The following is a 57,457-nucleotide window of genomic DNA, read 5'->3' on the forward strand; positions in this document are numbered from 1 at the left end:
ACTCAATCTGTTCAGGTATAGATTTACGATCGTCCAACTTTTTGGGGTCAGTCCATTTTAGGTGGACACCATCGCCCTTATGTCGGGGATCGAGAAGGTGACTTTGCCGGACGCTTACCAGGAGACAGTCATGAAAAAGCTTTATGTGTGCCTAACGCTCTGCGGCGCGTTTATGCTGCAGGGATGCTTTGACAGCTCAAAAAATACTACCAAAGACAATACCGACGGCAGCAAATCTTCTGTGCAAATGCAAGAGGGCAAGGCTGACGAGAGCAAGTAACAGCTCCTGGTGAGGAGAAGTGTTCAATGAAATCTTACCCACTGGATGACAACGATCCGGAGCACCGCCGTCGTCAAATTGCGCAAGCCTTGGGCTTGACTGCCGACAAGGCGAGCTATAGGTCACCTCAATCGAGGAAGATGGGAGCGCACTATTGGCCCGATTGATTAGGAGACGCACCTAGGCTTACCCCGCAGGTTTCACACCTTTGCCTTCTAAGCCGGCAAAAAATCGTTTGTGCCCTTAAAAATCAATGCGCGTTTGGGCTTGGTGTCTCTCTCCGCGAACTTATCAACTCCAAGGTTGCTGATAATGTTCTAGGATGTCGTCGCCTTCCTCAGGCTTCGTCCGCTTTTGCACTTGAATGTCAGTGAACTTGGCGTCACTCCCCAAGGTGCTTCCAGTGTTTTACTTTCAAGGTGTTGGTGGATGGATTAATCTCGACGGTCATTTGTGTCCACCCGCTATCGATACAACTTTACCGCACAGGCTGCTGATTTTTTATTTTTCAGGTGCCGTTGATTCCCCGAACATGATCGACATTACACCAAGCGGCCCATGACGACTTTTAACCGACCATCCAGGTCTAGGTGATACCGCTGCAGATCTCGCGCCAGGAACAGCTCGCCTTTGAAGTATGCGGCTGCTTCCTTGTGTACTTCTTCGATTGACGGACTTCGCTCGGGATCGCACTGGTAGCGCGCACTGAAGTGAGTAAGAACCAGATTGGGAATGCCTGATGACTCGGCAAAACGCGCCACGGCGGCGGCGCTGCTGTGCCCGTAATTCTCGCGATTGTGATCGATTAAAGCCTGAGTGAAAGTAGCCTCATGTACCAGCACATTCGCACCCGCAGCCACCTCTGCCAACAGTTCAGGGGTATCGTTATCGCCGCAGATAATAATGCGCTGAGCGGGACGCGCAGGGCGCAAATATTGCTCCGCACGAAATGTTCCTCCCGCGTGTTCAACCTCACGTCCATGCAACAACTCGCCCCAGAGCGGGCCACGAGGAAGTCCTTCGGCTTCCAGACGTTGAATATCCAGTCGCGGATGAGGATCTGATTCGGCAAACACATAGCCATGGCAGGGAACCCGATGAGAGAGGGCCACGGTGTTGACCTGAACCTTCCCATTTTGCCAGCCAGTGAAGGTTTCGCTCGCGTGCAGGTGCAATTCGAAGGGCAGCCAGGACTTGCTGACGGTCAGGCTGAGGCGCACCCAGGGATGGAGCGCAACCGGCATCACTATATCGAGTGGTTCCAAACGTCCCGACATGCCGGCACTGGCCAGCAGGCCAGGTAAGCCAAAGCAATGATCGCCATGTACATGGGTTACGAAGCACCCGCGTAGCTCTCGTAGAGACAATGGGGTGCGCATCACTTGATGTTGAGTGGCCTCACCGCAATCCACCAGATACCAACCCCTGCCAGAGGATTCTATGAGAGCGGTGCCACTCACATTTCGAGTTCGGGTCGGAACGCCTGCTGAAGTACCCAGAAATATGAGATCCATGGCCGACTCTTCAATTGATTTGATAATCAGGCAGCGAGTGAATTGCCGGAAAAAATCATTGTTCCCACTCTCATTACTTCGACAGGCTGATTGGGCATTTGGCTCTGTAATACTTCACCGGTGGTTGCTGAAGCATTTACCCACGCCGTTTGTCCCTTGTCTTGCACTGGGATGCACTGGGTAACTCCAAAGAAGCCCCACTACTGCGCATTGGAAACCCCTATGAAACCGCATTCAACCAGCACTCAAAATTTGCCAGAAAATGATCCAAGCCGTCCGAATGATGATGGCTGCATTTTAGGCACTGCCGATCGCGACGAAGATGCTAATGCGACGACAGACCGGGATTGAAGTCGACTCCGCCGACAACGGCCTAACCCCAGAAGACGCGCGGGGCTTGCCCGGGTACCCGAATGATTCAAAAAATGATCAGTGCAATCAATACCGTCGACACGGCAATTGGACGATGAACCGGAAATCGGTACCGAAACACTGGCACAGGACAACGACAGTGCGGATTGAATAACGATGATCGCCTTCACATCACAATTTTTTGCGCTGTAGCGCCGGAAATGCACGTTGGTCGTGCCATAGGGACGAAGGATTTAGGTGTCGCTCCAATGGAAGTAACTACTCGTTTGTAAAAAAAAGGAGGATCAGCCATGACCAAACGACAAGAACCGCATCACGGCTTTTCCGATGACCCTCAAAAAGTCAAAGAGGCGGGGCGCAAAAGCGAGCCTAATGCCAATATCGCAACTGACAAGTCCGAGAAAGCCCGAATCGGCGGGCAACATAGCCATGGCGGAACGCGCGGAGAACGGTGAAAAACAGCTGACCTGCTGACATGCCTACGTCAGCAGGCCGGTTGCCTTCACGTGCCGCCCGTGCAATGCAATGAGACCCATCGTGTCAATCTCGTGGAGCCAATTGGACAGTGACATCGAAGAGCCCACGTCACCAAAAAATCTGCGATGTCTGGGAAATGAATATCTGCTACCGACAACCATTGTTATACCCACTCTCGATCAAATCATGATCCCTCCTTTATAACCGCTTGAATACATTGAAATCCTAGACGCAAGACGCTTTGATGAAACCGTCTTGTGCTGGGGAAGCGGAGGCAACTGGTCGCGATCCACTCTCTTCCTATTGCTCCACAACTATTCTTAATAGGCAGGATTCAATAAATCTTGATCCTAGGGGACGATTGTCATGATTTCGGTTTTTGAGATCCGACACATCATTGAATACGGCTTCCCGCCGCTGTCTTGCAGCTGCACTGTGAATCCCGATGGATCTCTGATGATTAAGGTATTCGAACCTTCTTCTGGTCGAGTTGAACTGTTGGTCACCGGCGTGTCGACAACTGATCTCACATCGAGTCGAGCCATTGCCAATCTGATTAGTGAGCTTCGTACGGAGATGGCCGTGACGAAGGCCTCGCGATTCCTCCATGAAAAAGGACAGCGTAGCGGCAGGAGCATTTGATGGGATCATGTCGCTCGGCAATTGAGGGTTCGCACAGAGTCAGAGCGCGTTCAGCAGACTCTCAAGTCGTTCATGTTCATCCACTCAATAGGTCGATCGAGTCGGTGCCGTGGCGCTGCCAGGCTTCAAGCGATTCGACTCTGCCATCTGGTGCCCGGCAATCCTCACAGTCCAAACTGTCGCAGTCAGCTTCCAGATACGAGTGTTTTGATTTGTATATATATCGTTGTTCCTGTGAGGGAAAGTGCTCATTCAATAAAGTTATATGATCTAGAGCGTCGACAAATAGATTATTTGCCTTCTCTCGTAGCTCTAAGTAAACCAGAAACATTTCACTATCAAAATCACTTCGATCGAGGAGGTCGAGGGCTGAGCGATTTATAGCGTTCGCTTTCTCGAACAGCTTTTTGTTTTGCTCCATTGCTACGCGGCGGCAAGCAATAATCTGTTCGGCTGAATATTTCGACATGATGGTTTCTGCCTTCAAGTCATCCCTATGATCTAGCGATCGCCCAAGTCTAAAATGGGGCGTCGATTGTCGGCTCACTAAAAATTCAGACCAGGCGATTTTCGAGTTATACCAATGAGGTTTTATTAAAAAAATCGATTGATTAGGCCCAAATCAAGCGGAAATCATATTCGACCACAGGCCAAGCAGAAAATGGCCGCCGACGTCGCTGTAACGTGCCAATAGAGCTCGACCTGTCGTTAGCCGACTACCGTCAGCGATTGGGGATTGCAAGCCCACGCATAGCGAGTAGTAGTGCGATGCGAGAAGGCGACGGGTCTTTATCGAGTTTCTGCAAGATCAAAGACGGCGCAGGAATGACCGAAGGATTGATTGCGTAGCATCGCTTGTGTCCACTTCATGAAGCATGCTCAGTGAATGCCAGGTACATTCCATTATCTCGTTTTGAGGCATCGCATTTTCCGCGTGGAGGACAAAGGCTTCAAAAACGTGGTGGTGTGTACGACCTGCTTCAAACTCAAACATGTATAGAAGCTGCTTTGCGCTCAGTCCCGTTTCCTCCTGCAGCTCGCGAGCAGCGGCATCAGCGATAGCCTCGCCAATTTCTACCTTCCCGCCAGGCAAGGCCCATTTTGACGCCGGCTTGCGAACGAGCAAGACCTGCTTATCTTTCTCGCAAATGACAGTGGCTCGGATCTTCATCGTGAGGTTGCCCAAATCAGTTTTTGTTAGACGCCCATTACTTCCTTATGAGCTAATGAGTGAGCTGCGTTGCAAAAATTCCCAGAAAACGACGGCCTGTTGGCCGGACAAAGCGACACCATACGTCCACCGCAATGAACGCGCGGTTGCACGCGTCATCTACTGAATAAAGGTGATGGAGCATGCGGTCATGTACAACGAAGCGAAAATGCTGGCCTACGCCAAATGGCATGAAATATTGACGGACACCGAAACCTTGATGAGTGGGGATCAGCGATATGATGAGTTGCTGAAGCTTGCTGACGAGTATCGATGCCGAGGGATTATTGATAGATCAGAGCGCAACACATTGATCGAAATTGCAACGGCGGCCTACGCGCGATCGGTAGCAGACCTGTCAACGTAGAGCATTGGGTTTGAGCGATGCTTCTGACCTTTTTGGCAGATTTCTACCATGAGAAGCCGGCCAAGCCTATTGGGCTTGACGCATCATATTGTCCGCCTTTATGACGTCTATTCGGCTACGGCTGGCGACAGAAGTATGCCTGCAGTCTAGCCGGGCGATTGCCAATCGGATAAACGAACTTCGTAGTGAGATGACTGCGCGCAAAGTCAGTTTCGAATCAAATGAGCGTAGAGTTCGTGAGTAGGAGTCAGTGGAGCAGGGACTAAATCTACGACGTCGCCTTTTGATGTCTAACTGACATCGATTAATAATGCGCCTTCATCTTTTATGGAGTCGATATAGTGCTTCCCGATAGAACGCAGCTATTAGAACAAGCACTTTTAGCTGTCATTGCATCGGCCACGAGAATGGGAGTTAGCTGTGACGCGTTGTGCGCAGAAGCCGTTGGCGGTCTGATGGCAGATCAGCACTGGAAATGGGCCGATCCACAGTATAGGCAGGGGCTGCTGACGAGATTGATAAGCTATAACTATGCTTTCGAATCCGGTGTCTCGGCCTCAAGTCAAATATGCTTCCACTCAGGGAATTCGGGCTTTATGAATTGGAATACCCGGTTGTAAAGACGTCGCTATCGCAACCATCAAGTCATCCAGTGACCAAGGCTTGTGCAGGTAGATAGCGCCGTCGGGAATCTCGTCAGACTCTATTAGGTAGCCAGATGTCAGAATTGATGTGATCGCAGGCCAACGGCAGTTCACCATCTCAATGAGTTCTATGCCTTTAATCTGGCCAGGGAGGCCATGATCTGCGATCACTAAGCGACATTGTTCCGGTGTTTGTAACAGATGGGTCAGTGCGTCATCCGCAGTCTCGAAGGAATCGCTGCTATGCCAACCTCCATGACAACCTCTTCCATCAAAAATCGCAGCGTCACGTCATCCTCAACGACTATGACGTAGCCCTCGATTGGGAGAAAACTTTCCCATTTCACGAGCACTTTTATTCCTTAGCCGCGATAGAGCATGGCGACGTTGTTTATTCCGTCCCTCAGTGTATGCGCATATCTGTATTTTGTGATTTTCAGTACATCAAGACCGATGCAGTTTGTGCGACAGTCGAGGTGGATATCGTCAGTCCTGAGACTGCTCATTTTCCTTTTCTTTCGAATTTTTCCTGAGTCCCCGCAGGTTCATCAGGGAGAGACAGACCTGCAAGATGATCAACGCATACGCCCCTGCGTACAGTCCCCAAATCACCCACAGCACGTTGCTCAAACTGAAGCACATAAACCCGGTCATTCGCCGTCCTGGTCGCTGCGATCCTATCAACCAGGCGGCGAGAATTGTCACAGCCATCGCTGGCCATTGAACCGAATCCAGATAAGCCAAACTCTTCTCCCGACACCTTTCTATGTGCTCAATCGCTATGTGCCGCGTTTATTCAATCCGGGTTCTGATGATTGGGGATGGCTTTCGATTTTCCCAGAATGTAGCAGGGATGTAGCTGGCCGTTAGGATGTGTTGTGACAACCACGGATATCAATGACCAACCCTCCTGAAGCTTCAGGTTTACCTCGTTGGTCGACAGCGCTTCCATGACTTGGGTTGTATCGGACACTTGCATTTCGTAATTCCCGATTTCTAGGGTTCAACCGTTAGGCGCCGAGCAACGATAGGGGTTCCTTTATTAATACCTCTCCGCTCTGGAGCGTTCGCCGTGGTGCCGGGTCTAACTTCATGATTTACGTCATTGCTTGAAGGAATGAACCGGTGAACAAAGCCATCAGCGCACAAGACCTGCAGATCGACCTTCAAGATGCGCACGAAGCTGCCCTATTCAAATGGCTGGTTGCCAGTTTTCTGATGGGTAAAAGAATTCAGGGTGCAATTGCGGCCAAGGCATACCAGGTTATCGTCGATCAGCATCAGCGAGATACACCGCAAAAGCTCGCGCATTGCACCCACCGTCAGTTGGTCGAGATGCTTGGTCAGGCTCATTACGTGCGTTACGACGAGACCACCGCGTCGCGATTGCTCGCATTGGCAAACAAGCTCAACAGTGAATACGGCGGCAAGGTATGCAACATCGTGCAAGCGAGCCCTGACCGTCAGGCATTCGAAAACCGCCTGTCCGAATTTGAAGGTATCGGGCCGAAGACCATCGAGATTTTCATGCGGGAAGTAGCCGCCGTGCTGTTCTGAGCACCCAGAAACTGCTCGCCTAAGAATTGGAGTCCTTATCCACCATTTCCATCTCAGCTACGTGCAGCAAGGGGAAACCATGGCAACGCACAAACTGACCATTAAAGACTTGCAGGTGAACGTTTCAATCTGCGGTCAAGGCTCGCCGCTGCTCCTGCTCAATGGCCTGGGTGGTTTGATCCGTAGCTTCGATCCCCTGCGCGATGAACTGTTGGACTACACGACCATTACGTTGGATGTGCCAGGAGTCGGCAAATCGCAAATGCCCCGCTGGCCAATGCGTCTGCCGAGCCATGCAAACCTGATCGCCGAGATGCTCAAGCAGTTGGGAATCGACAAGGTCGATGTGTTTGGCGTGAGTTGGGGCGGTGCATTGGCGCAAGAATTTGCCCTGCGTTACCCGAGCATGGTTCGCCGGCTCAACCTAGCAGCGACCTCTGCCGGCCCGGTAGTGCTAGTGAAGCCCGCCGACATCTTGGACTTTTTTGGCAGCAGCAAAGGCGCCAAATTGCGCAAGAAAGAAGGCTCGCGTAATTCGATACAGGCGCTGCTGCGCTTCGGTGTGGTGAAAGGCATGCTCACCGTTAATCCGCGAACCTATTACCACCAGCTTGCTGCATTAGTCGGCTGGACAAGCCTGCTCCGGCTGTTTCGTCTGCGCCAACGCACGCTGATCCTCGCCGGCGACCGCGACAGCCTGGTACAGATGTACAACGCGCATATCCTGCGCCGCACCATCCGCCGTGCCGAACTGCACATCCTAGAGGGCGAGGGGCATTTTTTCGTGGTGACCAGCGCTAGGCGAACAGCAGAATTGATTCGCGAATTCCTCTGCCAGCAGCACAGTGATGAAGAGCCCGCGCCGATGATCGCCAAAGGCATGTTCAAGCCACGCCTGCTGCAATCCGAGAGGAATTGATCGCTGTTGCCTGCTGGCAGGCCGTTGGAGATTGTCCTGCATGGGATGTGGGCGAGCGGAAGTGAATATTCAAAGTGTGAGCTAATGTTTACTTGTTCACCTCGCCGGCTGCAGCCTGATCAGCTCGTCCCTGAGCAGCTGGCGAGGTGATTTTTCCTATACGACTCACATTGTGGCATCGAGAGTTCAGCGTTATAAAGTCGTCAGCCACTGAGCTATACGCTATCTAACAGTCTGAATCTCGCTTGTATGGTTGCTTTCCGTGCATGGAATTTGGTGTCCTAGAAGTACCGGCAAAACGAGACGATTAGGAGAATAGGACTTGCTTTGCCTGACAATTTATGGCGGTGCACCCGTGCTTCTCATCGCATAAGCACGGGTTGGCAGTAGCTGCCGTGTTGAGCCATTTTTTATAGTCGATGGTTCGGGCCAGCAGGGCCAGGCTAAGGTTTAGATTTTTCTGATGGAGGTACTGACGCTGTCCATCGATCCTAATGCCAGAAGTTTGTGGCATACATCTCTCATGGCCTCGACCTTAGAAAAGAAGAGCGGATAACCTGTACAGAATTTCTGACCGCGTACAGGAATCATGGCCAATTATCCGATTTATCAATCAATCTTGACGCAACCCGTTGCGTCACCGCTTCGCTGCGCTATGGTGAGTTTTCCGATAACCAAGACTAAAGTCGTAGGAGGATGCGGAATGCGAATTCGTGGGGATGTGTTTTGGCAATGGGCTGATCCAGCAATTCACCATCGGACTCACGATGAGACATTAGACGATGGCACGTTCATTGACGTCCAGGTGAGGCTGTCGCCCTCGGGAAGCACCCAAATGTTCATCGGAGTGTATGCGGCGAGCGGCATGGCGTTGCATGAAGAGGCATTTGATTCCAGACCGGGTGAATCAATGACTCGTGCTTTAGCCTGGGGCGTGGGCTGTGCACGGCGAATCGCGATTAGTCTCAAGCAGACAGAAAGGCATGTAGCGTAGCTTTCATAACAGCAGCTTGGTAGGCATCTGTGATCTGATCAGGCGTCAAGTGACGACCCATCATCCATAAGCCAAGCTGCTTTCTTGTTCTCCCGAGATTCAGGACGGATAGTAAATTCTGTTGCAGCGCTCAGTCCGGCGCCTCATCAGTCCTGGCCGCATTTGACGTTCGACTTATTTCGAGCCTTTTGTCGGGCCAAGGGAGCTCATTTGGGCGAGCGCTAGGTGCCTTCGCCTATACCCTCGATAGATCGTGCGTAAAGGGCCGTTGCCTTCTCGAGGAGCCTTCCTCGTTCTTGTGGACTGATTAAACCCTGATCTTCAAATTCATCCGCGAGATGCAGCAGTGCCTCGTACTGCTCCTCTGCGTCCATCCTAATCTCAGGCTGGTTAAACAGTTTTTCCCATGTTGCCAGTGCTTGGGTTTTGCGAATGTCGTTCATCACGAAAGACCATAAGGTGTGTGCTTTGGTAGATCACCATGGAATCCGTGAAGTTCGAAGGCAAAGACGACCAGTAAAAGGGTGTTTGGAGAGTGTGTATGCATCGTTTTGGCAGCCTGATTGGACTGACGTAAGGGCGCATCGCCGATGGACTCTGCCGCAACGTCTGCGGTCAATATGGATATAAGGTATTTAATTCCTCAGCAGTCAGCCACGCGCGACAAACCTTCGTGCTCGCTCTGGAGACGATCATGAACACAACACATTTTTCCCCGTTACAACATGTTCGTCATCATCCCCCTCTAGCGAGCGAAAGCCCGCAGGACGCCGCTCGAGCGGAATGGCTCTACAACGCAGCGGAAGAGCTTCTGCGCGGCAACAGCGTGTCATTCCAACGTCGCATGCATCCTCAGCAAGGTGTGACTGCTGAAGAGTTCGCCCTCGCCGTGGATGAGTACGTGAACAACCGTCTTGCTGATAACGAGGTGCATACCCCGGCGCTGGGCTGGCTGATCATTACCACCGAGCGAGGACATGCCGACAAGACTGCAACAGCAGAACTACTGGGCAATTGTGATCACCCATTGGGCAAGCTTGGCGAGATTGCCGAGGCGCTGCTTGAACCCCTCGCGGATGACGCTCTGCTAGCCAAAGCTGAGGATGAGCTATGAGCCCATACCTTTGGGATCAGCCAGTTTAAGAACCAGGATTAAGTAGCGACTCAGAGAGGAATGACCATGATTGACGATTCGAAAGTCCGGGAAAGAGCATATGAGTTGTGGGAAAAAGATGGTCGTCGGGAAGGGGCTGAAGAGTTCTATTGGCAACTTGCGCAAGAACAGCTTGAGGCAGAAGCCACACGTCAAGCTATTGATGGTGAGTGGCCAGCAAAAGGCGAAGCCAGCCGCGTTGATCACTGATGACTACGGGGTTCTTCATTCCGCTTCCGATACGTTTTACCTCGTGCGATTACGCTGTTGGTGATGGTATCTATGACGCTCCAAAAGGGTAGGCAATTTGGCTGTTCCTGCTGACGCACAACGGGTCACCCGCCCATGAGCACGTAGGGCAAAAACGGGACGCTTCAGCACCGTTGAACGCGACCGCTTGATCGCATCGATTGCTTTAATAGAGCAAGCATTGCTCCTGTTCGAGGACGACGTCGCCGCTGCAACAGAATGATGAGCTCGCCGGCTTGAGGGCTCGGTTCAAAGCGTCCACTGAAGATGCTGAGGACGAGGGTGGAGACGAACGCTGTGCTCGATCTTATCGGTCGAATGCAGCGGTGGTTCTTGTGTGAGATTCGATAGGCGCCTTGTTCGGCTGTGAAGTAAAGCTATTACGGCTATCGCTCCTTCGGGCTTAAGCCCGGCTCGACCCCAAGTCTTTACATGCCTTTGGCGAGTCACTCACATTTGGCCCACCACGACGCATTGCAGCTGTCTCAGTTCTCAGGGGGCGTTACCAAGCCGTGCGCTATCCCAGGCTTGAGTGAACTCGTCTATTCGATTAGCAATCTGAGGCGTTTTCGATAGGACAAGGCAGCGCGTGTTGCCGACAAATTCTTCTATCAGGTACACAGCATCGCCGACATCAAGTTCGAGTTCCTGCAGCGCTTCGTCTGGAATTCGAATCGCACCGTCACAATCCCATTCTTCGATGACGATTTTCATTGGTGGTTTTTTCACGTGTGGTCTCCGTTGCTATGAGCCGGCAAGCCGTACGCGCCTGTAGATTCTCAGTGGCACGTTTACAGATCCGGATAATCATCAAGCTTAAGGCTAGGAGCGCCTCCGTCCTCCGGTTCGCGCTTAGGCGTATGCATCACTCCAGCCTCGGCGTCTGCACGCATCTGCTCGAGCTCTTTGTGAAATGCCGTGTCCTGAACCGTGGGTTTGCTGGTGTACGGTTTTCTGTCTGGTACAGGCTGGGCCGCATAGGTTGTTACCGCATCTGGGTCGTGCTGTAGTTTTTCTTGGACTTGCGACTCCAGCAGTGCACGGAGCGCGTCTTTGTCCGGACGGTTCAGCAATTTTTTACTCCTATTCGGAAGCCAGGCACTGACTATTCGATTGGTGCATTGACCAGTTGGTGAAGGTACCAAGCCTACTCGGCCGCAACATCTCATGCGATAGGGTTAGCCGAAGGTACGTCAAAGTCGTGCCCGGTCAGCTCCGAATGAAGCCGGTGATTTAACAGAACTTGAATGATTGCGCGCACCGACTCGTCGGATGGAACAATCTTGCCATTGTCGTCGAATATTATGTTCCACTGCCGCTCACGGTTGACTAGACGCAATTTTTCCATGAAGGCTACGTCGTTGTAGTACGCACGTTCCTGTACCACCGCCATCCTGCGCAAGTGCATGGTATTGCTGCCTACATGGTCAACCAAGACGGCCATGTCAGAGAAGATGGCCTGAAAGCCTGCGTCAGCCCGTAGCTCGGTGAACGAAGTGACGTAGGTTTTTTTGTACTCCAGGATCGATTCGAAGTTGCCTTTGTTGGTGACAAAAATGTCGGTATTGAGAGCGAAGAAATCAAACCGTTTGGGAATGATGAACGCTTCATCACCTGCCAGGTCGAGCTGGTTGCGGTTGAGCACAAGGTTAAGAACATGTGCCCGTTTTTTCACCTTCCAGTCGTTCCCAAGTCGGCATACGCAATGGAGCGTGTCCGTGCCGATGGTCAGGCGAATGAGATAGCCTAGGCTTCCTTCCAGATCCGAGATGGCCTCAATGAGATGCTCCTCGGGTGGGTTGCTGACGAGATCCTCCAACTGCGGGAAAATCGTCTCATCGGATTCAAGATAGAGGCAGGAGCTCTCGTTAATCGTCGCAATGAGGCTGTAATCATCGACCTCAGTGCACCGATCGATCCATTGTCGGGCAATTCGCTTGAGCTCAATCTCCAGTTCGGGCGTTGCAACCACCGAGGATGCTCGGAATTTGGCGGTTTTGCTGGTGCTCTTTTTGAACGCCCAAACGCTCACTGTAGCGTTTACCAGATCTAGACCCCGTAGCTTATTTAACGCTTCAACTGCAGCCATCGCTTACTCCTTTTTTGTAAGAACGTATATTCCATGGATGACACAGGAGCTTAATTTGTCTCCTGGGTAAACCTTTGTCTTCGCAAGCGCAATCACGCTGCGCTCCTTGCCGGACGTAAGCACCTCCAGCTCATGTAGTTGCCAGCCAATCGCCAAGAGCAGCGGATTCATGAGGATTTGTCCTGATCGATAAGTGATGAGAAACATCCAGATCAAGAACACAAGGAAGCCGTAGAACTTACCATCGCTGCCTAGATCAAGGCCCATGAACGAGACAACGTAGGGAAAGACGTAATTGATGAGGTCATTGGGAACAGTCTTCGCTTCCTTGACCGTTAGCTCATGGTCGGCCGGCAAGCTTTTAAGCACCCAAGTGAAGAAAGCGAGGCTGATCAAGCAAATGGTGAATAGGGTCAGCGAACGACCTGGGTTCATCAGGGCGGGCAGGGTGCAATCGTGAAGCGACCAGCAGATTGATTTCTTCCAAGTAGCGTCAGAGACGTCTTGGAGCAGCAGGATAACGCTCAGCGGGAAGTAGGAGCCTAGGAACAGGAAAATAGCCGGAAGGATCTTTACCTTCATTTCGCCCGCTCCTTGGTGTGCTGATCAGTGACGCTCGATTACTTACTATGGCTCTATGCCACTGAAAAGGAAAACGAAGAATCACTATTCCCATGTCGGGCCAGCTGTCATCGATCAAGCAGTACTACCTAGCCCACCAAATCCTGGAATCATTTGGGTCACCTTGCAGGTTAAAAATCCTAGTATCCAGTACTGGATGCAGATTTCGAGGTGGCTGAAGTGGCCAAACATTCACCTGCCGTTTTGCATGGAGGCTCAGAGTGCAGCGAGCAATCGTTCGAGCTGCTCACGCTCCGACGCACTCAATAGTTCGACTGGATCGGTTCCGTCGCGCTGCCAGAGTTCAAGCGTGCTGACTCGGCCATCAGGCGACCTGCAGTACTCGCAGTAGTCCAGGGTGTCACAGTCATTGAAAAGCGTGAGCTGCCAGCCATCAATCTCCACGTGCATAAGGCCGTGGTAGATCTCATTCCATGACTGAATGGTGCTTCGCATCATAATGCGTTTGCCGAGCGCGACGTCTATCAGTACCCGGCAGACCTCGAGGGCGGCGAGAGGGGAGTTTGTGTTCAAATCATTCTACGCTCGAGTCATCGCTTGCCCGGCTATGCGGTGGTGTGCAGTGAATGGAGAGATCGCTCCTTCGGGCCAATGGGCCCGGCTCACATAATCAGCCGAGCATCTCCTTGATGATAGATGCAACGTTCTTGGCATCGTCGATTCCTCGGTGATATGTACCCTGCCAAACTAGGCCCATGGCCTCTACCGATTGCTTAAGACCCTTCTGTTGGATGTCGTATAGGCCTTTATGCCATTTCCTCACGTTGAAGTGCTGCAGGCCGGCGAGCAGAGTAGGGCACGCAGCAAACCCAGCATCGCGTTCAAGCTGCCTTGCATCATAGTCACCCCACGATGCCCAAGCCGCGTTTGGATATCGCGTAACGAACGCTCCTAGCTCTTGGCCAACCTCCACATAGGTGCGTGCACTGTCCACGTCCGCTTGTTGAATGGAGGTGAGCTGTTTGCAGAAGTCGGTGAGGACAGGATTGATCTGCGGTCGAACGAAACGCTGGAACTCATCGACGATCTCAAGCGTTTCCAGATCCATCACCACCAAGCCAATTTCGATTGTTTCCATTTGAGCTGGAACGACTGCAAGCGGCCTTGATGATTCCAAATCACCGACCTCATCACATGTTGCCTCAAGGTCTACGCAATAGAGGTAGCGGTATGGCGCGAGGACATTCTGGATGGCTTGGAGGTGAAGAAATTTTGTTTCGATGCACATGGTAGTGGTGGCCGCGGTTGAATCTCTTCAGGTTACACCGAGCTGTGAGTGCAATGCCCAGAGATTTGAAAGGGATAGAAAGTAGTTTCCTGAACTTATCTTGGTGTCGGCACTTAGAAAGGCTTTCGACCATCCTGACCTGTCAGACCCAAGATATGCTGTCTAGGCGCACTACGTGAAGTGATGAAGATAATTCAAAGTGTGCCCTTAGCATATGTGAATGTGGGACAACCGGTGAGCATCGAGCCGCCCGTCCTCTTTACAGCATAAAACACATCATATAGCGGTTGAAAATTGGATCCGCACTACATATAGTGGAAGCAATTTAGAATTACGTGCTGGCCTGACGGCAATGGGGTGGATATGTCTTGGGTGATTCATTGGGCCATTGCGCTCGTCAGTGCCTACTTCGCATGGCGCATGCGGAAACAAAATATCGGACTGACCATCATGAGCATGTGCGTTGGTGGGCTTGCCGGCCTGTCCATGGGCGATATCGTCGTGGAAGGCAGGCAGATTGGTGGGTTCGCAGAGTTTTTAAAGGTTTCCATCACTGGTGGATTGCCGTCCTTGGTGACCAGTATCGTGGCTTGGCTGCTCATGCTGGGCTTCGTTGTTGGCCTTGTGTTCACGGTAGTGATTTACCGTAGGGAGGCCAGGGAGGCCGATACCAAACGGATCGCGGTGGTCGAGCTGAGAGGGCTTGTGGACACTTCAGATACACCACTCATTTCGGCCATTTCCTCGAGGTTCGTAGGCCGTAGAGAAGACTGCCGAATCGACTTGAGGAGCATGGTTTCTTCAAGGTCGCTGGATGTAGCGGCAGCACTTCGAGAATTGGAGCATCTGCCGCGAAACCTTAGGCAACGAAGGGCTGATACCGCCAGAGCGGATATGCAAGTGGTGACCGGCGGCGTAATGCAGGTTCCATTGTTGTTCTACGCGGGCATGTTACTCGATGACGAGGGCCGTGTGACGCTGATGGATTGGGATCGAATCAAGGAACAATGGCGTGAATTGACTGATGTCGACTCAGGCGCTCGCTTTCAACTCGATGATATTGATAGCGTGCAGCCCAATGACGAGGTCGTATTGGCTGTTTCTGCTTCCTATAAAGCAGAGCTTGCCGACATTGCAGCGACCTTCCCGGGCCTGCCATTGGTGCAACTCTATCGGCCAAACCCGCGCGTAAATGCGCTTTGGTCAGAAGATGAACAGGCTGCCCTTACTCAGCAATTCTTAGACGTTCTGTCTGATCTACAAAATCGGGGCGTTACCCAAGTTCATCTGATACTTGCTGCACCTGCGAGTTTATCCATCCGGTTCGGCAGAGCGTACGACGCACGCAACATGCCATCGTTACGTTGCTACCAATGGGAAAAGGGTCAAACGACACCGTATCCCTGGAGTGTTCAGATGCCCCTGACGCTCGGGGCTTCGGCCATACATTTGCCAACCGAATCTCAAATCGCCAAAGCCTGAGGTGTCTATGAATCTACCTTTTGAACCACGCGCCCGTGTTTTGGCGAAAACTATCCAGATGCGCAATGAGGAGACTCAGTGGGAGTCTTTCATCGTTAAGCTTCTTAAGAAGCTTGAATTGTCTGAGGAGAAGAAAAAAGCCGCTGAGGCTCGGTACTACCAACTCGCACGGCACGTCGCGCGTAAGCTGAATATGCGTGAGGAAGATGTTCATGTGGTGGTACAGGGGTCGATGCGCACACAGACCACTATCGCGGGCGATGGGCGCGAGAAGTTCGATCTCGACATAGTGATCAAGGTGAGTGGCGGGCCTCTGTCAGGATTGCCTCCTGATCACTTTTTCTATGCATTTGGTGAAGCGTTAAAAGGTCTACCGGATGCGGGAGAACCCGAGCCAAAAAATCGTTGCTGGCGATTACGATATCCGGGGGAGCCATTCTATTTTGACGTCACACCTGCGGTGCCGCTCTCCTATGGAATCACAGGCACGAACTTGCGAGTGCGAGATCAAGAGAAGGGATGGAGCCCTTCGAACCCAGAAGAGTTCGCAACCTGGTTCTGCGAGATAGCGAAGCTGAGATTTTCCTTCGAGCAGCGCAGTTGGTTGGTCGTGGCTGAAGATGCTTCTGCAAAGATAGATCCGCTACCGCGTGATCCTGTTCGTATTGACGACATACTTCGCCGACTCGTGCAGTTGATGAAGCTGCACCGTGACAGCTATTACCGTAAGCTTCCTGACGCACGCAGAGTCGCGATGCCGATTTCAGTAATTCTGGTCACGCTCGCCGCCAAGGCCTATCAGCAGATGGTGACGCAATCGCCCGGAACGTTCGTTTCTGCAATTGAAGTCGTGCTGGAAGTGGTAGCGCGGATGCCAGATCACATCAAGCGTGAACGCCATATTGAAGTGAACAACCCGGCGATGGACGGCACCCATCCGGAAAACTTTGCTGATAAGTGGAACATTGACGGTGGTCTCCGCGATCGTGAGTTCAAGAGCTGGCATCAGCGTCTTAGCGATGATCTCTTCGCTCTGTTCGTCGAGGACTACAACAAACGTTCTGAGGAACGTTTACATGCAGTGTTCGGTGATGTGGGAGTGAAAGCCTGGAAGGATATGCAGCCCAAGCCCACTGGTGTACTGGGGGGACTATTAGCCTCCGCACCAGCCGGATTGGCCTCGCAGCCTCAGCGTCCTCGTGCCACTGGTGAGAGGGATACCCTTGCTTGACCACTTGCCTGCGGCGACCCCTTTCGAATTAGCAGCGCACGCCATCCAGCAATGGCTGGATGGGCCGGGCGCATGCTTTGCCTCCCGTTCGCGCCGGTCGCACAACAGAGGCAAAATGGATGTGTGGGAGCTTGAGCTTCCACACCCGATTGAGGGGCCGCAACGTGTCGAAATCTGCATTCCACAAGAATTTCCAGCTGTTGCGCCAATCATCTATTTGGATAAACGCCTTTGCTTAACTTGGCCTCATGTAGAGGAAACCGGGAATTTCTGCCATGGCGTGCAACCTTCACCTGATGACTATGACAATCCTATCGGTGCGCTTCAGTCTGTGCTGGCAAGGCTCGAAGCGTTTTGGCAAAACACACAAGATGCAGCCTGGCTGAAGAAGGAGTTCCAGTCAGAGCGACTTTCGTATTGGTTGCGTTTCTGTATGCGACAACGAGCTGCATTTGGCGGCATATCTCCTGCCTGCTCTCGTATAGAACTGACACAGATCGATGAATCGACTGAGGGGCGGATCGCAGCCTATTTTTCTGGCGGCGATAAAGTTAGTTGCGCACTGCTACTCACGACGCTGAGTGAAACCGATCCGCACTCTCTTGCAACCCGACACAACTGGTCATTCGGAAGCTTGAGGCGAGGGCATTCTTTGTTCGTTCCAATGCCAGCAGGCATTGATTGGACTCCTGATGAGTGGCCTACCACAATTGGCGAGCTTGATGCACTGGTTGGCTCCTTGGCTGGTGATCCGGAGAAGCTTGCTACATGGTTCATGAGCAAGAGCCCTGACACGAAGCAGATGATGATGGTTGTGCTGGTTCAGTCTAATGTCTGCTACGGATATCTGCTGGCGGCGCCGACGGTGCCAAGGATGAGTGAGGTTCGAATCATTCCCCTTTTTCTCGATCGGGTGGATACAGATTGGGCCTTGGCGCGCGACCAGCAGCTACCAGTGCTGCATCGCCGGCGCCAGCTCCGAGCCTTGGTGCTTGGGTGCGGCTCGCTTGGCGCTATGGCCATTGAACAGTTCGCCAGGGCAGGGGTCGGCGATATAGATATCGTAGATAAGGAAGGCTTCGATGCGGAGAACTGCGCCAGACATATCTTGGGAGCCGATAGCATCGACTTAGGCAAGGCCCATCAACTAGCCAGCCACTTGCAACGACTCGTACCTGGGATAAAAGTGAATCCGCATCGAGTCAGGGCTGAGCGATGGGTGCCGACGCAGTGCAGGCCTGGCCAATACGATATCATTATCGATTTGACGGGAGAGACCTCAATTCGAAGCATGCTCGCTCGATACCGCACGTTGTGCTTTGCAAATACCCCGATCCTCCATGGCTGGATGGAGCCGTTCTGCGCTGCGACTCACCTGGTTCATCTCGCTGCGAGTGAGGAGTACCCAGTCGATGAACCAGCTCAAGGAGTCAATGTGGCTCAATGGCCAAATCAAACTGCCATTCAACTACCTGCCTGTGGTTTTGGGTTTCATCCCTATGGCTCCGCAGATGTCGCTCAGGCTGCAGGCTTCGTTGCTGAGCGGGCCCTTGCCGTACTTGATGCTGAAGAAAGTAATTCCATGGTATGGAGCTGGGTAAGATCAGAAGGTTTTTTCGCCAGACTGGGCGTAGGAGCCGTCTGTGGCCCGCTTGTGCCTAAGTTGCAGAGCCCATTCGATTCCGTTCACATCACTCGGTCGTTCGACGATATCTATGGTGAGAAGTAACGGTTCGTTGCGTTATCAAATACCGGGAGCGTCCTGGAGTCTTGAATTCCCTGAGAGCGTCGTCCTGCAGCTTGCCGCTTATGCACAGCAGGGGAGCAAGTCGCTAGAGGGAGCAGGGCAGTTGTATACGCGAGATCTAACGGCATCCTGCGTAAGGGTGGAGTATGTGACGAAAATTGCTCCGACATGGGCAAAGTACACAGCCGTTCGCCTGGACATGAAAGCAGTGAAGAAGGAGAGGGCATCCATGTTCAAAAAAGGGTTGCACTGCATTGGATTCTGGCATTCCCACCCCGAGCCTCGACCACATGTTTCGCCCACAGACCTGGTCATGGCTGAGGAGCAAGCTCGAGCCGGGAAATCCGACTATCAGGGGCTCGTTTTCATGATCATCGGAAACATCCCTCCACCAAGCGGATTTGGTGTTTGGGTGCACGATGGTGAAAAGTTATGGCAGGCAGACAGCATTCCTGGATGGATCTAGAGCCCGGCTCAGCTTGTCAGCACAAAAAATATGCACGTTGTGGATGACCCAATCTAGGGTGATGGTTATCTTTCAGATGCATTGCGATAAAGGTTAATACATGGTTAGCGAATTAGTTGAGATGCTCAAGCGAGTGAAAAACTTGGCGGGAGCTGAGTTTACGGGGGTTGGTGTCATCGTTTGCGATGTGGAAGCGGAGCTACCAACCTTTCCGCTTCGACTGGGCGTTGATGTACCTCAGGAACTAGACGCAGCGACAATATTGGCAAATGTCTCGACAGCATATAGCGACCTGCATGACGGTTTTCACGTGCTCGCACCGGATCTGCGCGTGGTAGCCCTTTCGCAGTATTTTTCTCCACCCATTGTTGAGTCGGCTGTAATCAATCGGACGCGTAGATTCGGAGGTCGCTACATCGCTGCGCTTTTTGGTTCAGCGCTGCCAAGCGTGCACCTATGTGGGGTCGCTACTGACTCGCTTGGAATCGTGATTTTCAAAGATGGTCGAGAAATATACTTCGAGAGATCCTAAATGTTTTTACTTTTCTATCCACTGCGCGTTATTGGCATCGTGGCAGTTTCGTATGCTGTGTGCGTTGCGCTTATGTATGAGCTTATCCGCCGGTACTGGCCAGATCACCCGACAAATCTGAAAGGTTTGGCTCTGGGCGGTGGGACAGTTCTGAGTCTGGCGCTGTTGGTGTTCGCGTACTGGGGCTGGCGAAAGATTTGGGAAGTCTGCCCTAAGCTCAATGAATGGCTTTTTCCAGATTTGAACGGTAGGTGGGACATGACGATTCATTATCGGAAGCCTGGTGGCGTTGGAGAAATCTCCGCAACAGCAGTCATCAAACAGAACTGGCTCACTATGAGTATGGAGGTGCTGGCGCAAGACTCTGATTCACAAACGCTGGCGATCGTGCCAAAGAAGGATTCGGAATCAGGGCGCGCACAGCTCTTCTATTTTTATCGAGTGGTTCCTAAGAAAACGAGCGACGGGAAAAGCGAGCCCTATGAAGGAGCTGCTAGCCTCAGGTTTTTCGCTGAAGGAACGAAGCAGCTGTCCGGGAACTATTACACTAGTGTTGCTACAGACGGCCATTTCAAGCTAGTACGACAGTAATAGGCGTTTCTTTGTAGAGCAGATGCCATATGCGTGTCTGCTGAAAAATCCTTATTTTTCCATTAGGACTTTTTATTGCTGTCGATACCATATCTGGACTCATCCGCGCAGATGAGCAGTACTCAGAAACATTTCGCTCAAGAGACCGCAGCGCTGGCCGATCGGAGGTTCTCATCGGAGCATGGCTAGACCAAAGTCTTAACTGATAGCTCTATGTCAGGCCTTGGCGCGCTATACCTAGCGCGTTAGTCTCTATCTTTTGCGTTGAGGCTGGGGATGCGAACGAAGCGAAGGATAACCCGTGCGTATTGTGTGGAACTGGGGGAGGAATTGACCATTGGAGGCGCGCGTCAAGCCTACTTCAATCAAAACCAACCCCGCAGCCGTTTTGTGTTCCAGTGCTCATCACCGGAATGCAGGATGCTCAAGGTGGTGCCTAAGATCACAGCCGTCAATTACGACATCCATCCGACCGACACCGCGCGCGTCAACTCTCCCCACTACAAGGACAACGAGCACTATGCCCATCATGGAGAGTGCGAGTGGGCGCTGCCAGATGAGGACGAGGGTAGTGATGCACCGTTGCCAGGAGAAACGGAGAAGCAGACCTGCACCCGCCTGGCTAAACGCCAACTCACCTCGATCATCGATATCTTTGTTCCCCCGACGCAGCCAGAACAACCGGTAGTACGTCCACCTCGGGCCGTCCCAAGTAGCGAGGACGAAGCTGGGCCCAATCGTCGACGGGGCGGCGGTGGCGCAGAAGGTACCCGAACTGACCGGAAGCACCGGAGCGGTGATCTTCGAGAGCTGGTGGATTACTACCACGACATACGCGAGGCCCTCAAAGATCTGTTTCCTGAGGTAACTATCAACGTGACAGGGCGAGGTGAGATACCGCTGCGTTCGTACTTTAAGAAGGTGGCTTGGGCCAGACCTAATACCTCAGGATACGTCTACAGCGGTGGCGGGCGGATCGAGCGAAGAGAAGGGGCTGGCTTCGTATTCAAGTTCTTCGACAAGGTTGCGGATAAGGAGGCCTTTCTCCAGGTCTCCGATGAGGTCATGACTCAGCACCGATCGAGGCGCTATGTGAATGAGCTTCTCGATCAGGCCCGGCTAGTAAGGTACTTCACGTTCTACTTCCTGGGCGTCTTCGCCCATTATGAGGCCAGCGACACCATGGTTGCACAGGTCACCGACCTTCGCTGCCTGGCGATTGATCTTGGGCCTTTAAGAAGCTGAGTCTCAGTCGGGAAAGATGCATCTAACAACTTGCATGGCGCGAGCCGCTCGGCAGAAGCTTAAGATAGTGAGTGACCTTTGCCTGGCCGTAGGCAAGTATCGCGTGAAACAGCCAAGGAGCACATGATGAGTCATCTAGTGTGTACCGTTTGCCTCACCGAAGCCTATTTGCGTGATCACGCTTCGGACAATGATATCAGCGAGTGCGACTACTGTGACCGAGAGCTGCCGGTCATGGACATGGAAGAGTTGGTGGAGCTGTGCGAAACGGCAATCCAAGCCTCATTCCGTGCAATCCAGCAACCGAGCTCAGTGATTCATCACGGTTATCCACCGGTCGGTGAAAGTCTGTATGACGTTCTGGAGCGCATGCTGGGTGCCGATCAGAGCCTTCTTTCTGACATCCATGAGCGATTGCTCGATTCCTGGAGCTACTACCCAAATGCTGACGACGACCCTTATTATGTCGAAGAGACTGAGGCGTCGTCGGAGCTGACGGCGGGGTGGCGAAAAATGGAGCACAGCCTGCAGTTTGAATCGCGGCTGGCAAATCCCATGGTGGGGGCAATCCTGACCATGGTCTTCGACGGCATTGAAGATTTGCGATCGAAGGACGATCGATCGGCCATTGTGATAGTCGGCCAAGGACATCAAATCTCATCATTCCAACGTGGACGGGTGTTCCAGGACGAAAAGACAGTGGCGGAAGCCCTAGAGCACCCCGAAAAGCATCTCGGCCCGGTACCAAGAGGTAGGGGGTCTCCTGGTCGAATGAACGCCAAAGGGATTTCGGTTTTCTACGGTGCAACAGATGACCATACGGCGATTGCAGAAGTGCGCCCTCCCGTTGGCAGTATGGTGCTTACCGCGCGGTTCGACGTAATCCGACCTCTGCGACTTCTCAACCTGAACGACCTGGCCTCAATGCGTCCGCACGGAGAGTTGAGCTACTTCAATCCAATTCGCAAGAGCCTTTCCGAACGCTGCGCTTTTCTCAAAGACTTACAACGCCAACTGACGATGCCAGTGATGCCTGATTCGGCGGAAAGTGGGTATCTGATCACGCAAGCTATTGCCGATTTTCTAGCAACCCATGAAAGGCTGAATCTCGATGGGATCTTATTCCCGTCTGCACAAGTGCAGCAGGATGCCTCTCCGGGCCAGAATGTGATTCTTTTCCACAAGGCAAGCGGTGTAGAAAACCTCGAGGACACACAAAAGGCTGAGTATGTGAGTCTCTGGGAATCTGATGAGGACAGGTGGGTGTATTACCCAGAAGTCTGGGAAGCCGAACCTAGAAGCGGTGATCAACACTCCCGGTGCGTGCCTCTGGTGCCACCGCCGGTGCCAAGCCTGCGTCTAGCTCGGGATTGCATCGTGATTCATAAAATCCAGGGTGTCCGCTTCAGCAGCGAGGTCGATCCCGTTCACTATGTTCCTTGGTCGAAGGACAGGAAATACCATGGGTTTCGGTAGCGTGGCTGCCTGAGTACGGGCGTTTATCCCACCGTTGGGGCAACCCGCGCCGTCAAACCACCGAACGACACGCTGGCGTCCACGTAGCGCAACGCCGACTTCATATCCTTCCAGCCCACGTAACTCATCAGCCCCTTGATGTCCCACCCATTGGCGGACGCCCAGGTGGCAAAGCCACGCCGCATCGAGTGACTGCTATACAGCTCTGCTGGCAATCCCGCCTCTTTGAAAATACGGCGCAGCACGGGGATCAGGCTATGCGGTTGCAGGGCTTTGCCTGACAGATTGCCCCAGCGATCAATTCGCTGGAACACTGGGCCTTTTGCGATCCCGGCAACTGTTATCCAGTTGATGTAGGCCTCCACGGGGCAAAGCATGGTGAGCGCCGGCGTATGGAAAGTAGTTCCTTCATGCTGGCGGTCACCCTTGGTGTAAGGCAGGAAAAAGGTAATACCTTCACCGCTTACGGGTTGGGTGTCCTCCACCGTCAGCCTGGCCAACTCGTCGCCTCTAAAGCCCCGCCAGAACCCAATCAAAATCATCGCCACCGAGCGACGATGACGCACCAGCGATTTGTAATCTCCTCGTTCAATCGCAACTGCAGCTTCCTCTTCAAGCCATGCGACCGCTTGCTCTAAGTGCTTCAGCAGCAGTGGGGCGGCCTGTTTAACCTGTGCTGGGTGCACGACCCTGATGCCTTTGATCATCTGGCGAACGTCAGGGGTCTTGGTTGGATCAGGGAAACCCTGAGTGATGTGCCATTGCGCAAGGGCTGCCAGGCGCTGCTTCAGGGTGTTAATGGAGAGCTTGTCGGCGTACTCCGCCAGGTACCGAACGACGCCCACGCCTGTCGTGGGCAGGTACTCACCCCAAGTCACCTCGAAGTGCTCGATCGCCGCCCGGTAGCTTTTTCGGGTGTTATCCCGGGTGCCGGCGCTGAGGTACCGATCTGCCTTTTCCATCATACTTTGCCTTCAAAATCGGGGCCTTTCTGCCTTCCTGCGCTTCGCGGAGGATTTCTGCGTGCCATAAAGGGTCAAGAAGCCATAAAGCACTATTATGGTCTTCTAGTAAAGCAAGATCAAACGGCGTAAAATATCTATAATGTGTTATGTATTTACATGACATGTAACACAGTACGAAATCGTAGGAGATCCCCATGGCCCGAGGCGGAATCAATAAGGCTGTTGTGCAAGAAGCACGTCAGGCACTACTGGCTAGGGGAGCCAACCCCAGCATCGATGCAGTGCGCGTAGAACTCGGAAATACGGGCTCCAAGACAACGATTTCTCGGTATCTGAAAGAGCTTGAGCCCTCCAGTCCAGAGCCCGTGGCGACACGGAAACGTATGGGCGACATGCTCAACAGTATGATGCAAACGATGTTGGATCAGCTTATGGAGGAGGGCCAGGAAGTAATCTCCCAGGCGACCGCGGCTTTTAACGTGCAGCGGGCCGCGCTGGAAAATCAGCTCATCGAGCTCAGATCGGAGCTGGCTACCGCTCAAAGTAATTTGGCCGCCCAACAGGCCGCGATAGAGACGCAGAGTGCTGAACTTGTGACCACCCAGTCCTCGCTTCAGGCTGAGCTGACCCGCAACGCAGGCCTCAATAGCCGCTGCACCAACCTTGAGTCATTGGTTGCTGAAAAGGACAAGCACATCCAATCGCTGGAGGAGAAGCACGTTCAAGCCCGTGGGGCGCTTGAGCACTATCGGGAGGCTGCGAAGGAACAGCGAGATCAGGATCAACGCAAGCACGAGTCTCAACTGCATGAGATGCAGGTTGAGCAGCGCAAGCTGCGGGAGACGATCGCCGTGAAACAGGACGATTTGACTCGACTGAATCGTGACAATGAACGCCTGCTCGGCGAAGCCAGGCAGCAAACTAAAGCCCTGCACACTCAAGAGGCCTTGGTTCAGTCTCTCAACATTCAAATTCAGGCACTACGCCAGAGTGAGGCCAAGTCCGTTGGAGTGGCTGAGCACCTCAAGGAGCAGGTATCTGCGCTGCGCGAAGAGGTCAAGGCACTCCACCAGAGAGCAGCTGTGGTCGAGCTGCGTGAGCAAGAAACTGCGGTGCTGTTAGCGGCTGTACAGAAAGAAAATGAGCAACTGCGGCAGGCTAGGATTGATGATCCAGGCTTGGAGGAGGGTGGCGATGTCTCCTCAGGGGCAGAGGATAAGCAAATTGCCGGGCACTCCAAGCCTTCGAAACCACCAAGGAGATGAAGCATGGATCAGATTACAAGGAATCCACGCAGCCATGATGAAAGCACATCAGGTTGGAAATACGCTCATCAGCGCCTATCCCAAATGCTCATAGAAAGGGGCGAACCGTTCGGCTCCCTAACTCCGATTATGAAGCTGGATGCTGTCGGGACAATCTATCTACAGATTTCCGTCCCATCGGCATATCGAATAGCCAGAAGAGGTTGAGAGAGCATGCCCCCCCTGATCGGTTTGGAGCACCCTAGACACCTACCGGATCTGAGTAAGGTTTCAAACTTCTGTGGGTTGTGCAAGCAGCACGACATCAGGCCCATTTGTACCTCTCAATGACGGCCCACTGGCGCTCCAGTATGGTATCAGCGTGCCCCTAAACAAGTGAGCGCGTGATCGGCCTGTAATTCAGGGCGGGACAATGGGCTGCCTTCGAGTGTTTAGCCTAGGGAATAAGGGTTTCGCGCCACACTCCTTGAGCGCTACGGAGTACGGTGCATCCCACTGTCCCGCCAGCGGGTCACCTACCCCTTGAGAGGCCAGCTCTCAGGCACCAATGCAGGAGGTTTGCTCCAGGGCGCCTCTACCAGAGACTTCTGGAACCAGTCATCCCGTAAATTGGCATGCTCGGTGATGATGATCTGGAACCCCGGAACGTCCTCGACCGTGAACTGGTACAGCAGATTAAACAGCTTGCGTACCGAATCCATGTCAGCATCGGATTGTTCAGTGTTCATTACCGTACCGTCGACCGCTTTGTAGGATTCCTCTGAGGGGAAATACACTTGGGTCGGCTGGTCGATCACCAAGAAGCGCGGCATAGGTTGATTGCTCTTGGCGCAGAACCAATGCAGGGCAAGCAGCGCAGAGAGATGGTAGGCCAGGTAATTCTCGCCGCCGCCTGTTCGAGCCATGGGGACAGAGCGCTCCAGGCGGTCGAATATGATGGTCAGCTTCTTCAGGTCGAATCGGGCAGGGTAGGCACTGAACTCAGATTCGAACCGTTTGTTGTACAGATTGAACTGCGCCGAGATGCTATTCAGGATCGACGCCAGACGGCCGTCTGCATCGACATTTGCCAGCGCCTTTTCAAGTTCCTGCACACGCATTTCCCGACGGCGATAGTCAGCCTCTTGCTGTTTCAGCGAGTTGTCTGGGACGAAGCCCTCAAGGAAAAAGCTGATGCGCCCCACCACATGTTTGGCCGCGTCGCTTTGCTTTTGTGCGTTCGCCAGCAATGTATTGGCGGCGATGGCTGCTGTCAGCTCGGCCTCCTTCTCGACGATCGAGCGAGTTGTGTCCTGGAGGCGTTGGTTTTCCTCCGCCAGGTAGCCCTGAATCTGCGGACGTTGCCCCATCACTGTCTGCATTTCTGCTTCCAGGGACGCTAGTTCGCCGATGAGCGCTTGGGCAATGGGGGTATCCATGGCCAGGTTCTTCTCCGCAAAAGGCCACTGCCATTCGCCTGTTGTAGCATTCTTTGGAAGCGACTTGATGGATAAGAGGCGGTCGATATGTTCCGAGGCCTCGCTCTGGAAGCCGCCGGCACGCCGCTCAAACAACTGACCAGCCTCAATTTTGGATTTGATCTCGCGCTTGGTCTTCCGCAACCTGGACAACTCAACTTCCAGCTTGGGTACCTTGTCCTCAGGCTGGGCATGCGGCTTGGCGGGAGTCCATTGTGCTGCTGTTTTGAGGGCGGTAATGATCTCCTCGACCTCCCCAATGGAGGACTCTTGAGAGATTATCCCTACGGCCTTGGCTTCAGTCAGCAATGCAATGGCCAGGTTTCGGTTGTTGCCCACGGCTTGCTTAGCCTGCTCCAGCAGCTTTGTCTGGGCTCTCAGGTCTCGCTGAGCTGTCCGGAGTCTGGCCTGCAGTTCGTAGCGCTCATTGGTTGACGCGCCTAGCAGGATAGGAAGCGTATCCTTGATCGCCTGGGGTTGAAACGGCTCGTTTTGGCGATAGAAAAGCTGATCCTTGTTGGTGACCAGGCCTTGTCTTTGAAAGAGGTAGTAGTACGTGTGCTTGATGGAGGCTTCGTAGCTGTTACGTGTGTGCTCTTCCGCCACCTCTGTGCGGTTTTCCGGAATGCCAAGTTGTCGTGACAGCAACGAGGTGACAGCGATGTCATCCGTGTTGACCACAAGCTCGGAAAACTCAGGGGGCTGCACAAACTCCCCGGTACGTGTCATGGCCAAGCTGCAGCTCGCGCCGCCTGATCGCGGGGTCGGCTTCGCCACCATGACCTGCACGTCCGGAAATTGATAGATCACCGCAAACCAAGACACCTTGTCCTGGATAACACCATCCGAAACGTTGAAGTTCGATTGGCCCATGCAGTATTCGATGATATCCGAAAGGGCTGATTTACCTGTCGACGAGCGGCCCGTAATGATGTTGAGCCCGTCGACCTCGAAGTTGACATCGCGGCGCTGCCCATCGTGGCTGTATACATGGATGGAGCTGATTTTCATGGTCGAATTCCAAAAGCGGTGTACACCGTAACCCTGTCTGCAATCTTGGCGAACTCTCTACCCAGCAGAGCCGCTGCGCGTTGGCACGCCACTGACTCCTCGGTGCCATCGATGTCAGCCTTAACCCTCCTGGCTTTCGGAAGGAGTCGACCCTGTGGAGTGACCACGAAGCAATCGGTGTGGTGCGCCAACGCAAATGCCTCGAAAGTGAACGGCAGCATTTCCGTTACCCTCTCAGCTAGACCGATTTGCAACTGGGGGTACGTCTCCACTGTCTTGAGCAGGTAGCCCTTGTAGTGCTTGAGCAGCGCACTTCGAGATTCGTGGTGAAGACTCAACGGCAATACAAGCAGTGTCATCGAAAAGGGCATGCCCTTAGGATCTACCACTGCATAGGCCTTGAGCGCCCGCAGCAGCACTACCGCGCAGAAGGCTGGGTTGAACAGGTTTTTGGTCTCAAAAGGACGCTGATCCCAGCGAATCATTCAGTCTCTCCAGCGGCCTTGGACAAGCGATCCAGAAGCTGTGGATGCCAGTAAACGGTGGGGTAGGGGCGCTTGTTGGCGAGAATCTGAAAGCTGCCGCGCAGGACATAGGGCTCAGTCACGCGCGCCCGGATTTTCAGGTGAGCAAGCTTCTGGGCTTCTGTCTCCGCCCAGGTGTAAAGCTTCTTGCCAACGGCAATCAATTCCGGGTCAGAGCAGTCCTCGATCGGCGCGTCGAGCGCATCATCGAACAGGGCGTCCTTGGTGCGCTCCCACTCATCCGTCAGCCGCCTTTCGTAGCGGATGATTTCTTCGGAGCCAACCAGGCGCTGTCTTGCCCAGACGGAGCGCTGCTCAAATGCCCTGTAGTAGTCCAGGATCGCATTGCGGATCCGGCTTGGGCTCAATTTCAGATCACGTAGTTGACTCACGAACAACCGGTTATCGGTGCTCGCATCGACAGGGGATGTAGGTTTCGCATCCTCAAAATTGATGGGGAGATTGTCATCCTTGTACTCCTCGCTGAAGCTGAACAGTTTCTCCGAAACGTCCCGGGCATATACGGGCTCGTTCTGCGGGTCACAGAGCATCTGGATGATCAGGTCATTCCACCATCCCTCCAGGCGCTCGAAGACAGCGTCCCTGTGTTCGAGGCGAATGGCTCGCATTTTTTGAGTCTTGATAATTGCCGGTAGATCGTCGATCCGAGGGGAGTTATCAATAATCACGATTCTCGATACAAAGTCCTCTTTCTCCAGCGCAGTCAGCTGCGAGAGCAAGTCTTTGATCTTGGCGAACGATTTTGCCTTGCTGGTGGCGAGCGTGTCCTCTGTCAATTGCCAAAGGCTGGGATGAGCCTTGGTGGTATCCGCTCCGTAAAGGAAGAAATTCAAGAATGAATCCGGCGCGACGGACGAGGTGGTGAATAGGAAAAACTGATAGTCAGACTCAACCCGTCCATTGGCGATGTAACGAGTTAGCCAGATATTGACCGACTTCCAGAAGTCTACCGACAGGTCAGTCAGCCGCTCTCCAGCAGCCTTGTGTTTGAGCGAGCTCAGTATCTTCTTACCAGAGGACTCCAGAAAATCGAGGTCATCTTCCTTCTCGATGAGGATCGCGGTGTCCTCGGGAAGCTCCAATGCCTGATACAGCGCAAAGCGAGGCTGGAAAATGTAGCCTAGTCCTTGCTCTCTGGCGCTGTAGGGATCACTAGCTTTTTGGTTTGCGGGGTCGTTGCCTGCGAAAGAACTCATTATTCAGCCCATGCTCCAAGGTCGTTCATTCGGGGCCTTCTATGCCAAGAATAGCGGCGACCCACGACGAATCTGCGCCGGGCGAGGATCACATCGAGATTTAACGCGCGTAACTGCATTCTTTCCATGATCGACATCACCTAGCCAAATCTCCTTTTGAGGTATTCTGATTTGGCTGGTGGCATATGGCAATCATTAGCGATGTGCTGTCTTCTTGAGAACTCCACTTTAGGAGGACGATGCCCGAGTATCGCCCTGCTTAGTGAACGCCGCAGAACCGCTGCTCTGGAACAGTTACGAGCCTAGCATTGTTGATTGGGAGGCTCCTGAAAAGCCTCGTACCTTGGCGAAATGCCCCATCCGAGAGGACAGAAAAACAAACAGTATGGGTACGCTGGTGCCCTTGAATGGTTCCTTGTGCGCGAACAGAAAGGGTGCTCAGCATTGACTATGCGACCACGACTTACCGCTGCCGAACTGAGATCGCGACATTTTCTGATTCCATTTTTATGCGTCATGGGGCTTTCCTGGAACAACGTCAGAGAACCAGGTGGTGTCTGAACATAATGGCGTTAATTGGTGCATTCCAAGCATGTCGAGCAATATGTCGAGCAATATGTCGAGCGTACCGACCTCAGTGCCTGCGCGGCACCATAACTTCTGGCAAGGAATTCGCTTTGGACTTCATGAATTTAAATGTGTCGAAAGGCGCCACATTCGAGCGCGCTCTGATCATGCCAACCGCGCCGATCATGGCTTTCATTCAGTAGCAGAGCTACCTGAAGTCAACGCCGGCGGCCGTCTTTCCTGCAGCCGCGAGATGAAGTATTAGCCTTGGAGTAAGCGGAGATGAGGGCGCGAGGATGGAAGCTCACCAGACCGAGATGACCGCGCCAGTCGACTCGGTTCACGACAGCCGAGCTGAAGTGGCACGCACATTTATCACATAAATAGCCAGATCTGTTCAGCATCTTGGCAGGGCAAAGCGGTGCGCTCTGTCAATTCATGCTAAATGGTGCCGGACGATGACTCGTTCACGTCAGCCACCCCAAAGTGGCACGTACATTTATCATAAATTGCCGGATCTGTTCAGCACCTTGGCAGGGCAATGCAGTGCTCTCTGCCAATTTATGCTAAATATTGAAGGGAGGCCTTGTAATGCCTGAGACACCACCCTGCCGGCTGCCGGCCGCCCCTATGCGTATTAGGCATAGTGACGCCACAAGCCATCAGGAGGGGGCTTGAACCTTTGCACTAACAGCACCGCCCCGAGCCATCAGGGGGAGCTTGAACCTTTGCACTATTGGTAACTATCGGATTCTTGATCAGACAAACGGTCAAACTGGGTCAGCTAAAATGTAACAGACCGGCAGATGGAGGCCAGCTCATGAATGCCCCTCATCGTTCAGAGGCAATTCGTCTTGCTCAACAGCGCATCAGCGAGCTTGAGAACGAGATAAACAGGCTTCAAAAGGAGGCGGGGCTCGAGCGCGATCAACAGTTTCTCGAAGACCTAGGCAAGCTGATGCAAGCATACCAGGCGGATGCGGACGAGGTCGTGGAACTGCTGATGCTGAGAGGGGACATCGACCAGAAATCGTTCACTTGCGAGACAATTTATCAATTGCGGCACATCTTCAGCATCGCCGAAATCCAAGTCGCCCAAGGAGCAGACCGGCCACGCTGGCTACCTGAAGGGCTGAGGGAAGGGTAAGCATATGGCTAAATATCTCACCTCAGACAATCAAAAAATGGGAGTGCTTTTCGAGGCAGACAGAAGAATATCCGCTGAATACCGCTGCGCGAGTTCCCTGCTCCTAGAGAAAGAGGTGGCCAAGAAGCTTAAATTCTTGGGAGCGCTTGACCGGTTAGCCAAAAAAAATGACTTTTCTGCTCGCGACGTTATAAACCTGTTAAAGCCTGGGTATTTTGACCAGCCACGTGAACAAGGCGCCAGTACGCAAATAGAAGAGCTTCACGACAGGCTAGTGGAGGACAGTGAGCGAGAAGAGAAATAGAGGGAATAGCCAAAAATTTTACTCAACTAAATATACATTTAGTTGTGTTATATAATCAATCTCTTCAAGAGAAGCTGTACGGGAGAGCATCGAGTGATAATCAGCATCCGCATCTTTAGATACAGTGCAGGATCAAACATCACGACACGTCTAATGCAGGTCATAACAACTGCGCAGGCTAGCTTCGCGGTAGTATGGTTTTCACAATGAAAGGTTAAAGGAAGCCACAGCTGTACATCCTAAACTGGCATTAGCACGGACTGTAAGGCCTGTACAAATCTAGGTCTTACCCCTGAAATGGATGATCAAGGCCCTGGATTGGACGGAAATAGCCGTTTGGAACACACTGCCCTATGTTGCCATAACAACGTTTTTGTTTCTGCGTTTCAATAACACCCAAATTACTTCCAATATAACAACTCTGCCTCTGATCGGGAAATTAGCTGAGGTGGACTGCTTGTGGTTACACTAATCTGTAGTTTAGGACTCAGTAAAAACGGCTACAGGTTCCGGTATTTGGTTGATATTTCAGCGCTATCGTCTAAACACAACGAGATTTACACATCTGAGCGTGTCCGAAATCAGCCACTCGGAGAAGAGCGAGAAATGAATGTACGTTCATGGCAACCTAGACAAATTCAAATTTTTGTTCTACCGAAAAGTCCGGTGCAAAAATGGTCTTTTCTGAGAAGCAAGATCAGTGTCATGGCGAATACCGACTCATAAACCGAGTTACCTCCAGATTAGGGTACGAAGTTACTTCGGCGTTCTACAAAAACTGGTAGAGCAATTTTCAGAAAAACTGCAGTTGATTGATACGCTGGCAATTCAATGAGTATTCCTTGGGACGATTAGAGCGTTGAAATCCCTGTGCAACGAGCCTGCTTCTGAAATATCCTGTTACGCATAATGTATATTATGTTAAATAATGTTTCTGACTGGGTCGTCCCCTATAAGGACACGTCGAGAGTCAAAATAACGTTGATTCCATAAAAGACCGTTCAAGCCACTGATCAGTAATATCTGTTTTTTGACGACCTTCCGATATGCGGTCACAACTTTCGTGCGTCTCCTAGTCCAAACAAGCTGTTCGTCGATGGAATATTGGCGTCCGCTGCGGTTTAGACTGATACGGAGATAAGTTTATGATTTTCAACGTACAAAGTTTTGGCGCCATAGGCGATGGGATTACTGACGACACGGCCGCAATACAGCGTGCGATTGATGCCGCGGCGGCCGCGGGTGGTGGCCAGGTGTATATGCCAACCGGGACCTATATCGTTTCCGGTGGCGCGGAACCCTCTGACGGATGCCTGATGCTCAAGAGCAACGTCTACCTGTACGGCGACGGCATGGGCGTCACCAACGTCAAAGTGGCTGACGGCTCAGATACCAAGATCACGGGGGTTATTCGCTCCGCTTATGGCGAAGAAACCCATGACTTTGGCGTCAGCAACCTAACCATTGATGGCAATCGTGACAATACAACGGGCAAGATCGATGGTTGGTTCAACGGCTTCATTCCCGGCGAAGAAGGCTACGACTCCAACGTCACCCTCGACAGTGTCGAAATCAAGGATTGCTCCGGGTACGGTTTCGACCCCCACGAGCAGACCGTCAACATGGTCATCAAGAACAGCGTGTCCCACGGCAATGGCCTGGACGGCTTCGTCGCTGATTTCCTGAGCGACAGTACCTTTGAAAACAACATCGCCTACGACAACGACCGGCACGGTTTCAACGTCGTTACCAGTACCCACGACTTCACCCTGACCAATAACATTGCCTACAACAACGGTGGCAATGGCATCGTGGTGCAGCGCGGCAGCGAGGACATCCCCTCCCCCAGCAACATCACCATTACCGGTGGCGAGGTGTACGGCAACGGCGCCGAAGGGGTGCTGATCAAGATGTCCAGCGAGGTGACGGTCAGCGGTGTCGATATTCACGACAATGCCAGCGCCGGGGTTCGCATCTACGGCAGTAACCACGTTGAAATCATCGACAACACGCTCCACAACAATTCACTGGGCGGCCCCGTACCGGAAATCATCATCCAGTCCTACGACGACACCCTGGGCGTGTCAGGCAAGTACTTCAACGGCAGCGACAACACCATCCAGGGCAATATCATCAGCGGCAGCACTCTCTCGACCTACGGTGTTGCTGAACGCAATGAAGACGGCACGGATCGCAATGCAATCATCGGCAATACCATCAGTCACACCAGCAAGAGTGCCACGTTGATCTATGGTGACGGTAGCTACGTCAGCGACACGGTGCCGATGACCACTGTGCAAGGTACGGCTGGCAACGACATTCTGTTGGGCAGCGCCGAAAGCGAGATATTCTACGGCGGCGCCGGCAACGATACGATCAATGGCGGGGCCGGTGGCGACATTCTGGTGGGCGGTGCGGGCATCGACAAACTCACCGGTGGTACTGGCGCCGATACGTTCCGTTTCGCCGCTCAGTCCGACAGCTACCGCAATGCAAGCACAAGCTTTGATGACACTGTGACCGACTTCGACGTCACCCAGGACAAGATCGACCTGGCGGGCCTGGGCTTCACCGGCCTGGGTAATGGCCGTGGTGGCACCCTGCAGGTCAGCTACAGCGCCAGCAACGACCGCACCTACATCAAGGACTACGATGCCGACGCCAGCGGCAATCGCTTCGAGTTGATTCTTTCGGGCAACCTCGCCAGCACCCTGACCGCCAGCAACTTCATTTTCAATCGGGTGGTCACCGGCACCAGCGCCAGCGACGCGTTGCTAGGCAGCGATTCGGCCGACACCCTGCTCGGCCTTGCAGGAAACGACAATCTCAGTGGTGGCGCGGGCGACGACAAGCTCGACGGCGGCGCCGGGATGGACAGCCTCACCGGTGGCGCCGGGGCGGATACTTTTGTGTTCTCCAATCGCCTGGACAGTTACCGCAACTACAACACCGGCGGTGCCAACCTTAGCGACCTGATCACCGATTTTGATGTCAGCACCGACAAAATCGACCTGTCGGCCATCGGCTTTACCGGCCTGGGGGATGGCAAGAACAACACCGTGTACCTTGTGCTCAACAGCGCCGGCACCAAGACTTACATCAAGTCCTTGACTGCGGACGCCAATGGCAACCGTTTTGAGGTGACGCTGGCCGGCAACTACCTCGACAAACTGACCAGCGCCAACTTCGTCTTCGCCACGTCGTCACCAACCAACCAGGCGCCGGTGCTGGCCACGCCGCTGCTGGATCAGAACGCGACCGAAAGTACACCGTTCAGTTACGTGGTCCCGGCCACCAGCTTCACCGATCCGGATAACGACAGCCTCAGCTACACCGCCAAGCTGGCCGATGGCAGCGCCCTGCCCGGTTGGCTGACATTCGATGCCGCCACTCGTACGTTCAGTGGCACACCCAGCGACACCGCGTCAGGCACTTACTCCATCCAGGTCACCGCGAGCGATGGCAGCAACGCCACCGTCAGCGACAGCTTCACCCTCGCCGTTCAGGACGTACCCGCGGGCCCCACGGTGATCAATGGCACCCCGAACAACGACACCCTGACTGGCACCGCAGCCAACGAGCAACTGCTCGGTGGCGCAGGTAACGACACGCTTAATGGTGGCGCGGGCAATGACATCCTGATCGGTGGCACCGGAGTGGACAAGCTCACCGGCGGCGCGGGTGCGGATGTGTTTCGCTATACCTCGAAACTCGACAGTTACCGCACCAGTTCCACGAGCGTCAGCGACCAGATCCTCGATTTCGATGTGACCGCCGACAAGATCGATGTCTCGGCGCTCGGCTACACGGCGCTGGGCAATGGTCTGAACGGTACGCTGCAACTGACCTACAGTGCGTCGACCAATCGTACTTACCTCAAGGATCTGACCGTCGACGCCAATGGCAATCGTTTTGAATTGTCGATGGCGGGCAATCTGGTGAGCAGCCTGACGGCGAGTCATTTTGTCTTCGCCGACCAGACCCCCCCAGGCAATGCGGTGCCAGTGGTGGCCATTCCCCTGCTCGACCAGAACGCCACCGAAAGCACGCCGTTCAATTACACCGTGACCCAGAACAGTTTCACCGACGCCGACCAGGATGTGTTGGTCTATACCGCGACCCTCGCCGACGCAAGCCCCCTGCCCGCATGGCTGACCTTCAATGCTACCAGCCTGACGTTCAGCGGCACGCCGATCAGCACGGCGGCGGGAAACTACAGCGTACTGGTCAAGGCCACTGATCCTTCAGGTGCCTCGGTCAGCGACAGCTTCGCCTTGACGGTGGCTGATGCGCCAGCCAGTACCCTTGTCGGCACCGTTAATGCCGATACGCTCAACGGCACGGCAGGTGCTGACCTGATCCTGGGCAACGGTGGCAATGACACGATCAAGGCTGGCACCGGGGCAGACATCATCGACGGTGGTGCCGGACGCGACTCGCTGTATGGCGGCGACGGGGCTGACACCTTCCGCTACACCAACGCGCTCGACAGTTACCGCGATTACGACGCCGGCGGCATCACGGCCACCGACACGATCTATGACTTCACTGCTGGCGTCGACAAGATCGATGTGTCTGGCCTGGGCTTTCTCGGTCTCGGCGATGGCAGCAATCACACGCTGTACATGACCCTCAACGCGGCCGGCGACAAGACCTACATCAAATCCGCCGACGCGGATGCCGATGGCAACCGTTTTGAAATCGCCCTCAACGGCAACTACCTCAACACCCTCTCCGCCAGCGACTTCGTGTTTGGCGAGCGCGCCCAACAGGACATTCTCTACCTGCCCACGCTGGGTCAATCCAATGCGCGCCTGCTGCGCATGACAGAGGATGACGACCAGTCTGGCACCTCGATGCTGGTCAAAGACCTGGACCGCTACACCCCCTATGACGTCCGCAGCCAGTTCACCGACGCCGACGGCAACGGCATCGACATCGCGGTGGGAGGTAGTACGGTCAACGGCCTGTCGACCCTCAGCGCCGAGGAGCTCAAGTTGTGCTGGTGGTTGACTGACACCAACCAACCAGGGCCTGCACTGTTGCGTGCCGTCGCGTTGCTGGGGGACCAGCTCGCCGAACTGCAATCGATCGATAACGTCACCATGGGCATCATTTGGGGCCAGGGCGAGGAAGCTGCCCAGGAGATTGCCCGTGCCACGGACAAAACAGCGGCGGCCACTGCCTACAAGGACGCCACCCTGAAGGTGTTCGACTACCTGCACGCTCAGTTCGGCAACTTCAACGTGTACATGATGGAAACCGGCCACTATCAGGAGGATGCGGCACGTGCCCGGGGCTATTCCGAAGAAAAGATAGCCTCCATCGTCGAGGGCGTAGGCTATGTTCGCGCCGTTCAGGAAGCCATTGCCACCGAACGCGCCGACGTCAAACTGGCGGTGGACTACACCGACCTGCCCTTGCGCTACGAAGTCGATCCGCTGGTGTACCCCGATGATGTGTGGCACCTGCACGAGGAATCGGCGGAAATCGTCGGCCAGCGCCTGGCCGACTACATCGCCGCAGACCTTGGCTTTGAAGGCAACCCGGACGACAACAATAGTGTTCAGGACATTTTCGACAATGCCCAGAACCAGGGCGGCATGATCTCCGGTACTGACCAGGCCGATACCCTGGTGGGCAGTTCGGGCAATGACACACTGGATGGCGACTTGGGCGCCGACTCCATGACCGGTGGCGATGGTAATGACATCTATCTGGTCGACAACGCGTCCGACAGCGTGGTGGAAACCAACACCTCGGCCTCGCAGATCGATACGGTCAAGGCATCAGTCAGCTGGACTCTGGGCGCCAATCTCGAGAACCTCGTGCTCACCGGTGTCTCGGATATCGATGGCAGCGGTAACGCGCTGCGCAACTTCATCACCGGCAATGCCGCCGCCAACGTGCTCAATGGTGGCGCAGAGGCCGACAGCATGAGTGGTGGCGATGGCAACGACACTTACTATGTCGACAACGCCGGCGACAACGTAATCGAGACCCAAGGCAACGTGTTGCCCGGAGGGGTCGACACTGTGCGCAGCAGTCTGGGGGCCTATACCCTTGGTGCCCATGTCGAGAATCTGTACGTCGAGAGCCCGGGCGCCGCCAATGGCACGGGCAACGCGTTGGACAACACGCTGTTCGCCGCAGCCGGCAACAACGTACTGGACGGGCGCGAGGGAAATGACACCGTGTCTTTTGAACGCGCTCTGTCCGGTGTCACCGCCAACCTCTCGACCTCAACGCAACAAAACACCGGTGGGTCAGGACTCGACACCTTGAAGTTCTTCGAAAACCTGACAGGAAGTGCCTACGCAGACAGTCTGTCGGGCAACAGCGCCGCGAACGTCCTGAACGGTGGTGCGGGCAATGACACGCTCGTGGGTGGTTCCGGCGATGATCGGTTGATCGGCGGTGCAGGCACCGACAATCTCACCGGTGGCACTGGCGCGGATACCTACGCATTTGGTGCGCTGTCGGACATGGGCGTCGGTGCTTTGCGTGATGTGCTCAACGGCTTCAAGAGCATCGAAGGCGATCATCTGGACTTCTCCGGCCTGGACGCCAACCCGTTGACCGGCACTATCGATGCCTTCACCTTCATCGGCAGCAACGCTTTCGACCCTGCCAATGCCACCGGCCAAGTGCGCTTTGCCGATGGCATTCTCTACGGCAGTGTCGACGCCGACGCCACCCCCGAGTTCGAATTCGAACTGCTGGGTGTCAAGGAGCTGCACGCCAGCGATTTCACCGCCTGAGTAAGCAAGCCTGCCCGCGAGGCGGTGGCACAGCCAGCATGGATGCAAGCTGAGCCACCGCTTTCGCGGGCAGGCCCACTCCTGCCGTAATGCTGTTCACTTAAGGACGAACACCGTATCTGTGGCGAGGGAGCTTGCTGTTCGCACTATCTGTTAAGTGAACAGCATTGCGCTCCTACCGGAATGTGTGGCGTTCGAAAAGACGAGGATAGCTGCTCATTCCTCTTTGAAGGCTGCGAGCAAGCGTTCGCGCAAAGGTTTCATCAGGTAGTTCATCAAGGTGCGCTCGCCCGTGACCACCGTGACATCGGCAAGCATGCCCGGCCGCACTGGCAGGCCGGCGGCCTGTAGCGACACAATGGTATCCGCAGGCATTTCGACCTTGGCGGAAAAGTACGGCTGGTGAGTCTGTTCATCGATCAACTGGTCCGCCGACACCGTAGTCACCGTACCGGTGACAGTAGGGGTATCCACCCGTTGCAGCGCCGTGAAATGCACGTGCACCGGCAGCCCCGGACGCAACTTGTTGGCCATCAACGGCTCGAAACGTGCGGTGATCGCCATCGGCGCATCCAATGGCACCACCTGCATCAGGGTTTGTCCCGCCTGGGCAACGCCGCCAATCGTATGAACGCTCACGTCCATGACCTGCCCGGAAACCGGTGCGCGGATCGCACCGTTTTCGACTTCAAACTCAAAGGCACTGATCTGATCGGCATAAGCTGACGCCTCGGCGGAGACTTCACTGAGCTGGATTTCGGCATCGCGGCGAAACTCCTGCTGCGCCTGCAAGGTCTTGAGCCGACCTTCATTGATCGACTGGCGAGTCTTGCCGACATCACCTATTACGGAGGCGATCTGCCCGGCCAATTGGGCGGCGTTGCGCTCGGCCTCAAAGAGTTTGTTGCGCGGGAAGTAGCCCTCTTGTGCCAAAACACGCAGGCCTTCCAGCTCCTGCTGCTGGAAGCGCATCTGCGTTTCGTAGTTGCGCTTGACGCCTTCATATCCGATCAGTTGCTGCTGCAATGCAGCGGTTTCGTGTTCGATGATCTGCAAGCGACTGGCCAGTTCTGCACGGCGGGTCGCAAACAACTGACTCTGCAAGGCCATGGCGGCCTTGAGCCGCGGCTCTTCGGCGTGCTCCAGCAAATCCGCGGGCCATTGGATCTCGGCGGTGCCCAGGCGCTCGGCAATCAAGCGAGCCTCGACGCTGCGATCATTAAGCAGTTTGCCCCGGGTCACGTCCAGTTGTGACTGCGCTTGCACCGTGTTGAGTTGCACCAGCAACTGCCCTTGGGTGACGCGGTCGCCATCACTGACCAGCAGTTTTTCCACCACGCCACCGACCAACGACTGCACCGCTTTGCGTTCGCCCGCCACTACCACGGTGCCACTGCCCACGACACCCTGGTCGAGCGGCGCCAGGCAGGCCCAGAGCAGGAAGCCACCCAATGCCAGGGCGAGGAAGCCCACGCCATATCGTGCCGCGCTGCCCGCGTCGGTATTGGCACTTGGCAGCATCGGTTTATTACGTACGATCGATCGTTGTTCGCTATACATCTGTGTGCCTGGGGTCAGATCATGCATCTTCGCCAGCCTCCTTGATCGCTACCGGTCTCGGCCCCGCAAGCAATGCCTTGAGCACTCGATCCCGTGGACCGAATGCTTGTTGTGTGCCGTCCTTGAGCACGAGGATGTGGTCAACCACCGCCAGTACACTAGGCCGATGTGTAATCAGCACCACGGTGCTGCCAGCAGTCTTGAGCGCACCGATCGCCTGGACCAGCGCCAGCTCCCCGGCTTCATCGAGGTTGGAGTTGGGCTCATCGAGCACGATCAGCGAAGGGAGCCCATAGAGTGCCCGGGCCAGGCCGAGGCGCTGTTTCTGTCCCCCGGACAATCCGAGCCCGCCGGGGCCCAGCGGCGTGTCGTAACCCTTGGGGAACCTCAGGATCATCTCGTGTATGCCAGCATGACGCCCTGCCGCGATGATCTTGTCGGCGTCCTGCTCACCGAAGCGGGCAATATTGTCGGCCACCGTGCCGTCGAACAGCTCTATGTCCTGTGGCAAGTAGCCGAGGTGCGGACCCAGGGCGTCGTGAGACCATTGGCTGATCTCGGCGTCATCGAGGCGCACCGACCCGCCCATGGCTGGCCAGACCCCGACCAGCGCCCTGGCCAGTGTTGACTTTCCACTGGCGCTCGGCCCGACAACGCCGAGCACGTCACCTCTGACCAGGTTGAAGTTGATCCCCCGCAGGATCGGTTGCGAGGCACCGGGCGGGCCGACATACATCTGCTCCACACGCACTGCGCCCGTAGGCGGTGGCAACGGCATGCGCAGGCGCTCGCCTGGATGCCGGACAAGGAGTTGACTGAGGCGTTGATAACTCTGGCGGCCGGAGTTGAATTGCTTCCACGAGCCGATGGCGATTTCCACGGGGGCCAGGGCGCGCCCCAATAGCAGCGACATGGCGATCATCATGCCCGCCGACAATTGACCTTCGAGCACCAACAGCGCGCCGAGCCCCAGGGCCAGCGATTGCCCGGAAATGCGTACGAAACGAGTCGTCGACGTGATACGCGCGCTGCGGTCACTGGCATGGGCCTGGGCCGCAACGATGCGCTGCTGCAGCAGGCTCCAGCGCTGACGCAATGGCCCGAGCATGCCCAGGGCCTGGATGACTTCGGCATTGTGGAACGTGCTGTTGAGATAAATCGACGACTGCACACCCAGCCGATTGGCTTCGTCCAGGCGTGTGCGGGTCGCCCATTCCCCCCACAGAGCCAGGCCGATCAGGATCAGGGCCAGAACCAGCGTCAGCACGCCAAACCATGGGTGAAAGATGAAGGCTACCAGCAAAAAGATCGGCAACCATGGTGCGTCGAGCAAGGCAATCAGACCCTGGCCGGTGATCAACTGCCGCAGCGTCGCCAGATCGATGAGTACCTGGGCAGGGTTGGCATCGTGCTCGCGAAGGCTGCGGGCGAAAGCAGCGTCGAAAAGCCGTTCGCTCAAGGCTTCGTCGAGCCCCGCGCTCATGCGAATCATCACCGCGCCACGAACCCACTCGATCAAGGCGCTGAACATGAACAGACCCAGCGCGATCAAAGTAAGCATGAACAAAGTGGTTTCGTTACGGCTGGTAAGGACCCGGTCGTACACCTGCATCATGTAGAGCGACGGCACCAGCACCAACAGGTTGATCACGCCACTGAACAGTGCCAATGACCAAAACAGCCGGCGGTAGCTTAATAACGCGGCGTCGATGTCATGACGCGGATCGAGAAAAAAACCCATAAAAAGTTGCTCGTTAAGAAAGAGTCGGTCCAGGACGCAATCCATCGCGAGCGTTTGCCCAACGGGCGAAACACCAAGTGCATGACGTGCCGCTATCAGTGACGGTCCTCGTCGCTACAGGCGCCAATAACTGACAACGCGGCCTCGGGTTAGTGCCGGTTATGCAGGTCGGGCTTTCAAGTGGGTGACGGGCGGGTACATTGCACAACGGCAAGTTCGCATTGCGCGCCGCCATGGCAAGGGAAATCGGGCTGGCAGCAAGAATGCCCCGTTCGTCTGTTACACCGGCAATCCGGAGAATCCGGTACGTGTCAGACATCACGCCGCCTATCCTTAATGAAACCTCCCAAATGGCTTCACTTCCCATGCCAGACGTTCGCCCTCTGCAACCCCCTTACCTTAAGGCTGCATGCTCAAACTGCAGTGTGATGGAGTTGTGCCTGCCCATCGGGATGACCAGCCAGGAAGTCGAGCGTCTGGACACATTGATCGTGCAACGCTTCAAAGTCAAAAAGGGCGCGGCGCTTTACCGGGCAGGTGATCCGTTGCGCTCGCTTTATGCGGTACGCATCGGCTCGTTCAAGACCAGCTTTTTGTCGGTCGATGGCCGCGAACAAGTCACCGGGTTCCAGATCCCCGGCGAAATGCTCGGTCTGGACGCTATCAGCACGGACCTGCATGCGTGCAATGCCGTTGCCCTTGAAGACAGCGAGGTCTGCCCTATCCACTTTGCTCACCTGGAAGAACTTGCCCATGAGCTGCCTTCGCTGCAGCACAGCTTCAACAAAATCCTCAGTCGGGAAATCGTGCGTGATCACGACATGCTGATGATGCTGGGCAACATGAGCTCGGACGAGCGTCTGGCAGCCTTCCTGCTGAACCTGTCGCAACGTTTGAAAACCCGTGGCTATTCATCGACGGAGTTCGTGTTGAAAATGCGCCGCGAGGAAATCGGCTCCTACCTGGGGCTGCGCTTGGAAACCATTTGCCGAGGCATCGCACATTTGCGGGATCAGGCACTCGTAGAAATTTCAGGCCGTGAGGTCAAAATCCTTAATCCAGAAGGCCTCAAGCAGTTGATTGCCGGCTGCCATCGCCCTCCTGCCTGTTGATCCCGGTCATCCTATGCGCGCCATGGTTTTACACTCGTGCGGTCAGCCGCTGCAATTGCAAGACCGCCCCATCCCGGCACCCAGTGCCAACCAACTGTTGATCAAAGTCCTGGCCTGCGGTGTCTGCCGCACGGATTTGCACCTGGTGGACGGAGAATTGCCACAAGCGGTGCTGCCGCGTGTTCCGGGGCATGAAATCGTCGGTGAAGTTGTCGCTGTGGGCAGCCATGCAGACCCCGAGCGCATCGGCCAACGGGTAGGCGTTCCGTGGCTTGGCTGGACGTGTGGGCATTGCTCGTTCTGTCAGGCCGGGCGGGAAAACCTTTGCGATCAGGCCCGGTTCACCGGATGCCATCTGGACGGTGGATACGCCGAATACGTCGTGGCCGATCAACGCTTCTGTTTTTCTATCCCTGAGGCCCTTTCCAATATTGAAGCGGCACCGCTGCTGTGTGCCGGGCTAATTGGCTTTCGCGCTTTGCAAATGGCACAAGGCGCGCGCCATCTCGGGTTCTATGGCTTTGGCGCTGCAGCGCATCTGGCCATTCAAGTCGCACGGGGACGCGGTCAGGAGGTGTACGCCTTCACTCGTCCGGATGACACGCAAGGACAGGCGTATGCCCTGTCCCTGGGCGCGAAATGGTCCGGTTCGTCGGACCAGCCTCCCCCTCACCTGCTCGATGCCAGCCTGATTTTTGCTCCGGCCGGTGCGCTGGTGCCGCTGGCGCTCGCCGTCACCGTCAAGGGCGGCTGCGTGATTTGCGCCGGCATCCATATGAGTGACATCCCGGCCTTTCCTTATCGGCTGCTTTGGGGCGAGCGCAGTGTACGATCGGTGGCTAATCTGACCCGTAACGATGGCACAGCATTCTTCAAAGAACTTCAACACACCCACGTGCACTGCGACACCACCCGGTTTTCCCTTGAGGATGCGAATCAGGCACTGGCGCTATTGCGCAGTGGTCAATTCAACGGTGCGATCGTGCTGGTGCCGTGACTCGCCGCTCATTCATTGCTTTACACCGAGCGCCGCCCCGTCCCATGACAAGCGCTGTACGCTGGGATGCTCCTTCTCAGGCAAGCCAAGGCGAAAGATCACTTCACCTCGCACATCTTGCGTCCCGGTGTCAGCCTGCATGGCTCGCCGGCTCAAATCGCCTCTCCCTTTGCCAGTTCGATATCAGGCAGCCACAGGGCGTTGATGCAGGCCTCCTCGTCCTTTCCCGTCACCGGTTCCAGGGCCATCGGATCAAGCAAGTGCTTGTTGAGCATGGCCAGGCGCACCATGCCGTTTTTGTCGAGAAGCGAATGTGCCACGCACTCGCACAATGATCGAGGCAGGGCTTCTGGAAGGGACTCTATTTCAGCATTTGCAAACTCGATTTCTAATCGCAAGGTGCAAGTGTCGACCAGATCCCGCATCGCGTGAGAAGCGAAGTTAAACACTGTTGAGTAGCCCGCCATCAACACCATCGAGACCGACAGCAAGAGGGTTGCCTCGCGTTTCCACGAAAGGGTGCCCGTCCGGTGCAGGTATTTGTGTGCCGTTGCCTTGCTCCAGCCCTGAATTGCCTGACACCGGCTGAAAAGCTTGTGGTTTGACATGACTGAATCTCTCACCATCTTTATCAAAACAATGGCGCTCACTGAAAAATACCGTTTGATCTGAATCAACCTCCGCCAAGCTGAGTCCCAGCTTCTTGACTTGTTGGCGACGCTGCTGCAAACGGCGGTGGCTTTTGGGATTCACTTGATCAACTTGCAATGAAGTCATCGCTAGAGAGTTCCACGTTGTCGCGATACTCCGGCACCGACACCGACCACCCCAACTCCAGACTGATGCGCCGGCGCAGCACATCCGACGCGTTAGGTTCCCCATGGACGACAAAGGTATGTTTTGGCGGTCGTTTGAACCCACGCAGCCACTGCATGATTTCATCAGCGTCGGCGTGTGCGGACAGTGTTTGCATCGGTACCACTTCGGCGCGGATCGGCACGTCCTTGCCGTGGATACGCACCGAAGAGACGCCGGCAACAATTTGCGCACCACGGGTGCCACCGGCCTGGAAGCCAGGCATTAACAGTGTGTTAATCGGATTGGGAGCCAGTGCCTTGAGGTGATGGACCACCCGCCCTCCTGTCGCCATGCCACTGGCCGCAATAATCACCGCCGGGGTGCGTTGCTGATCAAGCGCTCTCGACTCATCGACCGTGTGGACGAATTGCGCCACATGGCACATGCCCTCGCAGTCTTCCAGGGATAACCTGTGCTCGTTCCGGAAGCGCTGGTACAACAATGTGACGTCGGTGGCCATCGGACTGTTGAGGTAGATTGGAATATCGGGAATCGCCCTTTTGCGCTTCAACTGATACAGGTGATACATCAGCAGTTGAGCGCGCCCGACCGCGAAGGATGGCACAAGGGTTATCCCTCGGCGCAGTGCCGTGCGGGTGATGATGTCGGCCAATTGCGACTGTGGCGCCTCGACCGGATGTTGACGGTCACCGTAGGTAGACTCCACCAGCAGATAATCCGCCTCCTCGACCTTTTCGGGAGCAAACATCAATGGATCGTCCGGACGTCCCAAATCTCCTGAAAACACCAGGGCCAGGCCGCCGGCTTTAACTTCTACTGTGGCGGCTCCCAAAATATGCCCGGCGCCACGAAACAGGAGGGACATGTCCGGGAGGATTTTAACGCTGTGGTGCAATTCCACGGGCCGCAACAGTTTCAGGGCTCGCTCAGCATCTTGCTCGGTGTAAAGCGGCAGCGCCGGGCTGTGCTTCGAGAAGCCATGCCGGTTGGCAAACTCCGCTTCTTCTTCCTGCAAGCGACCACTGTCCAACAGCAGGATTTTCACCAATTCACAGGTGGCGGGCGTGGCGTATACCGGGCCGCGATATCCATTGCGCACCAGCACGGGCAGATAGCCGCTGTGATCAAGATGGGCATGGGTCAGCACAATGGCATCGAGGTCGCTGACCGGAAGCTGGAACGGGTCGCGATTGTGCAGTCGCAATTGCTTGTAGCCCTGGAACAGACCGCAATCGACCAGCACATGTTGGTTGCCATGTTCCAGCAGATACTTGCTACCCGTGACCGTACCCGCGGCACCTAGAAATGTGATTCGCATGGCCGTTGCCCTTGAACATTCAGAGGAGCGCTATTGATCGCTCCTTTTGGCCCAGGGTCAGTTGATTTTTATCAACTGCGGGCTCGATGGGGGTCTCGTTCAACCGTATGGAGTGACCGGTTTGACGATCACCAGACTGCACGGTGCCCGGTTTAACAGGCGTTCAACGGTGTCGCCGATAAACCGGTCGGGCCCTGGGTGATAGACCGTGCCCAGTACCAGCATGTCGAAGTCATGCTGGTGAGCAAACAACCCGATGACCTTGTGGGGCGTACCCGACAACAAATGTCGATGTGCATCCTTGATGCAATAGCGTTCGGCAAGCACGTCGAAAGCCTCTTGCTGGGCATCCTCAATGGCGTCCCGCAAACTGTCATCAAGGCTGACTGTCGGCACACTCCTCGGTGCATCGCTGATCTCTGACCAGCGACTGACGTTAAGCAAGTGCAGTTCGGCGCCACAACTGGCCGCCAGAGTTGAGGCCAGATCGACAATTCGGTCATTCAAGCCCTGAGTCAGCTCCTCGAGATGGGACAAATCGATCGAGGCCAGGATTTTCAACGGTTTGGGGTTTCTGGCACTGGTCACTAAATGCAAGTGGGCAGGACATTCGCGCAACAGCCGCCAATCAAGAGGCCGGTGAAAGACGCGGTCGAGTGCTGGCACGTGATGGGCGTCCTTGATTACCAGGTCCGGATGGAAGTCACTTATGTACTCCAGCAGGTTGGTCAGACTCGACCGGGCCCAAACCGCCTCGGTACTCACCTGAAGGCCGCCGCACCTGTAAAAACGGGCTTGCTGTTCCAGCCAATGACGGTGCACCTGTAAATAGCCTTCTCGTGCCTGGGCCATCGCATCGTGGTCCAGCAAACCGGCTACGGCCAATGCCTGGACATAATCGAACGCTACAATGTGCAACAACGCACCGGTTGCACATGCCAACGCATGTGCACGCTCGAACGCCGGGGTATGGCTCATTTCGCTGGGAGCTATCAATAGAATGCGTTTGAGCTTGAGCATCACATACCTCGCCCTGGGTCATGGTTGCCATTCGATTATTTGGCGTTACGCCGAGGGGGACATGACTTTTATCAACGAATCAGCAGCCGGAGAAATGCACCGATTCGCCCTCGCTAGTCCATCCATGGTTGATTCAGCTCAACCTTTTTTCGGTTTTCTGCTGTAGAAATACATTGACCACTGGACCCGGTGCGGCGGCTAGGTGAAAGGAATCACTGGAATCGCTACACAGCGCGCATATGCCATGCAGCGTGCCCCCGACTATCCGCCCCTTCTCCCTGGAGCTTTGCCATGTTGGCGGTCACCCTGATCAATATGCTGGTGGTCATCATCGTTGTCGTGATCCACTACGAATGCCTGCTACGACTGAACGATTGGCTGCCCCGGCTCAAGTTGTGGAGCCGCTTCAGGATTGTCGTTGGCGTATTCGGCGCCCTGGTTGCCCACGCGACAGAGGTTTGGTGCTTTGCATTGGTTTACTACCTCATGGTGCACGCTGGTAAATGGGGCACTCTGACGGGCAGCTTCGACGGTTCACTGATGGATTGCGTCTACTTTTCCTTCACGACGTACACGACGATCGGCTTCGGCGATATTTCACCCGTGGGCGACATCAAGTATTTGACCGGGCTGCAAGCGCTGACCGGGCTGGTACTCATTACCTGGACAGCCTCCTTCCTGTTTCTGGAAATGCAGAAATACTGGAAACGCAAATAGTTGCCACCCGTTCGCATCGGCGCTCTACAAGCTCGCTCTAAACCGCCAACACGCAGCATGGCGCTTGATACAGAATATGCTCGGTCGTGCTGCCCAGGAGCTTGTTTAATCCCTTGGACTGGACCCTGCCCATTACGATCACATCCACGTTGTGTTCATCAGCGAACTCACACAAAACCTTGACCGGATGACCGTCTATGAAATGCCGACGATCCGCAGGCACGCCGAACTGATCTGCCAGGCGAAGGAAAGACTTTTCCAGGTCTCGTCGAAGCGCTTTGGTCAGGTCAGCGAGCGTGAGACCGTCCATGTCCGCCAGAAAATCGGCCGAAATATCGCAGGCGTACAGCAAATGCAATTCGGCATTGCACTGCATGGCGAGATTGCAAGCTTGCTTGATGATTTGTTCATTCAGTTCGTCGCCGGCTGACTCGACATCCGATACTTCGACAGCCGCGACAACTCTGCCAGGCAGGTTCAAGCCGGTGTTACCCATCAGATAAACCGGTGCCGAGCAGTGTCGCAACAAATGCCAGTCCAAAGGCGTGAAAAAGGCCCGCTTGAGCCTTGACGCATGGTCAATTTCCTTGATCAACAAGTCGGGCTGCATATCCGTCACGTGATCGATAATGTCTTGCTTCAGATCCTCAGCCCATGCCACTTGCGTGGTCACCTCAATTCCCCGGCCTCGCACACTCTCAGCCTGAGACTCAAGCCAGTCGCGATGGTCCTGCAGGTATCGTTCGCGAGCCAATGTTCGATCGCCCTCCTCAAGCAGCGACAACCATTTGAACGAAGGGATCAGCGCGGTGATATGCAAACTCGCCCCGCAGGCCTTGGCCAGGGATGCTGCATGACTCACGGCTGGGGAATGACGCAGTACCGGATTGATGATCAGCAACAAGCGTTGATACAGGCTCATGATAAATCTCCGGGTGACGGAAATATTTGACGCAAACCGCTTATGGATACGTCAGCGTTTGGCCCTGACCGCCAGAATGCTGCCAGGCACGGAGTACAGCGCGCGCTCTGTGTTGCTGCCAATCAGCCGGTCAAAACCCGTACGGTGCACCGTGCCCATTACCACGACATCAGCCAGGTATTGCTCGACAAACTCACTGATAACCGGCACCGGCAACCCCATGACGAAATGCCGACGCTCTGGCGGTACGCTATAGCGCTGCGCCAGTGCGATAAACGCCTGGTGCAAGGATTGACGCAGTTCCTCGATCAGGTCCACGCCCCACCCTCCCCCGGCCAGTGGTGCGTCGCTATTGAAAACGGGCGACAAATCATAGGCGTACAGCAGGTGTAACGGCGCATCGCATTGCAGGGCCAAGGCGTTCGCAGTCTGAATGATCGTATCGTTCAATCCGCTTATTTGTGTCGAAGGATCGAATGGGTCCACTGCCGCAACAACCCTGTGCGGCAAGCTGTAGCGAACCTGGTTGACCAGATGCACGGGGATCGGGCATTCACGCAACAAGTGACAATCAAGTGGCGTAATGAATACCCGCTTGAGCGCTGGCTCAAGGGTGACATCCTTGATCAACAGGTCGGGTTTGAGATTCTCGACCGTCTTCAAAATATCCAGCAACGGATGGGTAGTGAAGACGGCTTTAACCGTTGCCTGTAAACCCAGGTCGCTGAGCCGGTCCAGTTCTTCGGCTTCCCAGCGACGGTAGCGACGCACATAACGCTGTTGCTGTGCATCGTCGACCTGTTCTTCAAAATAATGAATCACCGGCGCAGGTTCGACAAAGACTCGTACATCCAGTACAGCCCCTGCTTCCATGGCCAATGCAACCGCGCGCTGTTGTGCAGGTGACTCATGCAAAGATTGATCGGCGATCAATAGAAAACGTTGGTAATTTCCCATCACACACCTCCGTTCAGCGTCAGGATTGCAGCATTTTTTGTGGTTTGATCGCGAGCAAACTGCAGGGCGCCCGGTGCAGAAGTTGCTCGGCCGTGGTGCCCAGCAGTTTGCTCAAGCCCTTGTGCTGCACCGTACCCATGACGATGACATCGGTATGGTTCTTGCCAACAAATTCACAGATGCTCGGCACCGGAGCACCTTCGATGAAGTGCCTGCGCTGCGGTGGCACGCCGTGGCGCTCAGCGATGGCTGCAAAGGCTTCAAGTTGGGCCGCGCCCAACATTTCGTATATCCCGGTTGCCAAAGGCAACGCGCCAAAACCCATGTCGTGAACGTATGCGGACGTCCAGTCATAAACGTGCAGCAGGTCAAGGCTGGCATCGCAGATCGCCGCCAGTTTCGAGGCTGCGTCGATAATCTGGTCGTTAAGCACATGGCCCTGATCCTCATCGCGAAACACATCAATGATGGCCAGTACCTTATGCGGTCGAGCATTGAGCGGCGTGGTCACCAGATGCACCGGTACAGGACAGTCACGCAGCAACTGCCAATCCAGCGGGGTAAAAAATACGCGCTTGAACGCCGATTCTTCCTGAGCATCCTTGATGATGAGTTTCAGCGGCATCTCGTTGATAAAGGTCAGGATCTCCTCGTAGGGATCTTGCACCCACATCACCTCGGTAGTGACCTGCACCCCATGTTTCCTCATCAATGCGGCCTGGTCGGCGAGCCATTGGCGATGGGTGTGCAGATAGCCGTCTCGAGCCAAATCGAATTGCTCAGGGGCGAACAGCCCTGCCACCGACAGGGCCTGTGAATAGTCGAACGCCACGACGTGCAAGGGTAATTGCATCGCCAGCGCCAACGCTGCAGCCCTGTCGAAGGACGGGGTACGAGTCATGGCTGGAGGGGCGATCAAGAGTAAACGTTGAGTCTGCGGCATGGGGCACCTCGGCACGCGGCCATTACAATCCAGAACCAGAGTCACAGATTGATCAATGCCTGTTCCGGTCATTTGATATTTGTCAGTTACGCACGCGATGTCCGTCAGGAAATCCCCATGCCTGCTCATTGATATCTTTGTTATGGGCGCGAGCCATTTGCCGCTCAGGCATCCGAATGGGTTCTTTTGCCAGGTCAGCGACACTGGGCCAGATATGCGGGGCCTCGATACGTGCCTTGAGTAGACCCACAAATGCCTGTGCTTCGCACAGACTGTTGAAGTTCACTTGCAAGGCATCCATGCACACGACCCAGCAATGGCTTGCCGGTTGCTCCGTGATATCAATGATCATAAAGACCTCCGTATTGCTTTGAGAAACAGCACGCAAAGCCTTCCGGCTTTATCGCGACCTCCTTGACGGCTATTGCTCCTTCAGTGAAAAAGCCGTGCGCTGCACATCCTCAAGACTGCACCGTAGAGACCGGCAAAAGATTGATCATGGTCAATAATTTCGTTATCGGGCGATGTCCACACAACTGCATGTCAGACTTCGTTCGATCGACTATTTTTGACAAAGATCAAACCTGCCGCCCCTAACCTCTGCAGGCTTGTTGGAAGACTTCCGCCGTGGCTAACGGATCAACCGATCACCTGGCGCAGATGTGTCACCTCTGTTCAATCGCTCTTTGCTCCGGAGAGGCTTCATGAACGTCGACTGGCTGAACTTCACTCCTTGGTCGTCTCTTGCAGGAGGCGCATTGATTGGTCTGGCTGCCAGTCTCTTCGTTATCTTCAACGGGCGTATCGCCGGTATCAGTGGTCTGATTGGCAGTCTTTTGCAGCGTGGGAGTGAGGGTGTGAGTGAGAAAGCACTTTTTCTCCTGGGCCTGGCCATTGCCCCGCTTGTATGGCGTTTGTTTTCCTCGCTGCCGCCAATTGAGTTCAAGAGCGGCTGGTTTGGACTTTCCTTGGCCGGCTTGATGGTGGGCATCGGTACACGATACGGCTCGGGTTGCACCAGTGGACATGGCGTTTGCGGCCTATCGCGTCTCTCGCCACGATCGATGGTCGCTACCGCGTGCTTCATGTTCAGTGGTTTCGCCACGGTGTTTATCGTGCGTCATCTGCTCGGGGGGTGAACGTGATCAAACTGAGTGCATTCATTGCAGGCTTGCTGTTCGGCATCGGCCTGCTCCTGGCTGGCATGACCAATCCGGTGAAAGTACTGGCCTTCCTGGATGTAGCCGGTGCATGGGACCCCTCCTTGGCTTTGGTCATGATCGGGGCCATTGGCATCGCCGTGGGGCCGCTAGCCTGGGCACGCCAACAATCCCGTTCGCTGCTGGGAAGGCCAATGCAGCTACCGGTCAAACGGGAGTTGGATACCCGTTTGATCGGCGGGAGTCTGGTGTTTGGAGTCGGCTGGGGATTAGCAGGCATTTGCCCCGGCCCCGCAGTGGCAATTCTGCTGACAGGACGCTGGCAAGGGATCGTGTTCATGCTGGCCATGCTGACCGGCATGTGCTTGTTTACTGTGCTGCAGGCCCGACGAAACCAATGAAGGGGAAATCGCCATAAAAACGGACACTCGAACCATAGGCCCTCGCCTTTTCGCCCACCCCACCGTTTGATGCGTGCTGCAACTGGCCTTGGAATATCTCTTTGGGAACAGTGGACACCGTTGATTTCTTCATCGATGGCTGCATGGTCTCGTTGGCAATGTTTCGTTCCCCACGCAAATGAGGACGCCAATACATGATGGACAGGTATACGGGGATGCAACAGATGATGATGGATAACATGATGAAGCATCAGAACTACATGCAAGGGCAGCCGCCGGCAAAGCCTGGACAATAGGCACTTGTACTCTGCTTTGTGAAGTGCGTTTTCGGTGGACTGGGAACGCACGCCTCTATCGCTTTTAGCGCGAACAGATTCACTCAGACCTGCCAAAGGTTTCAACGCTTGATAAGGTCAATACCGATGACCTTGATATCCTCAATGTTAGGAAACCTAGCCGTCTTGAGCGACGAGACCTTTTTGCCGACCATACCTCAACGGTATCGTACAGCACTCAAATGATATTAGACCCCGATTGCCTTCGAACTTAGCCTGTGAGTCCTCAGGCTATGCGTGCGAATAAAAATAAATGCTTTTTCGAAGCAATCATGAGTTCTCATTGTTCGATACCTCAACGCAATTCATCGCGCTGCCCGCCATGGTTCTGTTCGTTAATCGCACGACATCGCCTGCCGAGCCCCCCGCCTCAACTCATTTCTTGGCACGCTATACACACCTTGGCAATCACCGTGATTCACGCGGCTTGCCGTCGGATCATTCTGTTCAGCCAACATAAAAACAGGAGTATTCCTTGATCAATAAAACATTTGAATCAGTCGCGGCTGCACTAGACGGCATTGCCGATGGTTCGGTCCTCATGGTGGGTGGATTCGGCACTGCCGGGATGCCGTCGGAGTTGGTCGACGGCGTCATTGCTTCGGGCGCTCGCGAGCTGACCATCATCAGCAACAATGCCGGTAATGGTGAAATCGGTCTGGCTGCATTGCTCAAGGCCGGGCGTGTTGCCAAGGTCATCTGCTCGTTTCCACGCCAATCCGATTCCTATGTCTTCGACGAGCTCTACCTGGCAGGAAAGGTTCAGCTCGAAGTGGTGCCACAAGGCAACCTGGCCGAACGTATTCGCGCGGCAGGCTCTGGTATCGGTGCTTTCTATTCACCGACCGGCTACGGCACTTTGCTGGCCGAAGGTAAGGAAACCCGTGTGATCGACGGTCGCAACTACGTGCTGGAAATGCCGTTGCATGCCGATGTCGCACTGATCAAGGCCGAAAATGGCGATCGCTGGGGCAATCTCACTTACCGTAAAGCCGCGCGTAACTTTGGGCCGATCATGGCGATGGCCGCGAAAACGACAATCGCCCAGGTCAATCGGATCGTGGAGTTGGGAGAACTGGACCCCGAACACATCATTACGCCGGGAATCTTCGTTCAGCGCGTGGTCGCAGTGCCCCGCTCCCCTTTCACGAAAGCCAACGTCAACTGAGGTTCGCCATGACTGTCATGAATAAACTATCGCGTAGCGAAATGGCGCAACGTGTGGCCGACGACATTCTCGAGGGCTCTTACGTAAACCTGGGTATTGGCGTGCCTACGCTGGTGGCCAATTACCTGGGTGACAAAGAAGTGTTCCTGCACAGTGAAAACGGTGTGCTGGGCATGGGCCCGAGCCCTGCGCCGGGTGAGGAAGACGATGACCTGATCAACGCGGGCAAACAGCATGTGACACTGCTGCGAGGCGGAGCCTTTTTTCACCACGCCGATTCGTTCTCGATGATGCGTGGCGGGCACATCGACATTGCCGTGCTGGGCGCTTTCCAGGTCTCGGTCAACGGCGACCTGGCCAACTGGCACACCGGAGCCGAAGGCTCCATTCCGGCTGTGGGTGGCGCGATGGATCTCGCAACCGGCGCGCGCCAAGTGTTCGTAATGATGGATCACCTGACCAAGACGGGCGAAAGCAAATTAGTGCCGCAATGCACCTACCCGCTGACCGGCATTGGCTGCGTGACCCGGATTTATACCGACCTGGCTATCCTGGACGTCACTCCAAAAGGCTTGCAGGTCAGAGAAATTTTTGCCGATATCAGTTTTGAGGCATTGCAAACGCTCAGTGGCGTGCCACTGATTCGGTAAAGCCGGTTGGCGCCCACCCCGCGATTGGGCGCCCCTCCTCACCGAATATTCGTCCTTTATCGAACCCCTTCCCGAGCGACAGGTCTGCATCTTTATAACTCCTCGGGAATGAAGCCAATGTCCGCGCAACACACCCTTGTCGTGCTCGCTCGGGGCGGATATGCCGCTCGAGGTGTTCTGTACCTGATCATCGGTATCTTCGCTCTGCTGGCGGCACAAGACTCGACAAAACCCAAGGACAGCCACAAAAGCCTGGAGGCTTTGCTGAGCCAGCCTTTTGGTTACGTCCTGGTCGGGCTGGTGGTGGCTGGTTTACTCGCATTCGCAGGCTGGCGAGTGTTGCAGGCCATTCGCGACGTCGATCATCACGGTACGTCGCTCAAGGGTCTGGTCATTCGTGCAGGGTTGTTCGCGGGTGGTTTGATCAATGGCGCACTGGCGTTTTTTGCGCTGGGCCTGCTCATCAGTGGTATCAGAAGCTCAAGCAATTCAGGCGGCGGGAATACCCGGGATCTGCTGGCGCATCTTTTGTCGTGGGATCACTCAAACGTGTTGATCTACCTGGTGGCGCTGATCCCACTGGGTGTAGGCATTGCTCACCTCATCAAGGGGTGGAAGGCAACATTCGAGAAGTACTTCGAGGCCGACGAAGAGGTGATGCGCTACATACGTCCCGTATCTCGGTTCGGACTCATAGCCCGAGGCGTCGTGTTTATCGAGATAGCGGTGTTGCTGGTAATCGGCGGCTCACGTTATCAAGTCAAGGATCCCCCGGGCATGAAGGAAGCGCTTGATGCTCTGCAGAATCTGCCAGCGGGAAGCGTGATTCTGATGGTGATGGCTTTGGGCTTGATCGCCTTTTCGGTTTACAGTTTTTCCGAAGCCGCCTGGCGCAAAATCAATATGGATGTGCCTGGAGTCCCGGCATCGTAGTGGCATGACGGCACCTCAGGCTTTCGCTTCTTGCGTGATTGTGCCATCACGATCGGCGGCATTGGGTACTGGCAACACCCTGCCCTCGCGCACTTCAAGAATCTGGTCCGCAATGCGGATCATGGCGGGCCGATGGGACACCGCGATGACGGTTATGCCGGGGGTCAGGCTTTTCAGTACCTGGCATATTTCGGTCTCCGATTCCGGATCGAGCGCGCTGGTTGCTTCATCCAGGATCAGAAGCTTGGGGCGATGGGCCAAGGCACGTGCGATGACGATACGCTGCCTCTGGCCGCCGGACAGTTTGGCACCTCGCTCGCCGACGATCGATTGCAGCCCGCCTGGACATTCCTGCACAAACTGCCACGCGCCGGCCTGACGTAGCGCACGCTCTGCATCGTCGGCATTCAACGACCTGTCCCCCAGGGTGACGTTTGCCAGAATGCTGTCGTGCAGCAGCAAGGTTTCCTGTGTAACGTAGCCGATCATCCGCCGCCAGGCCCTCCGATCCAGGTCGTGCAAGTCACAGTCGTCTACCCTGATGCGTCCGGATTGAGGCGCGAGCAGCGAACAGATCAGGTCGAGCACGGTGGTTTTGCCTGCACCGGAAGGACCGATCATGGTGGTGAATGAACCGACCGGAAAACTCATCGACACGCCGTCGAGCACTTGCCGTCCGCCGTAGCCAAAGCTGATGTTTTCAAAAACGATATGGCGCTTCAAGGCAGGAACGCAGTTCCCTCCAACCGGCTCGGCATCGGCCACGGCATTGTCGATTGCTTCGTTGATGGCCCAATAGGCGCTCTCTTGCGCGGCCATCCGGTGATAGCGCTGTTGCGCTTTGTGCAGCAATCCCAGCATGCGCACCACCACGAATATGAGCACCATCACCGAAGACAGCGGCAGTCCGCCGATCACAAGCCCGGCGTAGAGTCCCGCGGCGGCAAGGATTGCCAGCATGGGTTCCTGCAAGGCCCGCAATGTTTCGCGGCTCATCACTTCGCGCTCCAATGCGGTGTTGAGCTCGCCGGCGTGACCGCGCAGCAAGGAATCGGCAATGTCATCCCGGGCCATGGCCTTGAGCGGTTTAACCGAAGCCAGCGTATCCGTCAGGTAGACCAGCAGCTCACGCATCAAGCGGGTCTGGCTTTTGCCCACGCGACGTGACGTCTTGACCAGTCCCCGCACGGCCACCAGCAGGACAAAACCGATCAGCAATGAGAGGAACGCTGCCTGCCAGGAGACGAAAAGCGCAATGATTGCATAGGCCGCTGCCTGGATGCCCAGCGCCAGCATATTGGCCGCATGCTCATAAGCGGTGGAAGCGCGGTAGGCTTCCGTTGCCACGGCGTTGGCCAGTGCCCCGGCAGGCTGGCGCAGATAATATTCCCAGCGACTGCCCAGCGAGGCTTTGATCAGGTCGATGCGCAGGTCGGTCGCCACATGTGCCACCGTGTAGCCAACCTGCCGATTGCCCAGCAATATCAGCAGGTTACTCAGCGTCATGCCCACGACAATAATCACCAGCATGTTGGGGATCGAGGGCTCGAGGCCGAGCGTGTCCATGACGGCGAAGACCTGAACCGCCAGCTTTGAATGCGGCTGGTCTTCAAGCACCGCCGATATCAGTGGCAGCATTGTGCTCAGGCTGACGCTTTCGACCACCCCTGCCAGCAGCAAACTCAGGAGCATCAGGACGGTACGGGCCGGATAAGAGCGGCCAAAGGCAAAAATAATCCGCATGAGTGTCGTTCACTATGACGTAGGTAAAGATTAGCTCACCGACAGCTCGCGACACTGTTCAAGCGCCCACTGTGACGAGGTGCACCGGGCTACGCAATGACGCGAAGGCCTCGATGATCTGGTCTATTTGCTCGGGTGTATGGGCCGCGCTGACGCTGCAACGTATCAGGGTGACGGCACCGGGCGTCGCTGGAGGCAGGACCAGATTGACATAGACGCCCTTCTCTATCAGCGCTCGCCAGAAGGCCAGCCCCTCGTGTGGCGACTTCAGCATCACGGCAATCACCGGACTGGCTTGTGGCCCCAATTGGTAGCCTGACTCTGCCAACCCCTGATAAAGCCGCCGGGCATTCGTCCACAGCTGACGTCGCAGCTCCGGACGTTCCTTGATGGCCTTGAGCGCTGACCTCACGGAGGCAATGGCCGAGGGCGCGGGTGAAGCGGTAAAGATATAGGGCCTGCTGGCGTAGCGAAGCAGGTCCATTTGCGCATCGTGACAAGCAGCGAAGCCACCGACCGCGCCCAGGCTCTTGCTGAACGTGCCCAACAGAATGTCGACTTCCGAGTCCACCCCCAACTCTTCGGCCAGCCCTCGCCCCTTGGCACCCAGCACACCGAAGGAATGCGCCTCGTCTA

General features: G+C 55.0%; 54 protein-coding genes (1 of these 54 cut by a window edge). 28 read left to right on the top strand and 26 right to left on the bottom strand.

What is annotated here, in order from left to right; all coding sequences use genetic code 11:
* Positions 1-130: 130 nt before the first annotated feature.
* Positions 131-280 carry a hypothetical protein gene (locus D8U18_RS28700; protein ID WP_177434991.1) on the top strand — a complete coding sequence of 50 codons (150 nt, stop codon included), beginning with the start codon at positions 131-133 and terminating at the stop codon, positions 278-280.
* A gap of 542 nt (positions 281-822) precedes the next feature.
* On the opposite strand, the gene D8U18_RS05195 is transcribed toward D8U18_RS28700, so the two are convergent.
* The gene (locus tag D8U18_RS05195) at positions 823-1,794 is read right to left on the bottom strand and encodes an MBL fold metallo-hydrolase (protein ID WP_131107184.1); all 972 of its coding nucleotides are present in this window, start codon (positions 1,792-1,794) and stop codon (positions 823-825) included.
* A gap of 662 nt (positions 1,795-2,456) precedes the next feature.
* Between D8U18_RS05195 and D8U18_RS05200 the strand changes: the two genes are divergently transcribed.
* Both D8U18_RS05200 and D8U18_RS05205 read left to right on the top strand, forming a co-directional pair.
* Positions 2,457-2,621: a general stress protein gene (locus D8U18_RS05200; protein WP_131107185.1), complete on the top strand. Its 165-nt coding sequence runs from the start codon at positions 2,457-2,459 to the stop codon at positions 2,619-2,621.
* 388 nt (positions 2,622-3,009) lie between these two features.
* A complete protein-coding gene (locus tag D8U18_RS05205) occupies positions 3,010-3,285 on the top strand; it encodes a DUF1652 domain-containing protein (RefSeq protein ID WP_131107186.1) in 276 nt (91 codons plus the stop codon).
* 76 nt (positions 3,286-3,361) lie between these two features.
* Here the strand turns inward: D8U18_RS05205 and D8U18_RS05210 are convergent, their stop codons facing one another.
* Both D8U18_RS05210 and D8U18_RS05215 read right to left on the bottom strand, forming a co-directional pair.
* Positions 3,362-3,772 (bottom strand): hypothetical protein, encoded by a 411-nt coding sequence (locus D8U18_RS05210; protein ID WP_131107187.1) that lies wholly within the window; start codon positions 3,770-3,772, stop codon positions 3,362-3,364.
* 321 nt (positions 3,773-4,093) lie between these two features.
* Positions 4,094-4,456 (bottom strand): NUDIX domain-containing protein, encoded by a 363-nt coding sequence (locus D8U18_RS05215; protein ID WP_131107188.1) that lies wholly within the window; start codon positions 4,454-4,456, stop codon positions 4,094-4,096.
* A gap of 190 nt (positions 4,457-4,646) precedes the next feature.
* Between D8U18_RS05215 and D8U18_RS05220 the strand changes: the two genes are divergently transcribed.
* A complete protein-coding gene (locus tag D8U18_RS05220; protein ID WP_131107189.1) occupies positions 4,647-4,862 on the top strand; it encodes a hypothetical protein in 216 nt (71 codons plus the stop codon).
* 1,130 nt (positions 4,863-5,992) lie between these two features.
* On the opposite strand, the gene D8U18_RS28970 is transcribed toward D8U18_RS05220, so the two are convergent.
* The gene (locus D8U18_RS28970) at positions 5,993-6,217 is read right to left on the bottom strand and encodes a hypothetical protein (RefSeq protein WP_131107284.1); all 225 of its coding nucleotides are present in this window, start codon (positions 6,215-6,217) and stop codon (positions 5,993-5,995) included.
* 414 nt (positions 6,218-6,631) lie between these two features.
* Between D8U18_RS28970 and D8U18_RS05235 the strand changes: the two genes are divergently transcribed.
* From D8U18_RS05235 to D8U18_RS28975, 3 genes are all read left to right on the top strand, one after another.
* On the top strand, positions 6,632-7,063 hold the full coding sequence (locus D8U18_RS05235) for a DNA methylase (protein ID WP_131107190.1): 432 nt from the start codon (positions 6,632-6,634) through the stop codon (positions 7,061-7,063).
* A gap of 79 nt (positions 7,064-7,142) precedes the next feature.
* Positions 7,143-7,982: an alpha/beta hydrolase gene (locus D8U18_RS05240; protein ID WP_131107191.1), complete on the top strand. Its 840-nt coding sequence runs from the start codon at positions 7,143-7,145 to the stop codon at positions 7,980-7,982.
* 703 nt (positions 7,983-8,685) lie between these two features.
* Complete coding sequence (locus D8U18_RS28975) at positions 8,686-8,976, top strand: hypothetical protein (protein ID WP_131107192.1); 291 nt, start codon at positions 8,686-8,688, stop codon at positions 8,974-8,976.
* Between the two features lie 221 nt (positions 8,977-9,197).
* On the opposite strand, the gene D8U18_RS05250 is transcribed toward D8U18_RS28975, so the two are convergent.
* Positions 9,198-9,419, bottom strand: a complete 222-nt coding sequence (locus D8U18_RS05250; RefSeq protein WP_131107193.1) for a hypothetical protein — start codon at positions 9,417-9,419, stop codon at positions 9,198-9,200.
* Between the two features lie 251 nt (positions 9,420-9,670).
* Here D8U18_RS05250 and D8U18_RS05255 point away from each other — a divergent pair, with 251 nt between their 5' ends.
* Both D8U18_RS05255 and D8U18_RS05260 read left to right on the top strand, forming a co-directional pair.
* Positions 9,671-10,090 (top strand): hypothetical protein, encoded by a 420-nt coding sequence (locus tag D8U18_RS05255; RefSeq protein ID WP_131107194.1) that lies wholly within the window; start codon positions 9,671-9,673, stop codon positions 10,088-10,090.
* 66 nt (positions 10,091-10,156) lie between these two features.
* Entirely contained in the window at positions 10,157-10,339 is a 183-nt protein-coding gene (locus tag D8U18_RS05260) for a DUF2934 domain-containing protein (RefSeq protein WP_177434992.1), read from the top strand.
* Between the two features lie 531 nt (positions 10,340-10,870).
* Here the strand turns inward: D8U18_RS05260 and D8U18_RS05265 are convergent.
* The 5 genes from D8U18_RS05265 to D8U18_RS05290 all read right to left on the bottom strand — a co-directional run bounded on the left by D8U18_RS05265 (position 10,871) and on the right by D8U18_RS05290 (position 14,337).
* A complete protein-coding gene (locus D8U18_RS05265) occupies positions 10,871-11,107 on the bottom strand; it encodes an AbrB/MazE/SpoVT family DNA-binding domain-containing protein (RefSeq protein ID WP_131107196.1) in 237 nt (78 codons plus the stop codon).
* 62 nt (positions 11,108-11,169) lie between these two features.
* Positions 11,170-11,451 carry a hypothetical protein gene (locus D8U18_RS05270; RefSeq protein WP_131107197.1) on the bottom strand — a complete coding sequence of 94 codons (282 nt, stop codon included), beginning with the start codon at positions 11,449-11,451 and terminating at the stop codon, positions 11,170-11,172.
* A gap of 92 nt (positions 11,452-11,543) precedes the next feature.
* The gene (locus D8U18_RS05275; protein ID WP_131107198.1) at positions 11,544-12,467 is read right to left on the bottom strand and encodes a Kiwa anti-phage protein KwaB-like domain-containing protein; all 924 of its coding nucleotides are present in this window, start codon (positions 12,465-12,467) and stop codon (positions 11,544-11,546) included.
* Between the two features lie 3 nt (positions 12,468-12,470).
* The gene (locus tag D8U18_RS05280) at positions 12,471-13,049 is read right to left on the bottom strand and encodes a hypothetical protein (RefSeq protein WP_131107199.1); all 579 of its coding nucleotides are present in this window, start codon (positions 13,047-13,049) and stop codon (positions 12,471-12,473) included.
* A gap of 670 nt (positions 13,050-13,719) precedes the next feature.
* Entirely contained in the window at positions 13,720-14,337 is a 618-nt protein-coding gene (locus tag D8U18_RS05290) for a 3'-5' exonuclease (RefSeq protein WP_131107201.1), read from the bottom strand.
* A 363-nt stretch (positions 14,338-14,700) separates the two neighbouring features.
* On the opposite strand from D8U18_RS05290, the gene D8U18_RS05295 reads away from it, so the two are divergent.
* From D8U18_RS05295 to D8U18_RS05330, 7 genes are all read left to right on the top strand, one after another.
* Positions 14,701-15,819 carry an SAVED domain-containing protein gene (locus tag D8U18_RS05295; RefSeq protein ID WP_131107202.1) on the top strand — a complete coding sequence of 373 codons (1,119 nt, stop codon included), beginning with the start codon at positions 14,701-14,703 and terminating at the stop codon, positions 15,817-15,819.
* A 7-nt stretch (positions 15,820-15,826) separates the two neighbouring features.
* Positions 15,827-17,050, top strand: a complete 1,224-nt coding sequence (locus tag D8U18_RS05300) for a nucleotidyltransferase (protein ID WP_131107203.1) — start codon at positions 15,827-15,829, stop codon at positions 17,048-17,050.
* A complete protein-coding gene (locus tag D8U18_RS05305; RefSeq protein WP_131107204.1) occupies positions 17,043-18,779 on the top strand; it encodes a ThiF family adenylyltransferase in 1,737 nt (578 codons plus the stop codon). The genes D8U18_RS05300 and D8U18_RS05305 overlap by 8 nt, the downstream gene beginning before the upstream one ends.
* A gap of 584 nt (positions 18,780-19,363) precedes the next feature.
* Entirely contained in the window at positions 19,364-19,795 is a 432-nt protein-coding gene (locus D8U18_RS05315) for a hypothetical protein (RefSeq protein ID WP_131107206.1), read from the top strand.
* Positions 19,796-20,386 (top strand): hypothetical protein, encoded by a 591-nt coding sequence (locus tag D8U18_RS05320; protein WP_131107207.1) that lies wholly within the window; start codon positions 19,796-19,798, stop codon positions 20,384-20,386.
* A 420-nt stretch (positions 20,387-20,806) separates the two neighbouring features.
* Positions 20,807-21,631 carry a hypothetical protein gene (locus D8U18_RS05325; RefSeq protein ID WP_131107208.1) on the top strand — a complete coding sequence of 275 codons (825 nt, stop codon included), beginning with the start codon at positions 20,807-20,809 and terminating at the stop codon, positions 21,629-21,631.
* A 126-nt stretch (positions 21,632-21,757) separates the two neighbouring features.
* Entirely contained in the window at positions 21,758-23,107 is a 1,350-nt protein-coding gene (locus tag D8U18_RS05330; RefSeq protein WP_131107209.1) for an RES family NAD+ phosphorylase, read from the top strand.
* A 23-nt stretch (positions 23,108-23,130) separates the two neighbouring features.
* On the opposite strand, the gene D8U18_RS05335 is transcribed toward D8U18_RS05330, so the two are convergent.
* Complete coding sequence (locus tag D8U18_RS05335) at positions 23,131-24,069, bottom strand: site-specific integrase (RefSeq protein ID WP_177434994.1); 939 nt, start codon at positions 24,067-24,069, stop codon at positions 23,131-23,133.
* Positions 24,070-24,266: 197 nt separating this feature from the next.
* On the opposite strand from D8U18_RS05335, the gene D8U18_RS05340 reads away from it, so the two are divergent.
* Entirely contained in the window at positions 24,267-25,337 is a 1,071-nt protein-coding gene (locus tag D8U18_RS05340) for a DNA-binding protein (RefSeq protein ID WP_131107211.1), read from the top strand.
* Between the two features lie 515 nt (positions 25,338-25,852).
* Here D8U18_RS05340 and D8U18_RS05345 read toward each other — a convergent pair.
* Genes D8U18_RS05345 through D8U18_RS05355 form a run of 3 tightly spaced genes read right to left on the bottom strand, consistent with a single transcriptional unit; the run spans position 25,853 to position 29,546 of the window.
* Positions 25,853-27,805, bottom strand: a complete 1,953-nt coding sequence (locus tag D8U18_RS05345; RefSeq protein WP_131107212.1) for a DUF3732 domain-containing protein — start codon at positions 27,803-27,805, stop codon at positions 25,853-25,855.
* The gene (locus tag D8U18_RS05350) at positions 27,802-28,290 is read right to left on the bottom strand and encodes a three component ABC system middle component (RefSeq protein WP_131107213.1); all 489 of its coding nucleotides are present in this window, start codon (positions 28,288-28,290) and stop codon (positions 27,802-27,804) included. Before D8U18_RS05350 ends, D8U18_RS05345 begins: the two co-directional genes overlap by 4 nt.
* Positions 28,287-29,546, bottom strand: a complete 1,260-nt coding sequence (locus D8U18_RS05355) for an ABC-three component system protein (protein ID WP_131107214.1) — start codon at positions 29,544-29,546, stop codon at positions 28,287-28,289. Before D8U18_RS05355 ends, D8U18_RS05350 begins: the two co-directional genes overlap by 4 nt.
* 1,387 nt (positions 29,547-30,933) lie before the next feature.
* On the opposite strand from D8U18_RS05355, the gene D8U18_RS05365 reads away from it, so the two are divergent.
* From D8U18_RS05365 to D8U18_RS05375, 3 genes are all read left to right on the top strand, one after another.
* A complete protein-coding gene (locus tag D8U18_RS05365) occupies positions 30,934-31,260 on the top strand; it encodes a hypothetical protein (RefSeq protein WP_131107215.1) in 327 nt (108 codons plus the stop codon).
* A gap of 4 nt (positions 31,261-31,264) precedes the next feature.
* Entirely contained in the window at positions 31,265-31,564 is a 300-nt protein-coding gene (locus tag D8U18_RS05370; protein WP_131107216.1) for a hypothetical protein, read from the top strand.
* Positions 31,565-32,709: 1,145 nt separating this feature from the next.
* Positions 32,710-38,325, top strand: a complete 5,616-nt coding sequence (locus D8U18_RS05375; RefSeq protein ID WP_131107217.1) for a putative Ig domain-containing protein — start codon at positions 32,710-32,712, stop codon at positions 38,323-38,325.
* A 216-nt stretch (positions 38,326-38,541) separates the two neighbouring features.
* On the opposite strand, the gene D8U18_RS05380 is transcribed toward D8U18_RS05375, so the two are convergent.
* A complete protein-coding gene (locus tag D8U18_RS05380) occupies positions 38,542-39,912 on the bottom strand; it encodes an HlyD family type I secretion periplasmic adaptor subunit (protein ID WP_131107218.1) in 1,371 nt (456 codons plus the stop codon).
* Positions 39,905-41,626: a type I secretion system permease/ATPase gene (locus tag D8U18_RS05385; protein WP_131107219.1), complete on the bottom strand. Its 1,722-nt coding sequence runs from the start codon at positions 41,624-41,626 to the stop codon at positions 39,905-39,907. Before D8U18_RS05385 ends, D8U18_RS05380 begins: the two co-directional genes overlap by 8 nt.
* 365 nt (positions 41,627-41,991) lie before the next feature.
* Between D8U18_RS05385 and fnr the strand changes: the two genes are divergently transcribed.
* A complete protein-coding gene (gene fnr, locus D8U18_RS05390) occupies positions 41,992-42,738 on the top strand; it encodes a fumarate/nitrate reduction transcriptional regulator Fnr (protein WP_131107285.1) in 747 nt (248 codons plus the stop codon).
* A 13-nt stretch (positions 42,739-42,751) separates the two neighbouring features.
* Positions 42,752-43,735 carry a zinc-dependent alcohol dehydrogenase family protein gene (locus D8U18_RS05395; protein ID WP_131107220.1) on the top strand — a complete coding sequence of 328 codons (984 nt, stop codon included), beginning with the start codon at positions 42,752-42,754 and terminating at the stop codon, positions 43,733-43,735.
* 152 nt (positions 43,736-43,887) lie between these two features.
* Here D8U18_RS05395 and D8U18_RS05400 read toward each other — a convergent pair whose 3' ends face one another.
* The 4 genes from D8U18_RS05400 to D8U18_RS05410 all read right to left on the bottom strand — a co-directional run bounded on the left by D8U18_RS05400 (position 43,888) and on the right by D8U18_RS05410 (position 46,892).
* Positions 43,888-44,226, bottom strand: coding sequence for a hypothetical protein (locus D8U18_RS05400; RefSeq protein ID WP_241664301.1), 339 nt, complete (start codon positions 44,224-44,226; stop codon positions 43,888-43,890).
* Positions 44,177-44,512 (bottom strand): hypothetical protein, encoded by a 336-nt coding sequence (locus D8U18_RS28980; RefSeq protein WP_241664302.1) that lies wholly within the window; start codon positions 44,510-44,512, stop codon positions 44,177-44,179. Before D8U18_RS28980 ends, D8U18_RS05400 begins: the two co-directional genes overlap by 50 nt.
* A complete protein-coding gene (locus D8U18_RS05405) occupies positions 44,493-45,872 on the bottom strand; it encodes an MBL fold metallo-hydrolase (protein WP_131107222.1) in 1,380 nt (459 codons plus the stop codon). The genes D8U18_RS28980 and D8U18_RS05405 overlap by 20 nt, the downstream gene beginning before the upstream one ends.
* Positions 45,873-45,971: 99 nt before the next feature.
* On the bottom strand, positions 45,972-46,892 hold the full coding sequence (locus D8U18_RS05410; RefSeq protein ID WP_131107223.1) for a universal stress protein: 921 nt from the start codon (positions 46,890-46,892) through the stop codon (positions 45,972-45,974).
* Between the two features lie 291 nt (positions 46,893-47,183).
* Between D8U18_RS05410 and D8U18_RS05415 the strand changes: the two genes are divergently transcribed.
* Positions 47,184-47,609, top strand: coding sequence for a potassium channel family protein (locus D8U18_RS05415; protein WP_056855342.1), 426 nt, complete (start codon positions 47,184-47,186; stop codon positions 47,607-47,609).
* A 37-nt stretch (positions 47,610-47,646) separates the two neighbouring features.
* Here D8U18_RS05415 and D8U18_RS05420 read toward each other — a convergent pair whose 3' ends face one another.
* From D8U18_RS05420 to D8U18_RS05435, 4 genes are all read right to left on the bottom strand, one after another.
* Positions 47,647-48,531 (bottom strand): universal stress protein, encoded by an 885-nt coding sequence (locus D8U18_RS05420; RefSeq protein ID WP_131107224.1) that lies wholly within the window; start codon positions 48,529-48,531, stop codon positions 47,647-47,649.
* A gap of 51 nt (positions 48,532-48,582) precedes the next feature.
* Entirely contained in the window at positions 48,583-49,488 is a 906-nt protein-coding gene (locus tag D8U18_RS05425) for a universal stress protein (RefSeq protein ID WP_056855344.1), read from the bottom strand.
* A gap of 19 nt (positions 49,489-49,507) precedes the next feature.
* Entirely contained in the window at positions 49,508-50,431 is a 924-nt protein-coding gene (locus D8U18_RS05430) for a universal stress protein (protein ID WP_131107225.1), read from the bottom strand.
* Positions 50,432-50,513: 82 nt separating this feature from the next.
* A complete protein-coding gene (locus tag D8U18_RS05435; RefSeq protein ID WP_082557615.1) occupies positions 50,514-50,783 on the bottom strand; it encodes a hypothetical protein in 270 nt (89 codons plus the stop codon).
* A gap of 352 nt (positions 50,784-51,135) precedes the next feature.
* Between D8U18_RS05435 and D8U18_RS05440 the strand changes: the two genes are divergently transcribed.
* The 5 genes from D8U18_RS05440 to D8U18_RS05460 all read left to right on the top strand — a co-directional run bounded on the left by D8U18_RS05440 (position 51,136) and on the right by D8U18_RS05460 (position 55,078).
* Positions 51,136-51,570 (top strand): YeeE/YedE family protein, encoded by a 435-nt coding sequence (locus D8U18_RS05440; protein ID WP_056855346.1) that lies wholly within the window; start codon positions 51,136-51,138, stop codon positions 51,568-51,570.
* Positions 51,571-51,572: 2 nt separating this feature from the next.
* The gene (locus D8U18_RS05445) at positions 51,573-51,992 is read left to right on the top strand and encodes a DUF6691 family protein (protein WP_056855589.1); all 420 of its coding nucleotides are present in this window, start codon (positions 51,573-51,575) and stop codon (positions 51,990-51,992) included.
* Positions 51,993-52,802: 810 nt separating this feature from the next.
* A complete protein-coding gene (locus D8U18_RS05450; protein WP_056855348.1) occupies positions 52,803-53,495 on the top strand; it encodes a 3-oxoacid CoA-transferase subunit A in 693 nt (230 codons plus the stop codon).
* An 8-nt stretch (positions 53,496-53,503) separates the two neighbouring features.
* A complete protein-coding gene (locus tag D8U18_RS05455) occupies positions 53,504-54,145 on the top strand; it encodes a 3-oxoacid CoA-transferase subunit B (protein ID WP_056855349.1) in 642 nt (213 codons plus the stop codon).
* Positions 54,146-54,262: 117 nt separating this feature from the next.
* Positions 54,263-55,078 carry a DUF1206 domain-containing protein gene (locus D8U18_RS05460; RefSeq protein WP_130931784.1) on the top strand — a complete coding sequence of 272 codons (816 nt, stop codon included), beginning with the start codon at positions 54,263-54,265 and terminating at the stop codon, positions 55,076-55,078.
* 15 nt (positions 55,079-55,093) lie between these two features.
* Here the strand turns inward: D8U18_RS05460 and D8U18_RS05465 are convergent, their stop codons facing one another.
* A complete protein-coding gene (locus D8U18_RS05465) occupies positions 55,094-56,821 on the bottom strand; it encodes an ABC transporter ATP-binding protein (protein WP_130907579.1) in 1,728 nt (575 codons plus the stop codon).
* A 58-nt stretch (positions 56,822-56,879) separates the two neighbouring features.
* Positions 56,880-57,457, bottom strand: the end of a protein-coding gene (locus tag D8U18_RS05470) for an aminotransferase class I/II-fold pyridoxal phosphate-dependent enzyme (RefSeq protein ID WP_131107226.1). It continues 619 nt past the right edge of the window; the window shows 578 of its 1,197 coding nt (coding positions 620-1,197); its start codon lies off the right edge, out of view — the gene reads right to left on this strand; its stop codon occupies positions 56,880-56,882.

This window comes from Pseudomonas sp. Sample_10, from assembly GCF_004321495.1.
GTDB lineage: Bacteria > Pseudomonadota > Gammaproteobacteria > Pseudomonadales > Pseudomonadaceae > Aquipseudomonas.

Excerpts from the sequence above, each read along its gene's own strand:
- D8U18_RS28700 (WP_177434991.1), top strand. The coding sequence starts at position 131 with ATGAAAAAGCTTTATGTGTGCCTAACGCTCTGCGGCGCGTTTATGCTG.
- D8U18_RS05195 (WP_131107184.1), bottom strand. The coding sequence starts at position 1,794 with ATGGATCTCATATTTCTGGGTACTTCAGCAGGCGTTCCGACCCGAACT.
- D8U18_RS05200 (WP_131107185.1), top strand. The coding sequence starts at position 2,457 with ATGACCAAACGACAAGAACCGCATCACGGCTTTTCCGATGACCCTCAA.
- D8U18_RS05205 (WP_131107186.1), top strand. The coding sequence starts at position 3,010 with ATGATTTCGGTTTTTGAGATCCGACACATCATTGAATACGGCTTCCCG.
- D8U18_RS05215 (WP_131107188.1), bottom strand. The coding sequence starts at position 4,456 with ATGAAGATCCGAGCCACTGTCATTTGCGAGAAAGATAAGCAGGTCTTG.
- D8U18_RS05220 (WP_131107189.1), top strand. The coding sequence starts at position 4,647 with ATGTACAACGAAGCGAAAATGCTGGCCTACGCCAAATGGCATGAAATA.
- D8U18_RS28970 (WP_131107284.1), bottom strand. The coding sequence starts at position 6,217 with ATGGCTGTGACAATTCTCGCCGCCTGGTTGATAGGATCGCAGCGACCA.
- D8U18_RS05240 (WP_131107191.1), top strand. The coding sequence starts at position 7,143 with ATGGCAACGCACAAACTGACCATTAAAGACTTGCAGGTGAACGTTTCA.
- D8U18_RS28975 (WP_131107192.1), top strand. The coding sequence starts at position 8,686 with ATGCGAATTCGTGGGGATGTGTTTTGGCAATGGGCTGATCCAGCAATT.
- D8U18_RS05250 (WP_131107193.1), bottom strand. The coding sequence starts at position 9,419 with ATGAACGACATTCGCAAAACCCAAGCACTGGCAACATGGGAAAAACTG.
- D8U18_RS05255 (WP_131107194.1), top strand. The coding sequence starts at position 9,671 with ATGAACACAACACATTTTTCCCCGTTACAACATGTTCGTCATCATCCC.
- D8U18_RS05260 (WP_177434992.1), top strand. The coding sequence starts at position 10,157 with ATGATTGACGATTCGAAAGTCCGGGAAAGAGCATATGAGTTGTGGGAA.
- D8U18_RS05275 (WP_131107198.1), bottom strand. The coding sequence starts at position 12,467 with ATGGCTGCAGTTGAAGCGTTAAATAAGCTACGGGGTCTAGATCTGGTA.
- D8U18_RS05280 (WP_131107199.1), bottom strand. The coding sequence starts at position 13,049 with ATGAAGGTAAAGATCCTTCCGGCTATTTTCCTGTTCCTAGGCTCCTAC.
- D8U18_RS05290 (WP_131107201.1), bottom strand. The coding sequence starts at position 14,337 with ATGTGCATCGAAACAAAATTTCTTCACCTCCAAGCCATCCAGAATGTC.
- D8U18_RS05295 (WP_131107202.1), top strand. The coding sequence starts at position 14,701 with ATGTCTTGGGTGATTCATTGGGCCATTGCGCTCGTCAGTGCCTACTTC.
- D8U18_RS05300 (WP_131107203.1), top strand. The coding sequence starts at position 15,827 with ATGAATCTACCTTTTGAACCACGCGCCCGTGTTTTGGCGAAAACTATC.
- D8U18_RS05315 (WP_131107206.1), top strand. The coding sequence starts at position 19,364 with ATGGTTAGCGAATTAGTTGAGATGCTCAAGCGAGTGAAAAACTTGGCG.
- D8U18_RS05320 (WP_131107207.1), top strand. The coding sequence starts at position 19,796 with ATGTTTTTACTTTTCTATCCACTGCGCGTTATTGGCATCGTGGCAGTT.
- D8U18_RS05325 (WP_131107208.1), top strand. The coding sequence starts at position 20,807 with ATGCTCAAGGTGGTGCCTAAGATCACAGCCGTCAATTACGACATCCAT.
- D8U18_RS05330 (WP_131107209.1), top strand. The coding sequence starts at position 21,758 with ATGAGTCATCTAGTGTGTACCGTTTGCCTCACCGAAGCCTATTTGCGT.
- D8U18_RS05335 (WP_177434994.1), bottom strand. The coding sequence starts at position 24,069 with ATGGAAAAGGCAGATCGGTACCTCAGCGCCGGCACCCGGGATAACACC.
- D8U18_RS05340 (WP_131107211.1), top strand. The coding sequence starts at position 24,267 with ATGGCCCGAGGCGGAATCAATAAGGCTGTTGTGCAAGAAGCACGTCAG.
- D8U18_RS05345 (WP_131107212.1), bottom strand. The coding sequence starts at position 27,805 with ATGAAAATCAGCTCCATCCATGTATACAGCCACGATGGGCAGCGCCGC.
- D8U18_RS05350 (WP_131107213.1), bottom strand. The coding sequence starts at position 28,290 with ATGATTCGCTGGGATCAGCGTCCTTTTGAGACCAAAAACCTGTTCAAC.
- D8U18_RS05355 (WP_131107214.1), bottom strand. The coding sequence starts at position 29,546 with ATGAGTTCTTTCGCAGGCAACGACCCCGCAAACCAAAAAGCTAGTGAT.
- D8U18_RS05365 (WP_131107215.1), top strand. The coding sequence starts at position 30,934 with ATGAATGCCCCTCATCGTTCAGAGGCAATTCGTCTTGCTCAACAGCGC.
- D8U18_RS05370 (WP_131107216.1), top strand. The coding sequence starts at position 31,265 with ATGGCTAAATATCTCACCTCAGACAATCAAAAAATGGGAGTGCTTTTC.
- D8U18_RS05375 (WP_131107217.1), top strand. The coding sequence starts at position 32,710 with ATGATTTTCAACGTACAAAGTTTTGGCGCCATAGGCGATGGGATTACT.
- D8U18_RS05380 (WP_131107218.1), bottom strand. The coding sequence starts at position 39,912 with ATGCATGATCTGACCCCAGGCACACAGATGTATAGCGAACAACGATCG.
- D8U18_RS05385 (WP_131107219.1), bottom strand. The coding sequence starts at position 41,626 with ATGGGTTTTTTTCTCGATCCGCGTCATGACATCGACGCCGCGTTATTA.
- fnr (WP_131107285.1), top strand. The coding sequence starts at position 41,992 with ATGCCAGACGTTCGCCCTCTGCAACCCCCTTACCTTAAGGCTGCATGC.
- D8U18_RS05395 (WP_131107220.1), top strand. The coding sequence starts at position 42,752 with ATGCGCGCCATGGTTTTACACTCGTGCGGTCAGCCGCTGCAATTGCAA.
- D8U18_RS28980 (WP_241664302.1), bottom strand. The coding sequence starts at position 44,512 with ATGACTTCATTGCAAGTTGATCAAGTGAATCCCAAAAGCCACCGCCGT.
- D8U18_RS05405 (WP_131107222.1), bottom strand. The coding sequence starts at position 45,872 with ATGCGAATCACATTTCTAGGTGCCGCGGGTACGGTCACGGGTAGCAAG.
- D8U18_RS05410 (WP_131107223.1), bottom strand. The coding sequence starts at position 46,892 with ATGCTCAAGCTCAAACGCATTCTATTGATAGCTCCCAGCGAAATGAGC.
- D8U18_RS05415 (WP_056855342.1), top strand. The coding sequence starts at position 47,184 with ATGTTGGCGGTCACCCTGATCAATATGCTGGTGGTCATCATCGTTGTC.
- D8U18_RS05420 (WP_131107224.1), bottom strand. The coding sequence starts at position 48,531 with ATGAGCCTGTATCAACGCTTGTTGCTGATCATCAATCCGGTACTGCGT.
- D8U18_RS05425 (WP_056855344.1), bottom strand. The coding sequence starts at position 49,488 with ATGGGAAATTACCAACGTTTTCTATTGATCGCCGATCAATCTTTGCAT.
- D8U18_RS05430 (WP_131107225.1), bottom strand. The coding sequence starts at position 50,431 with ATGCCGCAGACTCAACGTTTACTCTTGATCGCCCCTCCAGCCATGACT.
- D8U18_RS05435 (WP_082557615.1), bottom strand. The coding sequence starts at position 50,783 with ATGATCATTGATATCACGGAGCAACCGGCAAGCCATTGCTGGGTCGTG.
- D8U18_RS05440 (WP_056855346.1), top strand. The coding sequence starts at position 51,136 with ATGAACGTCGACTGGCTGAACTTCACTCCTTGGTCGTCTCTTGCAGGA.
- D8U18_RS05455 (WP_056855349.1), top strand. The coding sequence starts at position 53,504 with ATGACTGTCATGAATAAACTATCGCGTAGCGAAATGGCGCAACGTGTG.
- D8U18_RS05460 (WP_130931784.1), top strand. The coding sequence starts at position 54,263 with ATGTCCGCGCAACACACCCTTGTCGTGCTCGCTCGGGGCGGATATGCC.
- D8U18_RS05465 (WP_130907579.1), bottom strand. The coding sequence starts at position 56,821 with ATGCGGATTATTTTTGCCTTTGGCCGCTCTTATCCGGCCCGTACCGTC.